The sequence below is a fragment of the Brevundimonas sp. SGAir0440 genome (assembly GCF_005484585.1).
Lineage (GTDB): Bacteria > Pseudomonadota > Alphaproteobacteria > Caulobacterales > Caulobacteraceae > Brevundimonas.
On record NZ_CP039435.1, the window covers coordinates 562,832 to 618,470 of the forward strand.

55 protein-coding genes and 1 tRNA gene (1 of these 56 only partly in view) are annotated in these 55,639 nt (G+C 67.2%); 34 read left to right on the forward strand and 22 right to left on the reverse strand.

Features of this window, described 5'->3' with window-relative positions; translation table 11 throughout:
* Positions 1–117 precede the first annotated feature (117 nt).
* Positions 118–954, reverse strand: a complete 837-nt coding sequence (locus E7T10_RS02660; protein ID WP_137720611.1) for an aldo/keto reductase — start codon at positions 952–954, stop codon at positions 118–120.
* Between the two features lie 47 nt (positions 955–1,001).
* On the opposite strand from E7T10_RS02660, the gene E7T10_RS02665 reads away from it, so the two are divergent.
* Positions 1,002–1,973, forward strand: coding sequence for an alpha/beta fold hydrolase (locus tag E7T10_RS02665; RefSeq protein WP_137720612.1), 972 nt, complete (start codon positions 1,002–1,004; stop codon positions 1,971–1,973).
* Here E7T10_RS02665 and E7T10_RS02670 read toward each other — a convergent pair.
* Entirely contained in the window at positions 1,970–2,974 is a 1,005-nt protein-coding gene (locus E7T10_RS02670) for an LLM class flavin-dependent oxidoreductase (protein ID WP_137720613.1), read from the reverse strand. The genes E7T10_RS02665 and E7T10_RS02670 overlap by 4 nt on opposite strands.
* A 103-nt stretch (positions 2,975–3,077) precedes the next feature.
* On the opposite strand from E7T10_RS02670, the gene E7T10_RS02675 reads away from it, so the two are divergent.
* From E7T10_RS02675 to E7T10_RS02710, 8 genes are all read left to right on the forward strand, one after another.
* A complete protein-coding gene (locus tag E7T10_RS02675) occupies positions 3,078–3,356 on the forward strand; it encodes a ribonuclease (RefSeq protein ID WP_137720614.1) in 279 nt (92 codons plus the stop codon).
* 77 nt (positions 3,357–3,433) lie between these two features.
* Entirely contained in the window at positions 3,434–3,931 is a 498-nt protein-coding gene (locus E7T10_RS02680) for a hypothetical protein (protein WP_137720615.1), read from the forward strand.
* Positions 3,928–4,725 (forward strand): PA-phosphatase, encoded by a 798-nt coding sequence (locus E7T10_RS02685; protein WP_137720616.1) that lies wholly within the window; start codon positions 3,928–3,930, stop codon positions 4,723–4,725. Before E7T10_RS02680 ends, E7T10_RS02685 begins: the two co-directional genes overlap by 4 nt.
* Positions 4,725–5,675, forward strand: coding sequence for a right-handed parallel beta-helix repeat-containing protein (locus E7T10_RS02690; protein ID WP_137720617.1), 951 nt, complete (start codon positions 4,725–4,727; stop codon positions 5,673–5,675). Before E7T10_RS02685 ends, E7T10_RS02690 begins: the two co-directional genes overlap by 1 nt.
* Before the next feature lie 65 nt (positions 5,676–5,740).
* Positions 5,741–7,591: a M20/M25/M40 family metallo-hydrolase gene (locus tag E7T10_RS02695; protein ID WP_137720618.1), complete on the forward strand. Its 1,851-nt coding sequence runs from the start codon at positions 5,741–5,743 to the stop codon at positions 7,589–7,591.
* 79 nt (positions 7,592–7,670) lie between these two features.
* Positions 7,671–9,311 carry an MHYT domain-containing protein gene (locus tag E7T10_RS02700; protein WP_137720619.1) on the forward strand — a complete coding sequence of 547 codons (1,641 nt, stop codon included), beginning with the start codon at positions 7,671–7,673 and terminating at the stop codon, positions 9,309–9,311.
* A gap of 169 nt (positions 9,312–9,480) precedes the next feature.
* On the forward strand, positions 9,481–10,563 hold the full coding sequence (recA, locus tag E7T10_RS02705) for a recombinase RecA (protein WP_045809962.1): 1,083 nt from the start codon (positions 9,481–9,483) through the stop codon (positions 10,561–10,563).
* Positions 10,564–10,763: 200 nt separating this feature from the next.
* The gene (locus tag E7T10_RS02710; RefSeq protein ID WP_168189872.1) at positions 10,764–11,336 is read left to right on the forward strand and encodes a hypothetical protein; all 573 of its coding nucleotides are present in this window, start codon (positions 10,764–10,766) and stop codon (positions 11,334–11,336) included.
* Between the two features lie 70 nt (positions 11,337–11,406).
* On the opposite strand, the gene E7T10_RS02715 is transcribed toward E7T10_RS02710, so the two are convergent.
* The 4 genes from E7T10_RS02715 to E7T10_RS02730 form a co-directional block, all read right to left on the reverse strand.
* Positions 11,407–13,599, reverse strand: a complete 2,193-nt coding sequence (locus tag E7T10_RS02715) for a 3-hydroxyacyl-CoA dehydrogenase NAD-binding domain-containing protein (protein WP_137722535.1) — start codon at positions 13,597–13,599, stop codon at positions 11,407–11,409.
* 17 nt (positions 13,600–13,616) lie between these two features.
* Positions 13,617–14,822 (reverse strand): acetyl-CoA C-acetyltransferase, encoded by a 1,206-nt coding sequence (locus tag E7T10_RS02720; protein WP_039243871.1) that lies wholly within the window; start codon positions 14,820–14,822, stop codon positions 13,617–13,619.
* 204 nt (positions 14,823–15,026) lie between these two features.
* Entirely contained in the window at positions 15,027–15,248 is a 222-nt protein-coding gene (locus tag E7T10_RS02725) for a hypothetical protein (RefSeq protein ID WP_137720621.1), read from the reverse strand.
* Positions 15,249–15,305: 57 nt separating this feature from the next.
* On the reverse strand, positions 15,306–16,541 hold the full coding sequence (locus tag E7T10_RS02730) for a PQQ-dependent sugar dehydrogenase (protein ID WP_137720622.1): 1,236 nt from the start codon (positions 16,539–16,541) through the stop codon (positions 15,306–15,308).
* Between the two features lie 188 nt (positions 16,542–16,729).
* On the opposite strand from E7T10_RS02730, the gene E7T10_RS02735 reads away from it, so the two are divergent.
* Both E7T10_RS02735 and E7T10_RS02740 read left to right on the forward strand, forming a co-directional pair.
* Positions 16,730–16,806 (forward strand) — tRNA-Met (locus E7T10_RS02735).
* A gap of 512 nt (positions 16,807–17,318) precedes the next feature.
* Positions 17,319–17,630, forward strand: coding sequence for a hypothetical protein (locus E7T10_RS02740; RefSeq protein WP_137720623.1), 312 nt, complete (start codon positions 17,319–17,321; stop codon positions 17,628–17,630).
* 6 nt (positions 17,631–17,636) lie between these two features.
* Here E7T10_RS02740 and E7T10_RS02745 read toward each other — a convergent pair whose 3' ends face one another.
* Positions 17,637–18,302, reverse strand: coding sequence for a TlpA disulfide reductase family protein (locus E7T10_RS02745; protein ID WP_137720624.1), 666 nt, complete (start codon positions 18,300–18,302; stop codon positions 17,637–17,639).
* Here E7T10_RS02745 and argH point away from each other — a divergent pair.
* The 5 genes from argH to E7T10_RS02770 all read left to right on the forward strand — a co-directional run bounded on the left by argH (position 18,301) and on the right by E7T10_RS02770 (position 23,017).
* Entirely contained in the window at positions 18,301–19,740 is a 1,440-nt protein-coding gene (gene argH / locus E7T10_RS02750; RefSeq protein ID WP_371275962.1) for an argininosuccinate lyase, read from the forward strand. The genes E7T10_RS02745 and argH overlap by 2 nt on opposite strands.
* Complete coding sequence (locus tag E7T10_RS02755; protein WP_137720625.1) at positions 19,737–19,967, forward strand: hypothetical protein; 231 nt, start codon at positions 19,737–19,739, stop codon at positions 19,965–19,967. The genes argH and E7T10_RS02755 overlap by 4 nt, the downstream gene beginning before the upstream one ends.
* Position 19,968: 1 nt before the next feature.
* Positions 19,969–21,243 carry a diaminopimelate decarboxylase gene (lysA, locus tag E7T10_RS02760; RefSeq protein ID WP_137720626.1) on the forward strand — a complete coding sequence of 425 codons (1,275 nt, stop codon included), beginning with the start codon at positions 19,969–19,971 and terminating at the stop codon, positions 21,241–21,243.
* A 49-nt stretch (positions 21,244–21,292) separates the two neighbouring features.
* A complete protein-coding gene (locus tag E7T10_RS02765; RefSeq protein WP_137720627.1) occupies positions 21,293–21,949 on the forward strand; it encodes a hypothetical protein in 657 nt (218 codons plus the stop codon).
* Positions 21,950–22,027: 78 nt separating this feature from the next.
* Positions 22,028–23,017, forward strand: a complete 990-nt coding sequence (locus E7T10_RS02770; RefSeq protein ID WP_137720628.1) for a cation diffusion facilitator family transporter — start codon at positions 22,028–22,030, stop codon at positions 23,015–23,017.
* A gap of 4 nt (positions 23,018–23,021) precedes the next feature.
* Here the strand turns inward: E7T10_RS02770 and E7T10_RS02775 are convergent, their stop codons facing one another.
* On the reverse strand, positions 23,022–23,879 hold the full coding sequence (locus E7T10_RS02775; protein WP_137720629.1) for a glutamate racemase: 858 nt from the start codon (positions 23,877–23,879) through the stop codon (positions 23,022–23,024).
* A 129-nt stretch (positions 23,880–24,008) separates the two neighbouring features.
* Here E7T10_RS02775 and E7T10_RS02780 point away from each other — a divergent pair, with 129 nt between their 5' ends.
* Complete coding sequence (locus tag E7T10_RS02780) at positions 24,009–26,207, forward strand: M3 family metallopeptidase (protein ID WP_137720630.1); 2,199 nt, start codon at positions 24,009–24,011, stop codon at positions 26,205–26,207.
* A gap of 138 nt (positions 26,208–26,345) precedes the next feature.
* Positions 26,346–27,311 carry a magnesium and cobalt transport protein CorA gene (locus E7T10_RS02785; RefSeq protein WP_137720631.1) on the forward strand — a complete coding sequence of 322 codons (966 nt, stop codon included), beginning with the start codon at positions 26,346–26,348 and terminating at the stop codon, positions 27,309–27,311.
* On the opposite strand, the gene ppc is transcribed toward E7T10_RS02785, so the two are convergent.
* Entirely contained in the window at positions 27,312–30,011 is a 2,700-nt protein-coding gene (gene ppc, locus E7T10_RS02790; RefSeq protein ID WP_137720632.1) for a phosphoenolpyruvate carboxylase, read from the reverse strand.
* A gap of 191 nt (positions 30,012–30,202) precedes the next feature.
* Here ppc and E7T10_RS02795 point away from each other — a divergent pair, with 191 nt between their 5' ends.
* Positions 30,203–31,393 (forward strand): divergent polysaccharide deacetylase family protein, encoded by a 1,191-nt coding sequence (locus E7T10_RS02795; protein WP_137720633.1) that lies wholly within the window; start codon positions 30,203–30,205, stop codon positions 31,391–31,393.
* Positions 31,393–31,869, forward strand: coding sequence for an RNA pyrophosphohydrolase (locus E7T10_RS02800; protein ID WP_091750899.1), 477 nt, complete (start codon positions 31,393–31,395; stop codon positions 31,867–31,869). The genes E7T10_RS02795 and E7T10_RS02800 overlap by 1 nt, the downstream gene beginning before the upstream one ends.
* Positions 31,870–31,918: 49 nt before the next feature.
* Here E7T10_RS02800 and E7T10_RS02805 read toward each other — a convergent pair whose 3' ends face one another.
* Complete coding sequence (locus tag E7T10_RS02805) at positions 31,919–32,398, reverse strand: Hsp20 family protein (RefSeq protein ID WP_026108379.1); 480 nt, start codon at positions 32,396–32,398, stop codon at positions 31,919–31,921.
* Between the two features lie 271 nt (positions 32,399–32,669).
* Between E7T10_RS02805 and E7T10_RS02810 the strand changes: the two genes are divergently transcribed.
* From E7T10_RS02810 to E7T10_RS02820, 3 genes are all read left to right on the forward strand, one after another.
* Positions 32,670–33,476, forward strand: coding sequence for a class I SAM-dependent methyltransferase (locus E7T10_RS02810; protein WP_210416140.1), 807 nt, complete (start codon positions 32,670–32,672; stop codon positions 33,474–33,476).
* 95 nt (positions 33,477–33,571) lie between these two features.
* A complete protein-coding gene (locus E7T10_RS02815; protein WP_137720635.1) occupies positions 33,572–34,492 on the forward strand; it encodes a class I SAM-dependent methyltransferase in 921 nt (306 codons plus the stop codon).
* Entirely contained in the window at positions 34,489–35,523 is a 1,035-nt protein-coding gene (locus E7T10_RS02820; protein WP_137720636.1) for an alpha/beta fold hydrolase, read from the forward strand. The genes E7T10_RS02815 and E7T10_RS02820 overlap by 4 nt, the downstream gene beginning before the upstream one ends.
* 4 nt (positions 35,524–35,527) lie before the next feature.
* Here E7T10_RS02820 and E7T10_RS02825 read toward each other — a convergent pair whose 3' ends face one another.
* The 3 genes from E7T10_RS02825 to E7T10_RS02835 form a co-directional block, all read right to left on the reverse strand.
* Positions 35,528–36,097: a hypothetical protein gene (locus tag E7T10_RS02825; protein ID WP_137720637.1), complete on the reverse strand. Its 570-nt coding sequence runs from the start codon at positions 36,095–36,097 to the stop codon at positions 35,528–35,530.
* Positions 36,098–36,172: 75 nt separating this feature from the next.
* A complete protein-coding gene (gene hisN / locus E7T10_RS02830; protein ID WP_137720638.1) occupies positions 36,173–36,958 on the reverse strand; it encodes a histidinol-phosphatase in 786 nt (261 codons plus the stop codon).
* Between the two features lie 70 nt (positions 36,959–37,028).
* Complete coding sequence (locus E7T10_RS02835; protein WP_371275969.1) at positions 37,029–37,409, reverse strand: helix-turn-helix domain-containing protein; 381 nt, start codon at positions 37,407–37,409, stop codon at positions 37,029–37,031.
* Between the two features lie 188 nt (positions 37,410–37,597).
* On the opposite strand from E7T10_RS02835, the gene E7T10_RS02840 reads away from it, so the two are divergent.
* Entirely contained in the window at positions 37,598–37,852 is a 255-nt protein-coding gene (locus E7T10_RS02840; protein ID WP_137720639.1) for a GlsB/YeaQ/YmgE family stress response membrane protein, read from the forward strand.
* 142 nt (positions 37,853–37,994) lie between these two features.
* On the opposite strand, the gene E7T10_RS02845 is transcribed toward E7T10_RS02840, so the two are convergent.
* Positions 37,995–38,483: a hypothetical protein gene (locus tag E7T10_RS02845; RefSeq protein ID WP_137720640.1), complete on the reverse strand. Its 489-nt coding sequence runs from the start codon at positions 38,481–38,483 to the stop codon at positions 37,995–37,997.
* Positions 38,484–38,636: 153 nt separating this feature from the next.
* Between E7T10_RS02845 and E7T10_RS02850 the strand changes: the two genes are divergently transcribed.
* A complete protein-coding gene (locus E7T10_RS02850) occupies positions 38,637–40,292 on the forward strand; it encodes a GNAT family N-acetyltransferase (RefSeq protein ID WP_137720641.1) in 1,656 nt (551 codons plus the stop codon).
* Here E7T10_RS02850 and hemW read toward each other — a convergent pair.
* Together hemW and rdgB are read right to left on the reverse strand one after the other, a co-directional pair.
* On the reverse strand, positions 40,289–41,449 hold the full coding sequence (hemW, locus tag E7T10_RS02855) for a radical SAM family heme chaperone HemW (RefSeq protein WP_137720642.1): 1,161 nt from the start codon (positions 41,447–41,449) through the stop codon (positions 40,289–40,291). The two genes, E7T10_RS02850 and hemW, sit on opposite strands and share 4 nt — an antisense overlap.
* Positions 41,442–42,044, reverse strand: a complete 603-nt coding sequence (gene rdgB / locus E7T10_RS02860; RefSeq protein ID WP_137720643.1) for an RdgB/HAM1 family non-canonical purine NTP pyrophosphatase — start codon at positions 42,042–42,044, stop codon at positions 41,442–41,444. The genes hemW and rdgB overlap by 8 nt, the downstream gene beginning before the upstream one ends.
* Before the next feature lie 454 nt (positions 42,045–42,498).
* Between rdgB and E7T10_RS02865 the strand changes: the two genes are divergently transcribed.
* From E7T10_RS02865 to E7T10_RS02875, 3 genes are read left to right on the forward strand one after another with little or no spacing between them, the layout of a single operon-like run.
* Entirely contained in the window at positions 42,499–43,104 is a 606-nt protein-coding gene (locus tag E7T10_RS02865) for a DUF2975 domain-containing protein (protein ID WP_137720644.1), read from the forward strand.
* Positions 43,105–43,128: 24 nt separating this feature from the next.
* A complete protein-coding gene (locus E7T10_RS02870; protein ID WP_017504942.1) occupies positions 43,129–43,368 on the forward strand; it encodes a helix-turn-helix transcriptional regulator in 240 nt (79 codons plus the stop codon).
* Positions 43,365–43,946 (forward strand): Smr/MutS family protein, encoded by a 582-nt coding sequence (locus E7T10_RS02875; protein WP_137720645.1) that lies wholly within the window; start codon positions 43,365–43,367, stop codon positions 43,944–43,946. Before E7T10_RS02870 ends, E7T10_RS02875 begins: the two co-directional genes overlap by 4 nt.
* Before the next feature lie 63 nt (positions 43,947–44,009).
* Here E7T10_RS02875 and E7T10_RS02880 read toward each other — a convergent pair whose 3' ends face one another.
* Together E7T10_RS02880 and E7T10_RS02885 are read right to left on the reverse strand one after the other, a co-directional pair.
* The gene (locus E7T10_RS02880; protein ID WP_137720646.1) at positions 44,010–44,651 is read right to left on the reverse strand and encodes a TetR/AcrR family transcriptional regulator; all 642 of its coding nucleotides are present in this window, start codon (positions 44,649–44,651) and stop codon (positions 44,010–44,012) included.
* Between the two features lie 191 nt (positions 44,652–44,842).
* Complete coding sequence (locus E7T10_RS02885) at positions 44,843–46,678, reverse strand: cation:proton antiporter (protein WP_137720647.1); 1,836 nt, start codon at positions 46,676–46,678, stop codon at positions 44,843–44,845.
* Between the two features lie 156 nt (positions 46,679–46,834).
* On the opposite strand from E7T10_RS02885, the gene E7T10_RS02890 reads away from it, so the two are divergent.
* A complete protein-coding gene (locus E7T10_RS02890; protein ID WP_137720648.1) occupies positions 46,835–48,958 on the forward strand; it encodes a M13 family metallopeptidase in 2,124 nt (707 codons plus the stop codon).
* A gap of 364 nt (positions 48,959–49,322) precedes the next feature.
* Here the strand turns inward: E7T10_RS02890 and hisS are convergent, their stop codons facing one another.
* Positions 49,323–50,813: a histidine--tRNA ligase gene (hisS, locus tag E7T10_RS02895; protein WP_137720649.1), complete on the reverse strand. Its 1,491-nt coding sequence runs from the start codon at positions 50,811–50,813 to the stop codon at positions 49,323–49,325.
* A gap of 152 nt (positions 50,814–50,965) precedes the next feature.
* Between hisS and E7T10_RS02900 the strand changes: the two genes are divergently transcribed.
* Entirely contained in the window at positions 50,966–51,172 is a 207-nt protein-coding gene (locus tag E7T10_RS02900; protein WP_039243902.1) for a hypothetical protein, read from the forward strand.
* Entirely contained in the window at positions 51,172–51,753 is a 582-nt protein-coding gene (locus E7T10_RS02905) for a ClpP family protease (protein WP_137720650.1), read from the forward strand. Before E7T10_RS02900 ends, E7T10_RS02905 begins: the two co-directional genes overlap by 1 nt.
* A gap of 13 nt (positions 51,754–51,766) precedes the next feature.
* Here E7T10_RS02905 and hslV read toward each other — a convergent pair whose 3' ends face one another.
* The gene (hslV, locus tag E7T10_RS02910; protein WP_137720651.1) at positions 51,767–52,327 is read right to left on the reverse strand and encodes an ATP-dependent protease subunit HslV; all 561 of its coding nucleotides are present in this window, start codon (positions 52,325–52,327) and stop codon (positions 51,767–51,769) included.
* Positions 52,328–52,491: 164 nt separating this feature from the next.
* Here hslV and E7T10_RS02915 point away from each other — a divergent pair, with 164 nt between their 5' ends.
* Both E7T10_RS02915 and E7T10_RS02920 read left to right on the forward strand, forming a co-directional pair.
* Entirely contained in the window at positions 52,492–52,863 is a 372-nt protein-coding gene (locus E7T10_RS02915) for a BLUF domain-containing protein (RefSeq protein WP_246846082.1), read from the forward strand.
* Positions 52,864–52,917: 54 nt separating this feature from the next.
* Positions 52,918–53,655 (forward strand): molybdopterin-synthase adenylyltransferase MoeB, encoded by a 738-nt coding sequence (locus tag E7T10_RS02920; protein ID WP_137720653.1) that lies wholly within the window; start codon positions 52,918–52,920, stop codon positions 53,653–53,655.
* Between the two features lie 3 nt (positions 53,656–53,658).
* Here the strand turns inward: E7T10_RS02920 and E7T10_RS02925 are convergent, their stop codons facing one another.
* Entirely contained in the window at positions 53,659–53,925 is a 267-nt protein-coding gene (locus E7T10_RS02925; protein ID WP_137720654.1) for a hypothetical protein, read from the reverse strand.
* 119 nt (positions 53,926–54,044) lie between these two features.
* Here E7T10_RS02925 and E7T10_RS02930 point away from each other — a divergent pair, with 119 nt between their 5' ends.
* Complete coding sequence (locus tag E7T10_RS02930) at positions 54,045–55,253, forward strand: DUF6880 family protein (protein ID WP_137720655.1); 1,209 nt, start codon at positions 54,045–54,047, stop codon at positions 55,251–55,253.
* Positions 55,254–55,265: 12 nt separating this feature from the next.
* Here E7T10_RS02930 and E7T10_RS02935 read toward each other — a convergent pair whose 3' ends face one another.
* A protein-coding gene (locus E7T10_RS02935) for a D-glycerate dehydrogenase (protein WP_137720656.1) crosses the window boundary here: on the reverse strand, positions 55,266–55,639 show its 3' end. It continues 613 nt past the right edge of the window; 374 of the gene's 987 nt are visible here — the last part of the coding sequence; the start codon falls outside the window, past its right edge — the gene reads right to left on this strand; the stop codon is at positions 55,266–55,268.

The window sequence follows — 55,639 nt, forward strand, 5'->3', positions numbered from 1 at the left end:
CCCGGTGTATCAAGCAGGGTGCACACTGCGGACGCACCGGGCGTATGGATCCTAGGGACAAGCCCTAGGATGACGAGCTAGAATATGGGTGCGCTTCGGGGCGACCGCATCCATCCGTCAGATAATATCCAGCGGCACGGCGTGTTTCGGGGGCGGGAAGGCCGCATCCAGCCGTTCCAGATCCTCCAGGTCGAACTGGATCTCCAGGGCGTCGGCGTTGGCCTCGACGTGTTCGATGGAACTGGCCTTGGGGATGGCGATGACGCCGTCGTGGCGCAGGACGGCGGCCAGCGCCACTTGGGCCGGGCTGGCCGAATGGCGATTGGCGATGTCGCGGATCAGGGGCTGTTCCAGCAGTTCGCCCCGCCCAAGCGGCGAATAGGCCATCATGGGCATGTCGCGCGCCTGCATCCATGGGAAGAGGTCGAACTCCACCCCGCGTGAGCCGAGATTATAGAGCAGCTGATTGGCGGCGCAGTCCGCGCCCCCCTCGATCTCCATCAACTGCTCCATGGCGCGCAGGTCCAGGTTGGACACGCCCCAGCGGGCGATCATCCCCTCGTCGACCAGATCTCGGAAGGCCTCGACGGTCTCTTCAAGCGGAACATGGCCTTCCCAGTGCAGCAGGTAGAGGTCCAGCCGCTCGACGCCGAGCCGTTCCAGCGACTTCTCGCAGGCCAGCATCATCTTCATCTCCGACGCATTCTCGGGCCGGACCTTGGAAACCACGAAGACCTCGTCGCGGCGTCCGGCGATGACCTCGCCCACCAGCCGCTCCGAGCGGCCGTCGCCATACAGTTCAGCCGTGTCGATCAGGGTCATGCCCAGGTCGATCCCGCGCGCCAGGGCCTGCTGCTCCTCATCGCGCCAGGCCGGGTCGTCGCCCAGCTCCCAGGTGCCTTGGCCGAGGGCGGGAACGGTCGTACCGTCCGCAAAGGTGACGAGGCGGGTCATGTCCGTCCTGACGATAATGAGCGGCGAAGACGCCGTCGGAGGAAGCGATGCGAACCCGGCATATCAAGACCGACGGTCTGGTCCAACAGGTTCTGGAGGCCGGGTTCGAGGATGATAACGCGCCTCTGGTCCTGCTGATCCACGGCTTTCCCGAAGTGGGGATCAGCTGGCGCGCTCAGGTCCAGGCGATCGCGCAGGCGGGCTATCATGTCGCCGCTCCCGATATGCGGGGCTATGGCGGGACGGACAAGCCGGCAGGGGTGGAGGCCTACTCGATCCTGCATCTGGTCGGCGACATGGTCGATCTGGTCCGCGCGCTGGGCAAGGCGTCGTGCATCGTCGTCGGGCATGACTGGGGCGCGCCGGTGGCCTGGCATTGCGCCCTGTTGCGGCCCGATCTCTTCACCGCAGTCGCGGGCCTGTCGGTGCCGTTCCAGCCGCGCCGACCCAAGGGACTGCCCACCGCCGCCATGGCCGCCATCTCGAAACGGGCCGGGCTGGGCGACCTCTACATCAGCCGATTCCAGGCGCCGGATGCGCACCGCGCGCTGGACGCCGATCCGACGATGGCGCTTAGGAAGCTGTTTTACGCCTACGACGGCGCGACCCCCGCCGATCGCAGATCGACCGGCTTCATGCCCGAAGGCGTGGACCTGCTGGACACTATCGCCGACGATGCGACCCTGCCGCCGTGGATGAGCGAAGCGCATTTCGACGAATATATGCGCGCCTTCTCAGCCGGCGGGTTCGAAGGACCCCTGAACTGGTACCGGGCGATGGACCTGAACTGGTCGCTGACGGCCTTTGTGCAGGACCAGAAGATCACCCCGCCCGCCCTGTTCATCGTCGGCGAGGACGATCCGGTGCGCCACTACGCCGGCGGGCACGAGGCGGGTCTGAAGGACTGGGCGCCGAACCTGATCCGCTCGATCGTCGTGCCGGGCGCGGGTCACTGGATCCAGCAGGAACGGGCGGACGAGATCAACCGCCTGCTGCTGGATTTCCTGAAGGGCCTCTAGGCCGCCTGCTTCGTCGTCATCTGACCACGCGCCTCGGCGACGATCTCCAGGCTGCGGATGCGGGCGGTATTGTCGAACATCATGCCGGTGACCATCAGTTCGTCCACGCCGGTCAGGGCGATGAAGTCGGTCAGTTGGCGCTTGACGGTTTCCGGACCGCCGATGGCGGAATAGAGCAGCCGGCCCTTGGCGCCGGCGATCTGCTGCGGCGTCAGGATGGTGGCGATGTCGTCGACGGGCGGGGGCAGCTTGCCCGGCTTGCCGGTCGAGAGGCGGGCGAAGCTCTGCTGCATCGAGGTGGACAGGCGCACGCCCTCGGCGTCCGTATCGGCGGCGAAGACGTTGATCGCGGCCATGGCGTGAGGCTTGGCCAAGCGGTCCGAGGGAACGAACTCACGGCGATACAGGGCCAGAGCCTCCAGCAGCAATTCGGGCGCGAAGTGGCTCGCGAAGGCGTAGGGCAGGCCCAGTTGCCCCGCCAGTTGCGCGCTGAACAGGCTGGAGCCCAGAAGCCAGATCGGCACGCGCAGGCCGGCGCCCGGGACGGCGCGGACGGGCTGGTTCTCAGACGCCGGCTCGAACCACTGGATCAGTTCGACGACGTCGCGCGGAAACTGATCGGCGCCCTCGAAATAGCGGCGCAGCGCACGGGCGGTGGCGCCGTCCGTGCCGGGCGCGCGGCCCAGGCCGAGGTCGATGCGGCCGGGGAACAGGGTCTCCAGCGTGCCGAACTGTTCGGCGACGACCAAAGGCGCGTGGTTGGGCAGCATGACGCCGCCGGAGCCGACGCGGATGCGCTCGGTCCCCGCCGCAACATGGCCGATGACGATGGCGGTGGCGGCGCTGGCGATGCCGGGCATATTGTGATGTTCGGCCAGCCAGAACCGCTCATAGCCCAGTCGATCGGCCGCCTGGGCCAGGGCCAGGGTTTCATCCAGACCGCGTCGGGCGTCGCCGCCTTCGACGATGGGGGAGAGGTCGAGAACTGAAAATGGGATCATGACGCCTAGATCGGGTCTGTGCCTTTGGGTTCAAGGGCGAGGGGCTGGAACCGCAACCGGATCAGGCGCTTTAAACTGATCTCGACAAGCGGAGCGATGCGCCATGACCGACACCGATTCCCCCAAGCCCGAAGCGGATTGTGACGACGCCCGCGAAGCCGCCGACATGGGTGAAAAGCCGGATCTGGGTCACAAGGCGGATACGCTGATCGACGCGCTGGACGGCAGCGATTCGGGATCGGACACGCGGGCAGGCTCGCTGCGTGGCGGTTCGGCTGCGGGTACGGATGACGATCCCGATTCCGCCGAGATCAACGACCGGCTGGCCCAAGAAGGTTCGGCCGATAAAGGCTCGAAGGACCAGGACGACGCCGCAGACTGAGCGGGCGCCTTGCCGCCGCCGCAACCATGCGCCACGGTGGCGCTCTGACCTTCCATCGGTCCAAGGACGACCTTTCGATGACGCTTCGCTTGGCGGCCTCTGCCGTTGTGGTTCTGTTTTGCCTCGCAGGATGTGATCGCCCGGCCCAACCGGTCGAGGCCAAGGCTGCGCCTGAAGCGTCGGCGCCGGCCGTCGCTGGTGCGACGCCTCCAGCAGCCGAAGTGCCCGCCGTCGTAGGGGGGACTGCACCCGCCGCCGCCGACGGGCCGCCGCCCTTCGCCGTCGTGTATCCCGGCGCACAGGTGGACGGACAGCCGCTGGCCGCCGGCGGCGAGGCCGGGCCGGGCGGCCTGGTGACCTTCACCACCACCGCCTCGCCGGACGATGTCGTCGCCTTCTATCGCGAGCGCGCCGAGAAGGCGGGCCTGCGCTCCGTCGCCGGAATGAACCAGGGCGACACGCGCGCCTATGGCGCGGCGGCGGACGCGGTGAACGGCGCCTCGCTACAGGTCGTCGCCACGCCGACCGAGACCGGCGTGACCTCGGTCCAGCTGGGCTGGAGCGCCGGTCAGTGAAGCGGGTCGCCGCCCTGGGCGCGGCGACGGCGATCCTTCTGGCCGGTGGGTGCGCAGGGGCGCCCAAGCCGGACGGCGCGATGCCGGCTGAAGGCTATTTGAGCGATGACGTTGTCGTCCAATTGACGAACGCAGTCCCGCCGGCCCCGGCTCCGGGGTCCGTCGCGGATATTGCGGACAAGGCGGCCTCGGCGCGTCTTGTGGCTCTGGAAGACGGCGACCGTTGGCTGCTCGCGACCGCCCATGCAGAGTTGCGTCCGCCGCTGGCCCTGCAACATTTCGATTGCGCCTTGGGTGTTCGTCTGGGGTCGGCCGAGATGCCGGCGCTGGACCGGGTGATGGCGCGGATCTTCCACGATGCGAACAGTGCGGCCGAACGCGTCAAGGCGCGCCAGGCGCGGCTGCGGCCGGTCGGCGACGACCCCGACCGGCGCGCTTGCCAGACCCTGACGCCGGCGGCGAGACGCAGCGCCTCCTATCCGTCCGGCAGCGCGGCGGTCGCGACGGCCTATGGCGAGGCCTTTGCGGCGCTGGAGCCGGACCGCGCGGAGGCCGTGCGCCGGATCGGCCATGAGATCGGGGTCAGCCGCTTGGTCTGCGCCATGCACTATCCGACCGATGTCGCGATCGGCGAACAGATCGGGCGGGATGTTGCGGCCAGGGCCGTCGCCACCCCGGCCTTCCAGGCGGACATGGCGGCGGCGAGGGGCGAACTGGCGGCTGCGCGCCGCAGCGGCCTGACCAATCCCGGCTGCGCGGCCGAGCGCGCGGCCCTGGCGATCCCTCTGCCCTGATGACGGCGGCGCTGGCCCTGGCCTTGCTGACCTTTCAGGCGCCAGCCGCCAGACCGTGCACGCCGCAAGAGGTGGCGGCGCTGACGGCGCCGTCGACGCAGCCCTATCGCCTGACGTGCCAAGCCGACCTGCCGGGCGTCGATATCCGCCGCCGCGTGCTGATCGAAGGCGGGGAGAGTTCAGGCGCGTCGCTGGATTGCGGGGGCGGGACGATCCGCGCGCCGGGCCCGGCGACGACCACAGCCCCGACCCTCGCCGTCTGGTCCCGCCGCGAGGGCGATCGGTGGTCGCGGCCGGTCGATGTAACGATCCGAAACTGCACCGTCGTCGGCAATGTGCGGATCTGGGGCATGGGGGCGGGCGGATCGATGCGCGACCTGCTGGCCTCGTCACGCACCGCCGGGCACACCCAAGCGGCCCAGTCCGCCGCGCCGCTCCGCGTCACCCTGGACCGGGTTCGGTTCGAGGGCGTGGGGACCATTCCCCTCTATATCGGGCCGGGGGTGACGCGCACCACGGTGACGCGATCCCGCTTTACGGGGCGCTCGACCTCGACCGCCGTCTATCTGGACGCCGAGAGCGCAGGCGCGCTGATCCAGGATAATGATTTCGATATTCGCACCGGGCGCGAGCAGATCGCGGTGGACGGGTCGGGCGCCAACCGCATCGTCGGCAACCGGCTGGCGCTGCACGGCAAGGGCGGGGTGTTCTTATACCGCAACTGCGGCGAGGACGGCGTGATCCGCCACCAGACGCCGTCCTATAATCAGATTACGGACAATCTGTTCACCGGCGCGGGCTGGTTGCGGCCGCGCGCGGTGGTGATCGGGTCGCGTGAGGGCGGGCGACGCTACTGCGGCGACGACCGGGGCTGGCCGTTCGGCTCCAGCGCGGACGACGGCGACGGGGCCACGGGGAATCTGGCGGCGCGCAACGTCGTGCGACGCTGATAGAGGCCTTGCACGCACCGGCGGTTCGGGGCTGATTGCGGAACAGAGCGATCAGGGGATTGGATATGCGTTGGGTGTTGTTTCTGGCCTCCCTTGCGGCGGCCGTGGGCTTGGCGGTGCTGACCGCGCAGACGCCCAAACCCCTGCCCGCCTCGGCGCCTGCGGTTCAGTTCTCGGCCGCGCGCGCCATGATCGACGTGAACCGGATCGCGAGAGCGCCGCATCCGGTCGGCTCGGCCGAGCATCGGCAGGTTCAGACCTATCTTGCCCAGAGGCTGACGGCGCTGGGGCTTCAGCCCAGCCTGCAGACCGGCGCCCTGTCGCCCGCCGCCGTCGCGCGGCTCGAGCGGGAGGGTGGAAATGCGGACGGCGTCCAGGCCGTCAATATCATCGGCGTCCTGCCGGGACGAAATCCGGCCCTGCCGGCCGTCGCCCTGATGGCGCATTACGACACCTCGCCGACTTCGCCGGGCGCCGCCGACGATGCGACCGGCGTGGCCGCCATTCTGGAAGCCGTGCGCGCGATCAAGGCACGGGGCGGGGCCGAGCGGACGCTGGTGGTCTTGTTCACCGACGCCGAGGAGCTGAATCTGGACGGGGCGCGGGCCTTCTTCAGCGAACATCCGCTGCGTGACGACATCGGCGCGGTGATCAATCTGGAGGCGCGGGGCGGCGGCGGGCGCGCGATGATGTTCGAGACCGGGCCCGGCAACGCCCAGACCATCGCCCGCTATGCCCAGGCGACGCAGCGGGCGACGGGCGGGCCGTCCAGCAACGCCCTGGCCATCTTCGTCTATCGGCTGATGCCCAATGGCACGGACTTCACCGTGGCGGCGGATCGGAGGCTGGCGGGGATCAATCTGGCCTTCATCGGCCGCCCGGCGCAGTATCATTCACCGTCCTCGACGCCGCAGGCGCTGGATCAGGGCAGCGTGCAGCATATCGGCTCCCAGGCGTTGGAAATGGCCGATGACCTTTTGCGGGCGCCGACCCTGCCGCAGGCGACGCAGAACACCGTCTATGCCGACGTCTTCGGCCTGTTCGTCGTGCAGCATTCGCCGGCGATCGGCTGGCTGCTGTTGATCGTGGGAGTCCTGGCGACGGCCTTCGCCGCCTGGGGCGCGCGGCATGCCACGGCCTTGAGAGCCATGTCGGTCGTGCGGGGCGCGGCGGATGGCCTGTGGCTGTTGGCCAGCGCGGTGGTGGTGGGACAGGCGGTGCGCGTCCTGGCCGGACCGATCGGCCGTCGCGTGGATTCGGCCGACCTCTATTACACCTTGCTGCGTCGCCTGCCGGTTCTGGAAATCGCCGTGGCCCTGGCCATGCTCGGCCTGGTTCTGATGCTGACCGCAGGGCGACGCCTGCTGGGCCGATGGGGCGCAGCCGGAGTTGTCCTGGCGGCCTTCGCGATTGCAGCGGCGCTGGGCGGTTTCAGCCTGCCGGTCCTGGGCGCGACGGTGATCGCCCTGGCGCTCAGCCTGGCGCGGCCGAAACCGCAGGACGCAGACGCCGTCTGGGGCGGCTGGCTGGGGTTGATCGTCCTGGTTCTGATCCTGGGCGGCGGGGTGCAGGCGGCGGCGCCGGAAGCCGCCTTCCTGCTGGTGTGGCCCGGTCTGATCGCCGCCCTGGCCGCCGCGTCGACGGCGGTGATCGGCGCCCGTTTCGGTTCATGGGCGTCCTTGGCGCCCGCCGTCGTCGCCACAGCACTCGTCGGCGGGTGGTTGCTGGTTCAGGGGCACGGGGTCTTCCTGGGGGTCGGCATGGACTTGCCTGGCGCAGTGGGGCCGATCGCCCTGATGATCGCGATGCTGATCCGCCCGCTGGCGCCGCGCTCGGGCCGCGCCTTGCCGATCTTCGCCGCCGCCGGTCTGTTGCTCGCCTGCGGGATCGCCGTGGCGGCGAGACTCATCGCGTGAGGCGACTGCGTTTCGCAGTCGTCGGCGCCGTGAAACCCGGCTAAGGCTACCGCTGCTGCTTCTGGGAGCCTCGGCGCGCTTGCACCATCTTCACGTCAATCCGTTCACCGTCCTGTCGTTGGCGATAGCGATCCTGGGCGCGTGGACGGCTCTGGATCTGTTCAATCGAACCCGCGACCAGATCGGCGCGACGCGGCTGCGCTGGTTGGGAGTCGCGGCCCTGGCGCTGGGCGTCAGCATCTGGTCGATGCATTTCATCGCCATGCTGGGGTTCGAGTTGAACGGTCCGGTCTTCTATGACCCCGGCCTGACGCTGGTGTCGTTCCTGCTGGCGACGGCCGGTACGGCGGCGGCCTTCCTGACGGCGGGGACAGCGCAGGCCAGCCCCCTGCGACTCGCGCCGGCGGCCTTGCTGATGGGCGGGTCCATCGTCGCCATGCACTATGTCGGGATGGCGGCGATGCGGATGAACGCCGTCCTGAGCTATCAGCCCGTGCTGGTCGCCCTGTCGGTGCTGGTTGCGGTCGCCGCCGCCTATGCCGCCCTGATTGCGGCCCGCCAGGAGCGGAGCCTGGCCTGGCGCGCGGTCGCCGCCGTGATCCTGGGTCTGGCCATCGTCTCCATGCACCATGTCGGCATGGCGGCCCTGATCCTGACCCCGATCGCCGATGCCGGGCCGGTGGAGGGCGGGGCGTCGCCGGTGGTCCTGGCGGTCGCGGTGACGACCGGGGCGGTGACACTGCTGTTTCTCGCGCTGGGCGCCTCGATCGTGGATCAGCGCGCCAATGTCCTGGCGGCCGTGGACGCCGGCGGCGTCGGCTTCTGGGAAGCGACCCTGCCGATGAAGACGACGATGATGTCGCATCGCGCGCGCGAAATCCTGTCCATCGACGCGGACAGCCGTCTGGGAGCCACCGAGATCGGCGACCGTCTGTCGCCCGAGGATCTGCCGCTGCATCGTCAGGCGCTGGAGCGCGCCTTGGCGGGCGAGGGCGAATATGATCAGGAATGGCGTCTGCCGGCCTCTGGCCGCTGGATCCATCTGCGGGGGCGCCTGATCCGCAGTCGTTCGGGCCGGCCGATCAAGATGTCGGGGGTCATCACCGACATCACCGATCGCCGCGAAGCCTTCGCCGCCCTGGCCGACAGCGAACGCTTGCAGCGACTGCTGATCAACGAACTGAATCACCGGGTGAAGAACACGCTGGCCACGGTGCAGTCCATCGCACACCAGACGGCGCGGCGCACGCCGGATGTCGCCACCTTCACCGCCCTGTTCGAGGCGCGGCTGGTGGCCCTGTCCAACACGCAGAATCTGCTGACGGCCGCGAATTGGGAGCGTGTCGATCTGCGCGCCATGCTGGCTCAGGAACTGGCCCCCTATGCCGAGGAACAGGTTCGCCTGACCGGACCGGCCGTCGATCTGAACGCGCAGCAGACCCTGGGCATGGGCATGGTCTTTCACGAACTGGCGGTGAACGCCGCCAAATACGGCGCCCTGTCGAACGCCTCGGGCTGCGTGCGGGTCGACTGGTCCGTGGCGGAAGGCCATCTGCTGCTGGATTGGGTCGAAAGCGGCGGTCCGGCGGTGTCGCCGCCTCAACGCAAGGGCTTTGGTTCGGTGCTGATCGATTCGACCATCAACCGCTCGCTGCACGGCTCGGCGGTCATGACCTACGACCCCGAAGGCGCCAGTTTCAGCCTGCGTCTTCCGCTGTAGCCTACGTCAAAAACGGTCGTAGGTTTTGAATGTTCTCGTTTTGATCGATGAGAACATCTTGTGAACCGGAACAAACCATGCACATAGTCGGCCTCACGAAACGGGGGCGGGTCCAGGCGGGTCTCTCCCAAGCTTAATGACAGGAATCATGGCAAGGGAGACGAAGGCAATGGCTTCACAGGCGGCACTCAAGTTGGTGGGCAAGGACGACGGCGACAAGCAACGCGCCCTGGAGGCGGCGATCGCACAGATCGATCGCGCCTTCGGCAAGGGCTCGGTGATGAAGCTCGGCAAGGCCGGGCAGGTGAACGAGATCGAGAGCGTCTCGACCGGTTCGCTGGGCCTGGACATGGCGCTTGGCATCGGCGGTCTGCCGGTCGGGCGGGTGATCGAGGTGTTCGGCCCGGAATCCTCGGGCAAGACGACTTTGGCCCTGCACACCGTCGCCGAAGTGCAGAAGAAGGGCGGGGTCGCCGCTTTCGTCGACGCCGAACATGCGTTGGACCCGGTTTACGCCCAGAAGCTGGGCGTCAATCTGGACGACCTGCTGGTGTCGCAGCCCGATACCGGCGAGCAGGCGCTGGAAATCGTGGATACGCTGGTCCGATCGGGCGCCGTGGACATCGTGGTCGTCGACTCGGTCGCGGCCCTGACGCCGCGCGCCGAGATCGAGGGCGAGATGGGCGACAGCCTGCCGGGCCTTCAGGCGCGCTTGATGAGCCAGGCGCTGCGCAAGCTGACCGCCTCGATCTCCAAGTCGAAATGCATCGTCCTGTTCATCAACCAGATCCGTCACAAGATCGGCGTCATGTACGGCTCGCCTGAGACGACGACGGGCGGCAATGCGCTGAAGTTCTACGCCTCGGTGCGTCTGGACATCCGCCGCACTGGCGCGATCAAGAACCGCGACGAGGTGGTCGGCAACACCACCCGGGTCAAGGTGGTCAAGAACAAGGTCGCCCCGCCGTTTCGCGAGGTCATCTTCGACATCATGTACGGCGAGGGCATCTCCAAGCTGGGCGAGGTCATCGACCTGGGCGTCAAGGCCGGCATCATCGAGAAGTCGGGCAGCTGGTTCAGCTATGACTCCACCCGGATCGGTCAGGGCCGCGAGAATGTGCGCGAGTTCCTGAAACAGAACCCCGACATCGCCGCCTCGATCGAAAAGAACGTGCGCGCCTCGACCAACAAGATCGCCGACGAACTGCTGGGCACGCCCGAGCCGGACGAAGGCCAGGACCTGGAAGGCTGACGCCGGCCTCCGAGGCTGGGCGGACTGTCAGAGTTCATCCCGGTCTCGGTCTGGTCTTTTTCACCGCTACTCCGTCGCCCCTAGCGACCCGCCACCGACCCCGCGAAGGGCGGCGGAGCGACCCGCTCGACCTCGTGTCGGGCGGGTCTTTTTCTTGTCCGGGCCTGCGATTGCGATTGGCCCAGGGCCGCGCGATAACGATGGCCATGCGAAACCGCTTTGGGTGTCTGGCTTTGCTCGCCCTCTTGGTCTGCGCGCCTCTCGCGGGTTGGCAGACCTACCAATACGTTTGGTATCAAAGCCTCTTGCCTCATGGCGTCGAGGCAAGGTGGATCGAATATCGTAAGCAAGCGGCTTGGGGCTTCGGACCCGGCGCCGACGAGGTCGGACTGATCATATATCGGCTGGAGAAGGCTTCGCTTTCAAAGATCGAAGAAGGAGGATTGGCTTATCTGTCTGACGCTTCTGAAAGCCCGGTGCTGGTGAATGCATCTCAGCGGAAGGCGAATGAGCGTCGAACCTACTGGGACTGGAAGCGCACTCCGATCGTTCCATTGTGGTCTGGACATGGGGAGCATAACTGCGGCCGAGAGCCCGGCATCGGGGCCTTCCTGGATCGCAATTATTTCCGCTGCAAACTCGATCCGAAAACCGTGTCGCGGGTCAATGCCATCATAAGCTCTGACAATGCGTTTTACGCCCGTGGGCGAGGTGGGAGCGTCGTCATCGTGGCTCCGGTTGAGAAACGCGTGATCCTAGCGTACAGCGGCTAGCAACCCTTCTAAACGAAAACGGGCGACCCGAAGGCCGCCCGTTCTGTCGTCTGTCGATGTCCGCAGCCGATCAGGCGGCGGCCTTCTCCGGGGCGAACTTACCGTAGAAGGTTTCGTTCTTCGCGGCCATGTCTCGCAGCAACTGCGGGACCTTGAAGCGGTCGCCATAGGTCGCGGCTAGACGGTCGGCGGTCTCGACGAACTTGGCCAGACCGATGCCGTCGATCATGCTGATCGGACCGCCGGTCCAGGGCGCGAAGCCCCAGCCCAGGATGGCGCCCAGATCGGCTTCGCGCGGATCGTCGATGACGCCCTCTTCCCAGCAGCGGGCCACTTCGACGGCCTGACGATACAGCAGGCGCGTCTTCAGCTCGTCGATCTGGGCGAAGGCGGTCGGCTCTTCCGGCTGGTCGATGCCTTTGGTTGTCGGGGCCAGTTCGCCCAGACCCTTCCAGATCGTCTTGGGCTTCTGATCGTAGTCGTAGAAGCCCTTGCCGTTCTTGCGACCGAAGCGACCGCCCTCGACCATCTTGGCGACGATGTCGGCGCCTTCCGATGGGACGTATTTGTCGCCCAGATCCAGCGCCGTCTGTTTGGCGATCTTGTAGGACAGGTCCAGGGCGACGTCGTCGTGCATCTCCAGCGGGCCGCGCGGCATGCCGGTCATGCGACCGACATTGTCGATCAAGGCGGGGCCATAGCCCTCTTCCAGCATCGCCATGCCCTCCATCAGGAAGGTGGAGAAGCAGCGCGAGGTGTAGAAGCCGCGGCTGTCGTTGACGACGATCGGCGTCTTCTTGATCTTCAGCACATAGTCCAGCGCCTTGGCGATGGCGGCCTGACCCGTCTTTTCGCCCAGGATGATCTCGACCAGCATCATCTTGTCGACGGGCGAGAAGAAGTGGATGCCGATGAAGTCCTCGGGCCGCACAGAGGCCTCGGCCAGGCCGGTGATCGGCAGGGTCGAGGTGTTGGAGCCGAAGACGGCGCCCTCGGCCAGTTGCGCCTCGGCGCGCTTGGTCACGTCGGCCTTGATCTCGCGGTTCTCGAACACGGCCTCGACGACCAGATCGGAACCTTTGATCAGCTCATAATCCGTCGTCGCCGTGACTGAACCCAGCAGGGCGTCATACTTCTCCTGCGTCAGCTGACCGCGCGACAGGCGCTTCTTCAGCAGTTCCTCGACGTGGGCCTTGCCCTTGTCGGCGGCTTCCTGGGTCTGGTCGATCAGGATGGTCTCGATGCCGGCCAGCGCCTGCACATAGGCGATGCCCGCGCCCATCATGCCGGCGCCGATGACCGTGACCTTCTTCGGATCGGACTTCGGCACGCCGGCCGGGCGAACGGCGCCCTTGTCCAGTTCCTGTTTGGACAGGAACAGCGAATGGATCATGGCCTGGGCCTGCGGCGTCATCAGGGTCTTGATGAAGTAGCGGGTCTCGATGCGCAGGGCCGCGTCCATCGGCACCTGGGCGCCCTCGTAAACGGCCTTCATCAGGTTCACCACGGCCGGATAGTTGCCGTAGGACTGCTTGCGCAGCATGGCGTTGCCGACCATGAAGTTCTGAATGCCGGCCGGGTGATAGGGGCCGCCGCCGGGTAGTTTGAACGCCTTCTCGTCCCAGGGCTGGACGGCTTTGCCGCCATTCTTGATCCAGGCCTTGGCGGCCTCGACCGACTGGCCCTTTTCGACCACCTCGTGGACGATGCCGGCGCCCTTGGCGTCGTTCGGGCGGAAGGACTTGCCCTCGCTCATCGCCATCATGGCGTTCTGGACGCCGACCAGACGGGTCAGGCGCTGGGTGCCGCCGCCCCCGGGGAACAGACCGACCTTGATCTCGGGCAGGCCCAGCTGGATCTTGTTGTCGTTCTCGACCACGCGGTAGTGGGCCGCCAGGGTGAACTCCAGTCCGCCGCCCAAGGCCAGGCCGTTGATCGCGGCCGCGATCGGCTTGCCCGAGGTTTCCAGCGCACGGAAGGCGCCGTTCAGCTTCCAGCCGGCGTCAAACGCCTTTTGCAGGTCGCCGCCGCCCGACAGCACGCCGCCGGCCATGTCGCCCAGATCCGCCCCGGCGCAGAAGCCCGAGGCCTTGCCCGAGGTGATGACGGCGCCCTTGATGGCGTCGTCGGTCTTGATGCGTTCGACCAGCTCGGGGATTTCCTTCATCACCGAGGAGGTCAGGGTGTTCATCGAACGGCCCGGAACGTCAAAGGTGATCAGGGCGATGCCGTCGGCGTCGACGTCGATCTTGAAGTTTTCCATATCCATTTGCTCCTGGATCAGACGCGTTCGATGACGGTGGCGGTGCCCATGCCGCCGCCGATGCACAGGGTGACTAGGGCGGTCGACTTGTTCGAGCGCTCCAGCTCGTCCAGCGCGATGCCGGTGATCATGGCGCCGGTGGCGCCGAGCGGGTGGCCCATCGAGATGCCGCCGCCGTTCACATTCATCTTGGCGTGGTCGATGTCGAGCGCCTGCATGTAGCGCAGGACGACGGCGGCGAAGGCCTCGTTCAGCTCCCACAGGTCGATGTCGTCGGGCGTCATGCCCAGCTTGTTCAGCAGTTTGCGGGTCACATATTCCGGGCCGGTCAGCATGATCGACGGCTCCGAGCCGATCGAGGCGCCGCCCAGGATCTTGGCGCGCGGCTTCAGGCCCAGGGCCTGGCCGGCTTCCAGCGAACCGATCAGCACGCCGGCCGAACCGTCGACGATGCCGGACGAGTTGCCTGGCGTGTGGACGTGATTGACGCGCTCGACTTCGGGGTAGCGCTGGTTGATCACGCCGTCGAAGGCCATTTCGCCCATCATGGCGAAGGAGGGGTTCAGGCCGCCGAGCGCCTGCATGTCCGTGTTCGGACGGATCGTCTCGTCATGATCCAGAATGGTCAGGCCCAACTGGTCCTTGACGCCGATCACCGAGTTCTTGAACCGGCCCTCGGCCCAGGCCTTGGCTGCGCGCTTGTGGCTCTCGACCGAATAGGCGTCCACGTCGTCGCGGCTGAAGCCGTATTTGGTGGCGATCATGTCCGCCGAGACGCCCTGCGGCACGAAATAGGTCGGGAAGGCCGACGAAGGATCGGTCGGCCAGGCGCCCATGTCCGAACCCATCGGCACGCGGCTCATGACCTCGACGCCGCCGCCGACGGCGAAGTCGGCCTCGCCGGACTTCACCTTGGCCGTCGCCATGTTCACGGCTTCCAGGCCCGAGGCGCAGAAGCGGTTGATCTGGACGCCCGCCGTATATTGCGACCAGCCGGCCGAAAGCACGGCCGTGCGCGCGATGTCGGCGCCGAGTTCGCCCACGGGCGTGACGCAGCCCAGGATGACGTCGTCGACCTTGGAGGTGTCCAGGTCGTTGCGGTCGCGCAGGGCTTCCAGCACCTGGGTCGCCAGGCTGAGGCCGGTGATCTCGTGCAGCGAGCCGTCCTTCTTGCCCTTGCCGCGCGGCGTGCGGACGGCGTCGTAGATATAGGCGTCAGCCATGGAAGTGCGTCTCCATCTTTGGGCCCATCCTCAACGTGCGGCAGGTCGCGGCACGACGGACAGGGCGGTTCCAAGCGTGGACGCCAAGAACCCTACGTTTACGTCAACGTCAAGTAATAAGCCGCGTGATCGCGACCGCTTGAGGCGGATGCTTCGCCGGATTGACGGTATGACGGCGTGGGAACGCCGGCCGAGCGCCGGCTATCAGCGGGGCGGAATACGGGTGGCGCCGCCGGTGATCTTGCAGGCGTATTCGGTCTGCGGGCGCCCGGTCTGAACGCCCGTGGGCGTCAGAATGCCTTGGTCCCGCGTGCAAGCCGCTTCCAGGGCGTTCAGCTCCTGCTGATAGCTATTGGTCGCCCCCATCGTGCCGCAGCCTGAAAGCAGCGGCAGGACAACGGCGGCGGAAAGGATGAGGATACGCATGGTTCGCTGCTCCCTTTGGAGCGTCAACCGCTCCGCATAGCCCCCGGCCCTCAAAGACTACTGCGTCGCCGACAGCCTGACCAGCTTACCGTTCTGCTCGTCGGTGATGGCCCAGACCGATCCGTCGGCGCCGACCGCCACATCGCGTATGCGTTCGCCCAGGTCCGTCAGCAGGCGCTCTTCGCCCACTACCCGGTCGTTCTGGATGACCAGACGCGCGATATGTTTTTCCTTCAGGCCCGCGACCAGCAGGTTGCCGTCCCAGCCGGGGAACATGGCGCCTTGATAGAAGGTCGCGCCGCCGGGCGCGATCACCGGATCCCAGTAATAGACGGGCTGTTCGGTGCCGTCCTTTTGCGTCGCGCCGCTGTTGATCGCCCCGCCCGCATATTCGACGCCGTAGGCCGCATCCGGCCAGCCGTAGTTGGCGCCGGGCTTGTCCAGATTGACCTCGTCGCCGCCGCGCGTGCCATGTTCGATGGTCCAGATGGCGCCTGTTCCCGGCTGAACGGCGACGCCCTGAACGTTGCGGTGCCCCAGGCTCCAGATTTCCGGCAGGGCTCCGGCGCGGCCGACGAAGGGATTGTCCTGCGGGACCGTGCCGTCGGCGTTGATGCGGATGGTCTTGCCCATGTGCGAGCCCAGATCCTGCGCCTGGGGCCGCATCGGCTTGTCGGAGCGTTCGCCCAGGGTGATGAACAGCTTGCCGTCCGGCGCGAAGGCCAGGGACGATCCGAAATGCTTATCGCCGTCATAGACGGGCAGGGCGCGGAAGATGACCTGGACGTTTTCGACACGCGAACCGTCGTCCGACAGACGCCCGCGCGCGACCGAGGTGGCGTTGCCGCCCTCGCGGGGTTCGGCGTAGCTCCAATAGATCATGTGATCCTGCGCAAAGCTCGGCCCGACGATGACGTCCAGCAGACCGCCCTGACCGCGCGCATCAACGGCAGGCAAGCCCGTGACCGGTTCGCCGACCTGGCCTTGGGCGGTGATGATGCGCAGACGACCCGGCTTTTCAGTCACCAGCCAGCGACCGTCGGGCAGGGCCGCCAAACCCCAGGGGTGGACAAGGCCCGAGGCCACCACCGTGTGGGTCATGGCCTGTTCGGTCTTGACGCCCGGCGCGCGGGTCTGGCCGGCGAAGGCTGGTTGTTGATCAGGATTGTTCGCCGGACGCGTTTCCAGCGGGGCCCCGGCCTGAGGTGCGGCAACGGCGCTCTCGCTATTTGCGCCACAGGCGGCGGCGAGAACGAGCAGGGATGTCGAGGCGGCGGCGACGATCAGGCGCATGAAGGGAGAGCTCCGGCTGGGCTGTAGGCAGTCGTTACGAAACGGCGAGGCCAGCGTTACCGTTCCTGGCTCAGACCGTCTTGCGCTCTATCGCCGCAGGTTCTGGTCCGAGACGACTTGAACCGCGCGCCCGACGGCGATATAGGCACGCCTCTTTCGCGCTGGCCCCGGCCGCGCGCAGGGCCCGGGACTGGGTAGCTCAGATGGTTAGAGCGGTGGATTCATAACCCACAGGTCGGCGGTTCGATCCCGCCTCCAGTCACCATTTCCACTATGCTGAGCAAAGTCGTCAGTTCAAAGCGGTCCAGGCGGAATGCCGACGATCGAGCGGTCGTATTGCACGGCGTCTCGGCTCTGAATTTCGCGAAGTTCCTTGCGCTTGGCCTCGACCAGAGCAGCATATTGCTCAGGCGTATAGCAGATGGTCTGCTCAAGCCTACGACCTGTCAGGGCTCGCCGCTCGCAGACGCGGCGCGCCCGGGGAGGGGGCGCTGCTTGGTCCTCAGCGGCAACCTGAGGTGACGGCGCCGTCGTCGCTGGAGGGGTTTGAGCTAATGCTTGCAATGCTAGCGTGGATGCAAAGGCCAATGATGTTGCGAACATGCGTGTCTCCTTGATGATCTACGGTCTCATGTCTCGTCCCAACTAGCAAATACAACGCGCGCAGCGATCGATCGTGAGTTGCGCGTAACGACTGCCGTTGCTTTGGCTGGCTGCAACCTGCGCCGTTGTGCTGCGTTTTTCGGTCGAGCTTTCAACCTTGACCGGAGTTTCGTCGTGACGATCCCAACCAAAGCCCTGATGGCGGCCGTCGCCGCAATGACGCTGGGCGCAGCCGCCTGCACCCAGGCCGAGCAAGAAAAGACCGAGGCGCATGCGGAAGCTGCCGCCGACAAGACGGCCGATGTCGCGTCTCAGGCCGGGGAAGTGATCGAGGGCGGCGCGATGAAGGCGGCGCAAGCGGTCGAGAGCGGCGCCGGTAAGGTCGCCGACAAGCTGGAAAACGAACAGGCGGAAGCGGCGGCCGAGGGCAAGCCCGGCGCAATCGATCCTGCGACCGATCAGCGCGTGCCGGCCAATAACAACTAAGGTCGATCAGGCGGGGGGCGGCGCTGCGCCCTCCGCCAGGATCGCATCGATCAGGGCCCGGGCTTCCGGGCTGGACCAGTCCGCCTCACCTTTCATCACGGCGCGGATGCGGCCCTGACGATCCAGGACGATGGTCTGCGGCATGGCCCCCTTGCCGGGAAACTCGAACGGCAGCTGGAACTTGGCGTCGCTGTAGAAGGGCAGGGGCGCGTGGTCGGCCAAGAAGCGTTTCGCCTCGGCTGCGGCTTCGGGCGTGGCGTCGACGTTGATCGGCAGGACAACCAGATCCTCCTTCGTCTCATAGGCCTTCGCCAGCGCCTGGAGCGTGGGCATCTCCGCCTTGCACGGCGCGCACCACATCGCCCACAGATTTACGATCACGACCTTGCCCTGGAAGGCCGAGAAGCGAACGGCCGTGCCGGTGCGGTCGCGAAACGCGTATTCGGGCGCCGACTTCGCCTCAGCCGGGGTTGATAGCGCGGCCAGGGATCCGATCGCGAAGCGCGCCAGGTTGCTTTTTGGCGCCGCAGCGGCGGTTGTCGTCTGTTCGACTTGCGCCTTCTGGCGATGATTGGCGTATAGCGACATCGCCATGCCGCCGGCGCCGGCGATGGTGCTGACGACCACGACCGCGCCGACGACCGCCCAGATCGCCTTTCTTGAGCCGCTCATGACCGAAACACCTTCTTCCGACGCCAATCCATCCGGCGGTTCGACTGCGCCGGTGAAGCCCGCGGGTCAAGACATGTGGGGCGGACGCTTTTCGTCGCGCCCCGCCGAGATCATGCAGGCGATCAACGTCTCCATCGGCGTTGACCAGCGCCTGTGGCGTCAGGATCTGGCCGGATCGCGGGCGCACTGCCGCATGCTGGCCAAGCAAGGCATTATCCAGCAGGCCGATGCGGACGCGATCCTGGGCGGGCTGGACGCCATCCAGTCCGAGATCGAGGCCGGGACCTTCCCCTTCCGGGATCAGTTTGAGGACATCCACATGAATGTGGAGGCGCGTCTCAATGAACTGATCGGCGAGCCGTCCGGCCGGCTGCACACGGCGCGCAGCCGCAACGATCAGGTCGCGGTCGATTTCCGCCTGTGGGTCCGCGACGCCTGCGATCGCTCGGTGGCGCAGTTGAAGGCGCTGCAGGGCACCCTGTTGACGCGCGCCGAACAGCATGCCGGCGACCTGATGCCCGGCTTCACCCATTTGCAGACCGCCCAGCCCGTGACCCTGGGTCACCATCTGATGGCCTATGTCGAGATGTTCGGCCGTGATGCCGGACGTTTCGCCGACGCCCGCGCTCGGATGAACGAAAGCCCGCTGGGGGCGGCGGCCCTGGCCGGTTCGCCCTTCCCCATCGATCGTCAGGCGACGGCGGCGGATCTGGGTTTCGACAGGCCGATGGCCAACAGCCTGGACGCCGTGTCGGACCGCGACTTCGCGCTGGAAAGCCTGGCGGCCGCCTCGATCACCGCGGGGCATCTGTCGCGCTTGGCCGAGGAGATCGTGGTGTGGATGACGCCGATGTTCGGTTTCGCCAGCCTGCCCGACGACCTGACCACCGGCTCGTCGATCATGCCGCAGAAGCGCAATCCCGACGCCGCCGAACTGGTGCGGGCCAAGACCGGACGGATCATGGGTTCTCTGGTCGCCCTGTCCACGGTGATGAAGGGCCTGCCGCTGGCCTATTCCAAGGATATGCAGGAGGACAAGCCGCCGGTGTTCGAGGCGTTCGACGCCCTGGACTTGGCCCTGGTCGCGATGACGGCGATGGTGTCGGCGCTGCAACCCAACACGGAACGGATGGCCCAGGCGGCGGGCGCGGGCTTTTCGACCGCGACGGACCTGGCCGACTGGCTGGTGCGCGAACTCAACCTGCCGTTCCGAAAGGCGCACCACGTGACCGGCGCGGCGGTCAAGCGAGCCGAGGAGTTGGGCGTGGATCTGTCGCAACTGCCGCTGGAAGAAATGCAGAAACTGGAGCCGGGGATCACCGAAGCGGTTTACAAGGTGCTGACCGCCGAGGCTTCGTGCCAAAGCCGCCAAAGCTATGGGGGAACCGCGCCGGAACAGGTCCGTGCGCGCATCGCCGACTGGAGAGACCGCCTGTGAAGAAGACCCTCATCGTCGCGGGCGCGCTTGCCCTTCTGACCTCCGCCTGCGGCCGGATGGCCGATCTGGAATCGCCGGTGCGCGAGACCGAGCGTGCGCCGCGCAGCAGCCGCGCGCCGGGTCTGCCCGAGCCGGCGACCCTGAACCGTCCGTCCAGCAGCGTGCCGATCGACGGCGGTCCGTCCAACCCGATCGGCGCCGGCGCCGCCCAGAACGACCCGCGGTAAGTTGCACCATTTCGACCTGAAGGACGGCGCCCTCCATGCCGAGGGCGTGCCGCTGGAGCTGATCGCGGACGAGGTCGGCACGCCGGCCTATGTCTATTCCACCGCGACGCTGAAGCGGCATTACGGCCTGCTGCGCGCCGCCGCAGATGCGCATCGGGACGCTCTGGGCGAGGCCCTGATCGCCTTTGCGGTCAAGGCCAACTCCAACCTGTCGGTGTTGGCGACCCTGGCGAAACTGGGGTCCGGCGCGGACACGGTGTCGGAGGGTGAAATCCGCCGGGCTCTTGCTGCCGGCGTACCGTCCGATCGGATCATCTTCTCCGGCGTGGGCAAGACCGATGCGGAAATGGCCTTCGCCATCAGCGTCGGCGTGCGTCAGATCAACGTCGAATCCGGCGCCGAGCTGGATCGGCTGATCACCGTCGCGGCCATGATGGACGCGTCGCCCGCCATCGCCATCCGGGTCAATCCGAACGTGGGCGCCGGCGGTCACGCCAAGATCACCACGGGCGGCAAGGGCGACAAGTTCGGCGTGCCGGTCGAGGAGGCGATGGATCTCTATGCCCGCGCCTCGGCCTCGCCCCATGTCACGCCCGTCGGACTGGCCTGCCACATCGGCAGCCAGATCACCGACCTTGAGCCGCTGAAGGCCGCCTTCGAGGTCTTGGCGGATATGACACGCAAACTGCGGGTTCAGGGTCACGCCGTGACCCGGCTGGATCTGGGCGGCGGGCTGGGCGTGCCCTACTCCGGCGGGACCGAGCCGCCGTCGCCGGCCGAATATGTCGCCATGGCCGCGCGGGTTCTGAACGGGCTGGACGTTGAGGCGGCGTTCGAGCCGGGCCGGCTGCTGGCCGCCAACGCCGGCGTGCTGCTCAGCCAGGTGATCCAGGTCAACGCACGCTCGGACGGACGGCGCTTTCTGGTGCTGGACGCGGCGATGAACGACCTGATGCGGCCGGCCCTGTACGACGCCTTCCACGATATCCAGCCGGTCAATCCGCGCAGGGGCGCGGCGACGGCCTATGACGTGGTCGGCCCGGTGTGCGAGACGGGCGACACCTTCGCACGGGACCGCGCGCTGCCGCCGCTGGAGGCCGAGGACCTGATCGTCTTCACCGGCGCCGGGGCTTACGGTGCGGTGATGTCCAGCGAGTACAACAGCCGGCCCCTGATCCCCGAGGTTTTGGTGGATGGCGATCAGTGGGCCGTGATCCGGCCACGCCCGACCTATGAAGAGATGTTGGATCGCGAGCCGTTCGCCGATTGGCTTTGATCGCCGATTCTTCTCGACCGTTATAAAGTAACACGCTATAGGGCCGATCATGTCTCCCGGTCCCGAACAGTCCGTCATGCTTTCCCTGCTGGGCGGCGGCTTCGTTGCGGCCTTTCTGCATGCGGCCCTGCCGACGCATTGGCTGCCCTTCACCCTGGTGGGACGGGCGCAGGGCTGGCGAGCGTCGCGGATCCTGATGGCGGTGACGGCGGCGGGTCTGGCCCATATCGCCACGACGGCGGTGGTCGGCGCTCTGATCGTGGCGGCGGGCCTGGCGCTGGATCAGTGGATCGAGGGGTTGCTGCCGCATCTGGCGGCGGTGCTGCTGTTCCTGTTCGGCGCCTTCTATCTGGCGCGCGCGACCCTGAAACGCCCGGCCATGGCCGGCGGGCCTGCGGTCGAGACGCCAGAGCCCGCCGTGTCCGACAAGGCCGCCTTCCTGGGCCTGGTCGCCATGATGGCGGTCTCGCCGGGCGAAGTGCTGCTGCCCATCTATCTGTCTTCGGCCTCGGCGGGTCTTGGCGCCCTGGCGCTGCTGACGGTGGTGTTCGCGGCGGGGACCATCGCGGGCATGGCGGTCTTTACGGCCCTGGCCAGCGCCGGCGCCTCGATCCTGCGGCTGGAGCGATGGGCGCGATATGAGGGGGCGGTGCTGGGCGTGGCCCTGATCGCTCTCGGCCTCATTGTCGCCATGCACCAACACTGACGCGATATTACATGATAACATTCAATGCGTTATCATGTATCGGCTTGGCTGTTTCGCCAGAGGGCGTATAGGCGAGCCATGAACGCCCCGCACGACCACAGCCCCAGCCACCGGCATGACCACGATCATGCGGATCACGGCCATGGGCATTCTCACAGTCACCACGGACACAGCCACGGCCACGGCGGTCATAGCCACGGTCCGGTGGACACCGGCGACTGGCGCTATGCCGTCGGCCTGGTGGTCAATCTGCTGTTCGTGGCGTGCGAGTTCGGCGCGGGCCTGATCGCGGATTCGACCGCCCTGCTGGCCGACGCTGGGCATAATCTGTCGGACGTGCTGGGTCTGGCCATGGCGGGCGGCGCGGCCTGGCTGGCGCGACGCGGCGCACATGGGGCGGCGGGCGGTCGGCGCACCTATGGTTTCGGCAAGGCGACGGTGCTGGCGGCGCTCGGCAATGCGTTGCTGCTGATCTTCGCCTGCGGGGCCATCGCGTTCGAGGCCGTGCGGCGGTTCAACGAGCCCGCCCCGGTCGGATCGGGCGTCATCATGGCGGTGGCGGGCATCGGCTTCGTCATCAACCTGGGCACCGCGCTGCTGTTCATGAAGTCGCAGCACGACCTGAATGCGCGCGGCGCCTATCTGCACATGATGGCTGACGCGGGCGTGTCGCTGGGCGTGGTTCTGGCGGGCGGGCTGATCATGATAACCGGCTGGTCGGTGGTCGATCCGATAGTCAGCCTGGCGATCGTGGTCGTGATCCTGTGGTCGACATGGGGCCTGCTGAAGGACTCGGTCAATCTGGCCATGGACGGCGCCCCGACGGGCGTGGACGTGCCGGCTCTGGAACAGGCGCTGGTCGGCCTGCCGGGCGTGCGAGCCGTGCATGATCTGCACGTCTGGGGACTGTCGACGACCGAGACGGCCCTGACCGCCCACCTAGTCCACGACCGCGCCGACACGGCGGCCCTGATCTGCGAGGCCCAGGCCGTGGCGAAGCGCTACGCCATCGGCCATACGACCTTGCAGCTGGAGACCGAGCCGCTGCCGGATTGTCCGGGCTGCTGAGCCCTCAGGCCTGTTCGAACGTCACCGGCGCGCCCCAGAACTGAGACACCAGTTCCGACTGCGGCCCGGCCTGGCCGGTGGTCAGGAAGTCGCGACGCCCGTTGTCGCCCAGATCGTATTCGGGGTGCGCCTTGAAATAGCGCTCCAGCGCATCCGCCACCGCCGTCGGCTGTTCGATCAGAACGGTGCCGGCCGGCAGAGCCTGGGCGAACAGTTCAGCGACGATCTCATAGTGGGTGCAGCCCAGGATGGCCTTGTCCGGATGGCGGCCGATGCGGCGACGCAGCGCATCGACGTGGTCATCGATCACCACCTTCAGCTCCTCAGGCGGCGCGCCCAGTTCGATCAGACCCGCCAGGCCGGGGCAGGGCTCGGAGAAGACGGCGATGTCCTCCCGCCGCTTGTCGATCTCGATCTCATAGACGCGGCTGATGGCGGTGGCGGCGGTGCAGAAGACGCCGGTGATGTCGATGGAGGCGACCTTTTCGCCTTCTAGCGGGCGCTCGGCCTCGAAGCTCCAAGGCTTGCCGGTCGCCGCCTCGATGGTCGGGACGATGATGCCCAGGATGTTGACCGGGCGGCCCAGACGCTCGCGCAGACCCGGCAGCCAGGTCTGTTGCAGACGGCGAAGCGCAATGGCGCTGGCGGTGTTGCAGGCCAGGACGACGACGGAGGCGCCGGCGTCGAACAGACGCTCGCAGCCGGTTTTCGTCAGTTCGACGATGTCTTCGCCGCCGCGCCCGCCATAGGGGGCGTGGGCCTGATCGGCCAGATAGACGAAGTCCCGCTGGGGGAAGCGTCGGGTCAGTTCGCGGTGGACGGTCAGGCCGCCCACGCCGGAGTCGAAAACGCCAATAGCCATGGCCCGGCTTTAGAACAGTGCGACGACGTATCCAACCGGATTGGCGACAAGTTTATCCCCGCGTCAGGTGACGGGGGCGATCCGTGCGCCTAAGTGTATCGCAACCATGATCTTGTTTCGGAGCATTCCATGCATAGACGCCAGCTTCTCATTGCGGGCGGCAGCCTGATGGCCCTGTCGGCCTGTGCCTCAACGGGGGCTTCCACGGGCGCGACCTCGGGCGGGTCCGCTGCGGCGCCGTCCGCCGCCAGCGTCGCCGAGGAAGCGCGCATCGCCCGCGCCGTCCTGCCCCGCCAGACGCCGCGCGCCGAGCTGCTGCAGGCCTGGACCGGGAAGTATGATGGCGTTCCGCCCTTCGACAAGGTAACGCCGGCCAAGCTGCGCGAAGCCATGCTGGAAGGCATCGAACTGCAACGCGCCGATATCGCCGCCATCGCCAACAACCCCGAGGCCCCGACCTTCGCCAACACCATGGCGGCGCTGGAGCTGGCCGGCGAGCCGCTGGACCGGGCGTCCAACGTCTATGGCGTCATGACCTCCAACATCGGCGGCGAAGCTTATGACGCGGTCGACACCGAGCTGTCGCCGCTGCTGTCCGCGGCTTCCGACGAGATCACCTTCAACGAGAAGCTGTTCCAGCGGGTCAAGGCCGTCGCCGACACCGCGGACGCGGCGGGCCTCAGCGCCCAGCAGAAGCGTCTGGCCGAGCGTCGCCGCGACGCCTTCATCCGTTCGGGCGCCAATCTGGACGCGGCCGGCAAGGCCGAACTTGGCCGGATCAACACCGCTCTGTCCAACGCCTTCACCCGCTTCGGCCAGAAGGTCGTCGCCGATGAGAATTCCTGGACGCTGATCCCCAACGAGGCCGGCGTGCGGGGCCTGCCCGACTCCAACAAGGCGGCCGCCGCCAGCGCGGCGCGCAGCCGCAACCTGCAAGGCTGGGCGATCCTGAACACGCGTTCGGCGGTCGATCCCTTCCTGACCTTCGCCGACGATCGGGCCCTGCGCGAGCAGGTCTGGAAGAAGTTCGTCAATCGCGGCGACAACGGCGACGCCAACGACACCAACTCGACCATCGCCGAGATCGTGAAGCTGCGCGACCAACGCGCCAAGCTGCTGGGCTATCGCAACCACGCCGAACTGCGCATGCAGGACACGATGGCCAAGACCCCGGCCAATGCTCAGGCCCTGATGGACCGCGTCTGGGCGCCGGCCAAGGCCCGCGTCGCCGAGGAAGTCGCCGACATGAAGGCGATCGCCGGTTTCGACATCGAGCCATGGGACTACCTCTACTTCGCCGAGAAGGTGCGCAAGGCCAAGTACGACCTGGATCAGAACCAGCTGAAACCCTACTTCGAGCTGAACGCGGTCCGCGCCGGCTCCTTCGCCATGGCCGAGCGCCTGTACGGCTTCCAGTTCAAGAAGCTGCCCAAGGGTTCGGTGCCGACCTTCGAGCCGGACGTCGAGGCCTATGAGGTCTATGACAAGAGCCGCGACGGCCGCCTGATCGGTCTCTACTACACCGACGACTACGCCCGTCCGGGCAAGCGTTCGGGCGCCTGGATGACCACCTATCGGTCGTTCTCGCAGCTGGACGGCTCCAAGGTCATACTGGCGTCGAACAACAACAACTTCACCAAGCCGGAGCCGGGCGAGCCCGTGCTGATCTCGCTGGACGACGCCGAGACCCTGTTCCACGAATTCGGCCACGCCCTGCACTATCTGTCGTCGGTGGTGACCTATCCGTCGTACGGCAATACGCCGCGCGACTTCGTGGAATATCCGTCGCAGGTGCACGAGCACTGGGTGCTGAGCCGCCCGATCCTGGACGGCTATCTGAAGCACTATCAGACGGGCGCGGCCATGCCGGCCGAACTGGTCAACAAGATCGAGGCCGCCGCCACCTTTAACCAGGGCTATGCGACGGTCAGCTATCTGTCCTCGGCCATCGTGGACATGGACCTGCACACCCAGGCCGTGCCGCCGACGGATATCGACGCGTTCGAAAAGGCCAGCCTGGCGCGGATCGGCATGCCCAAGGAGATCGTGATGCGGCACCGCCTGCCGCAGTTCAATCACCTGTTCACGTCGGACGCCTATTCGGCGGGCTACTACAGCTATCTGTGGTCAGAGACGATGGACGCCGACACCTGGGCCTATTTCGAAGAGTCGGGCGACGTATTCAATCCGGACATCGCCGGCCGCTTCAAGTCGATCATGCTGGCGCCCGGCAACACCACGGACCGCGCCGAAGCCTATCGCGCCTTCCGCGGCCGCGACCCGGACGTGGCGGCCCTGCTGAAGGTCCGGGGCTTCCCGGTCTCTTGATCAAGGGCGCTAGCGCGCTTCGCGCGACTTGAGCGCATTCGTGAACCTGACGGCCGGCGGAGCGATCCGCCGGCCGTTTCGTTTGGCTGAAACCTGGCCTAGAGCAGGTCGAGACCCGCGCAGATCCCGGAACCCCGCATGACCGTCGTCGCCTCCTACGTCTATCGCGACGGTCAGCGCGTGCGAGAGGCGCCGTTGACGCCCGAGGGGCTGGCGCTGGAGCCGGGTGAGTTCGTCTGGATCGGCCTTTACGATCCGACGGACGCCGAGATCGACGTCCTGGTGGAACGGTTTAAGCTGCACCCGCTGGCGGTAGAGGACGCCTTGGCGGCGCACCAGATGCCCAAGGTCGAGGTCTATGGCCGCGAACTGTTCGTCGTGGCGCGCACGGCGATGAAGATCGACGACCGGCTGGCCTATGGCGAGACGCACGTCTTCGTCGGCGACGACCATGTGGTCAGCATCCGCCACGGCTCGGCTCGCGCCCACAACCATCTGCGCACACAGCTGGAAGCCTCGCCCCTGCAGCTGAAAAAGGGTCCCGATTTCGTCCTGCACGGCATTCTGGACTTCATCGTCGACGCCTATGCCCCCATCGTCGATGATGTCGAGGACAGCGTTCTGGAGATGGAGCAGCGGACGCTGGACGCCTTCCTGTCGCGCCTGGAAATCCGCCGGCTCTTCACCCTGCGGCGCGAGCTGCTGAAATTCCGGCGCATCCTGGGGCCGATGGAGGAGGTTCTGGGGCGTCTCCAATCGCTGGACCTGCCCTGCATCGATCCGGACGTGCGGCCCTATTTCCGCGACGTGGGCGACCACGTGCGGCGGGTGAACAGCCGGCTGGGGGGATTGAACGACATCCTGTCGTCGGTGTTCGAAGTGGCTAACCTGCTGGAGCAGCAGCGTCAGGGGCTGATCACGCGCAAGCTGGCCGCCTGGGCCGCCATCCTGGCGGTGCCGACGGCCATCGCCGGCATCTACGGCATGAACTTCGAACACATGCCCGAGCTGCGCTGGGAATACGGATACTATGCGGTCCTGGTCGTGATCGCGGCCATCTGCGCGGCGCTGTATGTGACGTTCAAACGGACGAAGTGGTTGTAGTCAGCCGCTGTTCCTCAGCCCTGCCGCCACGCCGTTGATGGCCAGAAGGATGCCCTCGCGGACGCGGGGGTCGTCATCGCCTGTGCGGCGGCGGCGGATCAGTTCGATCTGGACGTGGTTCAGCGGCTCGACATAGGGCATGCGCAGCCGGATCAGCCGGTCCAGCTCGGGCTGGCCGCCCAGCAGGGCGTCATGGCCGGTGATGGCCAGGATGGCGTCATGGGTGCGCTGCCACTCCTCGCGGATTTCGCCATAGATGCGCGACGCCAGAGACGCATCGGGCACCAGGGTCGCATAGCGACGGGCGATGGTCATGTCGGACTTGGCCATGACCATCTCCATATTCTGGACCAGGGTCTTGAAGAAGGGCCAGGCCTCGGCCATCGCTTTCAGCTCGCCCATGTCCTTGCCCTGCACGGCCGAGCCGAAGCCGAACCAGCCGGGCAGCATGACTCGGCTTTGCGACCAGCTGAACACCCAGGGAATGGCCCGTAGATCCTCGATCCGCGTCGAGGCGGTGCGCGATGATGGGCGCGAGCCGATCTTCAGATCGGCGATCTCGGCGATGGGAGTGGCGGCGCGGTAGTAGTCGACGAAGCCGTCGGTCTCATAGACCAGCCTGCGATAGGCGGCCATCGAACGCGCCGACAGGTCCGACAAGGTCGCGCCGTGTTCTGCGGTGAAGGCGTGATCCGTTCCCTTGCCCAGCGAGGCCAGCATGGCGCCGCAGGTCAGGGCGTCCAGATTGCGAAGCGCGATCTCCGGCTCACCATATTTGTTGGCGATCACCTCGCCCTGTTCGGTGGTGCGGATGCGGCCCTGGACCGTGCCTTCCGGCTGGGCCAGGACGCCGGCGAAGGACGAACCGCCGCCGCGCCCGACCGTGCCGCCGCGCCCATGGAACAGCTGCAGCTTCAGCCCGTGCGCTTGCGTCACCTCGACCAGAGCGCGCGAGGCCTCGTGCAGCTCCCAGCCCGAGGTCAGGTAGGAGCCGTCCTTGTTGGAGTCCGAATAGCCGATCATCACCTCCTGGACCCCGCGCGCGTGGGCGACGGCGAGGGCCGACGGCTCCTGCAGCAGCCGCTCCAGCGTAGGGCGCGCGGCGCGCAAGTCCTCGATGGTCTCGAACAGGGGGGCGGCCTGGATGGGGCAGGCGGCCGGGTCTTCGGGGCGGTAGAGACCGACTTCCTTGAGCAGCAGATAGACTTCCAGCAGGTCGGATGCCGCGTCCGTCTTGGACACGATATGGGTGCGGATGGCCTGGGGGCCGAAGGCGGCGAGTGCGGTCGCGGCCGCCTGAAGGATGGCGCGCTCCTTCAGCGTTTCCGGCTCATAGTCGGCATAGGGGCTGAACAGCAGGCGCGACGAGGCCAGTTCGGCGGCCAGCACCTTCAGGCGGCTTTCTTCGTCCAGCGCCAGATAGTCGGACTGGACGCCCGCGACCTTCAGCAAGTCGGCGACGACGCGCTCATGGACGTCGGCGTTCTGGCGCATGTCCAGGGTCGCCATATGGAAGCCGAACACCTCGACCGCCGTGATCAGGTCGCTGAGCCGGTCGTCGGCGAAGACGCCGCCGTGGTGCGAGACCAGGCTGTCGTGAAGCGTCTTCAGATCGGCCTCGAAGGCGTCAGGGCCGGGATAGGGTTCGGCCTGGACCGCGGGACGACGAGGCGGCGGGGCGTCGCCCAGCTTCTCGTGCGTGGCGGCCAGGCGGGCATAGACACCGGTCAGGGCGCGGCGATAGGGCTCGTCCGCGCGATGGGGCGAGGGGTCATGGGCGGCGTCGGCCAGGGCCTGAAGCTCGGGCGACACTTGCGCCAGTTCGGCCGCGAGGCTGAGCTCGGCGCCCAGGGCGTGGACCTCGTCCAGATAGAAGGTCAGCACGGCCCGCGCCTGGGTGCGGAAGGCGGCGGCCATGACCGTGGCGTCCACGTTCGGATTGCCGTCGCGGTCGCCGCCGACCCAGGTGCCGACGCGCATGAAGGGCTTCAGCTCGGGCGCCTCCAGCAACCGCCGCCAGGCCGATAACTGCTTGGGCGCGACGTGCAGGAAGATGCGGTCCAGGAAGGAGACGACCGTGTCGATCTCGTCCTGCACCACCAGGCCCTGGGTGCGGACCAGACGCGTGGCCCACAGGATGACGATCTGGCGGCGCAGCGGTTCGGCGATGGCCTCCAGGGTGCAGGCGTCGCCGGCCTTGTCGCAGGCGTCCAGCAGGTCGGTGATGGCGGCGATGCGGTCGATGACGCTCTTGCGCCGGACCTCGGACGGGTGGGCGGTCAGGACGGGGGAGACCAGTGACTGATCCAGCAGGGCGCGCACGGCCTCGCGATCCACCCCCTGATCGGCCAGCCGCTTCAGCGCGCCTTCCGGCGTGTCGGGCCGGGCGCCGGCCACGGCCTGGCTCTGGGCGCGACGGCGGGTGGAGCGATCCTCGGCGATATTGGCCAGCAGCGAGAACAAGGCGAAGCCGTGCGCCAGACCGGCCGCCTGATCCACCGACATAGCGGTCAGCAGCTTCTCAAGACGCTTGGCGGGGTGCGAGGCCGGGTCGCGGTGATAGGCGATTGACGCCTGGCGCACCGCCTCGACATGGTCGAACAGGGCCTGGCCGCCCTCGTCGCGGATGATGTCGCCCAGAATGCCGCCCAGCAGTCGAACTTCGTCACGCAGGGCGTCGTCGGCGGCGGGGCTCATCATCTGAAATATCCTGGGTCGGCACGGGGAGATGGGCATCTGGAAGGTCGAAGTCGCCCGCGTCAACGCACGATCCGTGACAGCCGCCCCCAGAAATCACCGCGTCGATCATGGTGAACCGCCCGTTAGGGTTTCTTAACCGACGGCGCGCGATGATGCGAGCGTAGGATTCCAGATCGGTTCCACTCTTGCCCATGTTCGCCAAACGCCAATCCGCACTCGCCGCAACCGCCGGGACCGCCCCGCGCGCCAAGGACGGCCCGAGCCTGAAACCTGTCGTCGACGCCCTGAAGAAGCCGCCGGTCGCGGCGGGTCTGGCGGGCTTGCTGCTGCTCAGCACCAGCGCCCTATTCCTGACGGTTCTGGGCGATCCCAAGGCGGGAACACCCTCGGCCCACGTCGCGCTGGAACGCGACGCGCCCGCACCGCAAGCGCCGGCCCCGACGGGTTTCGAAGCCTTCTCCATGGGCGCGATGGGGCTGTATCAGAATCTGGCTGGCGGCGCCGATCCGACCGCGGGCGGCGACGCCGTCATCACCCTGCCGGACGGCGGCAGCGTCTCGGGCCAGGGCGCGCCGATCACGGCGCCGGTCCATGCGGCTTCGCCCCTGGCCAAGGCCCCCATCGCCGGCCTGTCGCAGCCCGGATCGAACGGTCCCCTGCCGATGATCGCGCCCGACGGCCGCGTGCCGGCCCAGGCTTACGCTCGCCCGTTCCGACCGAACGGCAAGCCGCGCGTGTCGCTGATCGTCGGTGGGCTGGGACTGAACGCCGTTACGACGAGGGCGGCCATCGAACGCTTGCCGCCGGAGGTCACGCTCAGCTTCGTGCCCTATGCCGACAATCTGCAGGGCTGGATCGACCAGGCGCGCGCCCAGGGCCATGAGGTCATGCTGGAAATGCCGATGGAGCCGACCGGCTATCCCGACAACGACCCCGGCCCCTATACGCTGCTGGCCGACGGCGGCGCCGACGACGTGACCGCCAAGATGGACTGGCTGCTGAGCCGCGCCACCGGCTATTTCGGCGTGACCAACTATCTGGGCGACCGGTTCGCCGGGTCGGACACCGGCATGAACGCCTTTTTGAGCGTCCTGCGCCAGCGCGGCGTCGCCTTCCTGGACGACGGCTCGTTCCAGCGTCGGCCGGGCGCCTGGGCGCGGGCCAGCGCTGACCGCGTCATCGACCGGACGCAGTCGCCCGCCGCCATCGTCGCCGCCCTGAACGGTCTGGAAGCCCAGGCCAAGCTGCGCGGCTCGGCCCTGGGGGCCGGCTTCAGCTATCCGGTGACGGTCGAAGCCGTCGCCCGCTGGACCGCCGGTCTGGAACAGCGCGGCCTGCAACTGGCGCCGGCCTCTTCTATGTCGATGCGGCCGGGGCGCTAGTGTCCGATCTCGACGCCTATCGGCCCAATGTCGGGGTCGTGCTGTTCAACCGCGACGGCCTGGTCTGGTACGGCCAGCGGCACGCTACGCCCGGCCCGCATAACTGGCAGTTCCCGCAAGGCGGCGTCGATGCGGGCGAGGACCTGGAAGCGGCCGCCCGCCGCGAACTGCATGAGGAGACCGGCGTCACCTCGATCGAACTGCTGGCGCGGACCGACGACTGGATCCTGTACGACTTCCCGCCCGAAGCCATGAATAACGCCAAGGCTTGGCGCGGTTTCAAAGGGCAGAAGCAGCAGTGGTTCGCCTTCCGCTTCACCGGCGACGAAGCCGAGATCGATCTGGCGGCCGACGACGAGGTCGAGTTCGACGCCTGGCGCTGGGGGCCGCTGTCGGACGCCTGCGACCTGATCGTGCCGTTCAAACGGCCGGCCTATGAACAGGTCGTCGCCGCGTTCTCGCACCTGGCGGCATAGAAAAAGGGCGGCGCGAACGCCGCCCTTCCATAGTTCGCCTTGAAAAGGCTTAGGCTGCTTCAGCCTTTTTCTCGGCCTGGCCTTCGATCAGCGGCTGGCCGGCGCCGATTTCGATACGGCGGGGCTTCAGCGCCTCGGGCAGCTCGCGCTTCAGCGAGATCGAGAGCAGACCGTTGACCAGATTGGCGTCGTTGACGACGACATAGTCGGCCAGCTGGAAGCGGCGCTCGAAATCGCGCTCGGCCAGACCGCGATGCAGGTAGGTCTTCTGCGTCGCCGTATCGTCGTTTGCGGTCTTGCGACCGGTCACGGTGAGCAGGTTTTCCTTCACCTCGATATTCAGCTCGTCGGGGCTGAAGCCGGCGACGGCGATCTCGATGCGATAGGCGTTCTCGCCCGTGGTCTCGATGTTGTAGGGGGGATAACCCGTGTCCTGGCTGGTCGCGCGCGAGGCGTTTTCCAGCAGATTGGCCAGACGGTCGAAGCCGACGGCCGAACGGTACAGCGGGGTGAAATCATAGGTACGCATCAGCATCCTCCTGAGGATCAGCAAGGTTGAGCCGCCCGGCGTTTTGGCCCGGACGGTGGGAGATCAGATCGACGACCCGAAACCGGCGCCGTCAGTCTGGAGAACCCGAAATCGGCGTCCTCGAGAGCAAAGATGGGAACCGACGAAACGGCGTCAAGGGCGCCGCCGCGACGATTTTGCTTGCGTCAAATCCGCCTGTGTCTCGCGAAGTTCATTTGCGCGGGCGGCCCGCCTGCCTATGGAGAACGACCTGAACCTGGAGCCCTCGATCATGCGCCTTGCCGTCTACGGCCTCGCCGCCGTCCTGCTGTCCGCCGCCCCCGCCCTGGCCCAACAGTCGCCCCAGACCCAAGGCGCGTGGACGCCGCCGCGTTCGGCCCTGTCCAGCGCCATGCCGACCTTCTCCGACGACACGGCCTTGCAGACCGCCATCGCGGCCGAGACCCGGCCCGCCGCCGACCGGGCGCGCGACGTCTATCGTCATCCGTATGAATCCCTGACCTTCTGGGGCCTGACGCCGGGCATGACGGTGGTGGAGATCGAGCCGGGCGGCGCCAGCTGGTGGCGGCACATCCTGGAACCCTATGCGGCGGCAACCGGCGGGCGTTATGTGCCGGTCAATCGCCCGCTCGAAAGCATGGGCGTGTCGGACGAAACCGCCGACTTCATCCTGGTGGCCCGCGCCTTCCACAATTGGTCGCGCGACGGCCGGACCCAGCCGTATCTGCAGGCCTTCTTCAAGGCCTTGAAGCCCGGCGGCGTGCTGGCCGTCGAACAGCACCGCAGCGCCGAGGGTCTGAATGTCGCTGACGTCGCCTCCACCGGCTATGTGCCTGAAAGCTACGTGATCCATGAGGCGCGCAACGCCGGCTTCGTGCTGGAGGCGCGCAGCGAGCTGAACGCCAATCCTAAGGACGACCACGATCACCCGTTCGGGGTCTGGACCCTGCCGCCGATCCGTCAGTCGGCTGCGCGCAACGACCCATCCGGCCGCACCCTGACGCCCGAGGAACGCGCCGCCTTCGACGCCATCGGCGAGAGCGACCGGATGACCCTGCGTTTCCGCAAGCCCGAATAGGCTGTCTTGCGTTTTGACCGGACCTGCGAACCCGATTAAGCCCAAGGCGTCAGGGTGCGTCGGACGCGGGTCCCGGCGTCCTGCGGAGGTTTTGAATGGCTGATCGTCTGACGAACGCGAGCGGATTGTCGCGTCGGTTTCTGCTGAGCGGCGCTGCGGCGCTGGGGCTGACCGGCGTGGCGGCTTGCGGGCGCAAGGACGAGGCCGCAAAGGCGCCCGCCGCGCCGCCCACGCCGGCCGGGCCGCCGGAAGGCTCGCTGGAATGGGCGGTCGAGGGATCGTGGCGCTCGGCCCAGGACAAGGCGCGCGACGCCTTCCGTCACCCGATGGAGACGCTGCGGTTCTTCGGACTTCAACCCAAGATGACGGTGGTGGAGTTCTGGCCCGGCAGCGGCTGGTACACCGAAATCCTGGCCCCCTATCTGGCCAAGGGGGCGGGGACTTATGTCGCCGCCCTGTTCCCCGAGGGACCGACCGCCGATCCGGCGCAGGCCGTGCTGAACACCGCCTTCCGCACGCGCTTCTCCAGCGACAAGAAGCTTTATGGCGAGCCGCAGTTTTCGGTCTTCGGCGCGGGGTCCGGTCCGGTGATCGCGGCGGGTACGGCCGAGATGTGCCTGTTCATGCGGACCCTGCATGGCTGGATGGCGGCTGGCATTGCGGAAAAGGCCTTCGCCGACGCCTTCGCCGCCCTTCGCCCCGGCGGCATCCTGGGCGTCGAGCAACATCGACTTTCCCCGGCGGAGGATCAGGATCCGGTCGCGGCCAACGGCTATGTGCAGGAAGCCTTCGTGCGCCAGTTGGCGGCCGAGGCGGGCTTCGTCTTCGTCGAGGCGTCCGAGATCAACGCCAATCCGGAAGACACCAAGGACCACCCGTTCGGCGTCGACACCCTGGCGCCCACGCGCCTGACGGCGCCGCGCGGCGAACCGGCGGACCCCGCCTTCGACCGCTCCAAATATGACGCGATCGGCGAGAGCGATCGCATGACCTTGAAGTTCAGGAAGCCCGAGTGAACCGCGCCCAAGCCTTCGCCGCCAACGCCCCGCTGATGGGGGTTCCCGGCGCCTATCCGCCGCCCGGCGGAAAGGGCGACTGGTTTCGCGGCGCGGGCGGAATGCGCCTGCGCGCCGGGCTGTGGAAGCCGTCTCATCTCTCTGCGGACAAGGTGCGCGGCACCGTCGTGCTCAGCCCCGGCCGCACCGAGCCGATCGAGAAATACTATGAGGTGATCGGCAATTTCCTGGCGCGCGGCTGGTGCGTGCTGACCCACGACTGGCGCGGCCAGGGGCTGTCGGCGCGGCTCTTGCCGGATCGGCTGAAGGGGCACGCCCGTGCGGTCGAGGAGTTTCTGGACGACTACAACCGCCTGCTGAACGCCTATGAGGACCAGTGCCCCAAGCCCTGGATCATGGTCGGGCACTCGATGGGCGCGTGCCTGAATCTGCTGTCGCTGGAAAGCGGCGAGGACCGGTTCGCCGGCGCGGTGCTGTCCAGCCCCATGCTGCGCATCAAGACCGGCAAACGGTCGATGTGGTCGGTCAAGCTGGTGGTGCGCTGGAACATCCGGCACGGCCAGGCGGGCGACTATATCTTGGGCGACCCCGACGATCCGTTCGACCACAACTTCGCCGAGGATGCTCTGACCTCGGACGAGACCCGCTACGAGATGTGGCGTCAGCAGCTCTATGCCTGTCCGCACCTGGCCATCGGCGGTCCCACCTACGGCTGGCTGGCCTTCGCGCTGGACGCCGGCGAGCGCGCGCTCAAGCCCAAGGCCCTGAAGGCGGTCAAGGCACCGGTCGTGATCGTCCAGGCCAGCGCCGACGACGTGGTGTGGAAACAGACCAACCAATGGGCCGCCAAACGCATCCCGCGCGGCCGCTACGTCGAGGTCGCCGGCGCCAAGCACGAGGTCATCATGGAGGCCGACGACCTGCGCGCGGTCTTCCTGAACGAATTCGACGCCATGGCCGATCTGGTCGCCCCTGCGGCCGACGCGGTCACCGATCCGTCGGCGAGGACGACTGACGTGACGGCGGGCTGATCGTTCAGGTGGCGGTTTCGGCGCGCCAGCGTCGGTCGATCGTCTGGGTGACGCCGCAGAGCTGTAGGAAGGCGACGGCGACGCCGGGGCCGGTCTCGGCCTTGATCAGCAGGGGCAGAACGATCCACTCGCGCGGGAAGCGCATGACCATCACGTCGTCGCTGGCGCGCAGGTGCGGGCAATATTTCATCGAGCGGTCGACGCAGCGACGGTGCAGGGGCGCGATCGAGCCGGCGTCGATCATGACCCGGTCGTCGGCGATGTCGGCGCGAACCTGACCGCCGCGCGCCCTGAGCTGTCCGGCGCATCGTCGTGCGGCGATCTGGGTCCAGCGATCGCCCTCCTCAGTCGGCTCGCCGCACATCGGGCACAGCATGCGCGCGACGGTCAGGCGCTGTCGGGCCAGATGGTTCTTCGAATATTGCGGCTTGCCACTGCCGGGTGCGCTGGCCTGCATCAGGGCGAGACGCCCGCCGACGGTTCGGCACGGCGCGGCGCCCGTAATCTCCTCGCCGCTCCAGCTCGTGACCCAGGGCACGTCGACGCCGACAACCAGTTTGGACAGCCCAGCCATCGAAATCCGTCCCCTCAACCGTCCGCACCCTGACGCCGTCTCGCGACCTGCGTCAATATGCGCCAGGTGAGAGCGTCAGGCGGCCGCGCGTTTCAGCGTCACCAGCGCCTGGTCGATCAGGCGCGCGTCGCCGACGGCCAGGACCTGGCCCTTGTCGTCCGGCGCTGCGCCGCTCCAGTTCACGACCTTGCCGCCAGCCGCCTCGATGACGGGCACAAGGGCGGACCAGTCCCAGGGCTTCAGGCTGGTCTCGGCGACCAGATCCATCTTGCCCGCCGCCACCATGGCGTAGGCGTAGGCGTCGCAGCCCAGGCGCGCCAGGCGGGCGGTCGCACGCACCTGGGTCCACGCGCCCAGTTCCGCGCCGTTGAAGATGTCCGGGTCCGTGGTCGAGATGACGGCGTCGGTCAACTTCTCGCACGCCCGCACGGCCAACGGCGTCTCGCCATCGCCGCGCAACAGGCGCGCGCCGGACGGACCCCCGATGAAGATTTCGTCCAGATAAGGCTGGGCGATCACGCCAACGGTCGGCTTTCCGTCCGTGCGCAAGGCGATCAGCGTGGTCCACAGCGGAAGGCCCGAGATGAAGGCGCGGGTGCCGTCGATGGGATCCAGCACCCAAACGTGCTCGGCGTCCGGCCGATCCTCGCCATACTCCTCGCCGATGACGCCGTGGTCGGGATAGCGGGCGGCGATCAGGCGGCGGATGGCGGCCTCGGCCTGTTTGTCGGCTTCTGTGACGGGATCGAAGCCGGCCGCGCCGCCCTTGTCCTCATGCCCGATATCCGAGCGGAAGAAGGGCAGGGTCACACGCGCGGCTTCACGCGCCAGTTCGATGGCGAAGGCTTCGTAGTCGGTCATGGGGCTCCCTTACCGCGCTTTCGCCGGCATGGGCGCCCCTTGAGACGTGTAGATCAGGTAGACGTGCAGATCAGGCGGCGGCCGCGTCGCCCGCATGCAGGGACTTGGCCAGGTCCAGCAAACGCCGGCGGGGCCGTTCGTCCAGCTGGTAATAGGCCTGGATCAGATCTAGCGTTTCCTTGCGCGAAAAGACTTCGCCGCCCTTGGGCGTCGGCGCGTCGGTGTCCATCGCCTCGGCCAAGCCATCGTAGAAATAGGCGACGGGGGTTTCCAGCGCCTCGGCCAACTGCCACAGGCGCGCGGCGGAGATGCGGTTGGCGCCGCATTCGTACTTCTGGATCTGCTGAAAGCGGATGCCGACCTGAACGGCCAGCTGCTGCTGGGTCAGGCCCAGCAGGCGGCGACGGCGGCGCAGGCGGCGGCCCAGATGAAGGTCGATGTCGTCGGCCATGACGGTGATCCTCGTCTCAACGTCTGTCCCGATGCGGGACGACACACGTCGATCACGGCAATCGCCGTGCCGGATCGCGTCTCGGGCGAATTCGGCCTTATTGCGGCGAGGTTTGAACGAGGACGCAACCGTATGGCCCGAGCCGCATTTACTGCAACAGCTTGGCTTTTAAAGGAAGGAACCACAGCATGGGTCTTGGAATCATTGGTTGGCTCGTCATCGGCATCATCGCCGGCTGGCTGGCTGAAAAGGTCATGGGTCGCAATCACGGCCTGCTGACGAACCTGATCGTCGGCGTCATCGGCGCTCTGCTCGGCGGCTTCATCTCGAACAACGTCTTCGGCACGCCGGTCGGCGGCTTCAACTTCGTCACCCTGATCGTGGCGTTCCTGGGCGCCTGCCTGCTGCTGTTCCTTCTGGGACTGGTCAAGCGTCGCGCTTGATCCGACAGTCGGTCGATAAGGAAAGGGCGGCTCTCACGAGCCGCCCTTTTTGCTGCGCCATTGTCGGCGCCGGGTTGCAGACAGACGAAAGGGCGGCCGGGAAATCCGACCGCCCTTGGTCATTCAGCCTTGGAAGACAGTCTTATTGCGGCTCGGTCGGAGCCGGCGTGGCGCTGTCCGGAGCCGGGGTCGCCGGCTCGGTGGTCGCCGGACCAGTCGGTTCAGCAGCAGGTTCCGAGGTCGAAGCGGGCGCGGCGGCCGGATCAGCGGCGGGGGCCGCCGGAGCGCCGGCGATCGGAGCGGCGGCGTCGAACTCGGCCTTGGTGTAGGCCACCACGACGCCGGTTCCTTCCTGACGGATGCCGCTCAACGGCACGGCGCGAAGTTGCCCGTCTGCGCCGCGGACGGTAAGCTCCTGCTTGCCTTCGGCGTTGTTCTGAACGCCTTCCAGCTTGCCCAGCTCGCCGTCAGGACCGGAAACGCTCGATCCGGGGTTCAGCGACAGCGATTGCTGCGAGGACGCAGCGGCGGCAGGCGCGGCGGCGGGAGCGGGCGTGGTTTCTTGCGCCAGAGCCGGCGCGGCGGTCATGAAGGCGGCGGCGCCAGCCAGAAGAGCGGTCTTGATATTCATGGGTCATCCCCAGTTGCACGGGCCCGACGCCCGCACCCCTATATACTCGCTCTGTTACGGATTGTTTCGTGTGCCCTGAAATGACCTTGGCAGCGCCCCGGATGGACGATTCTTGGTCTATGTTCGGGCGATCCGCGATTCGAGAGGCCACGTTTGTCCAGCCGCCCCCGGCACACATCCGGTCTGATCCGCCGACTGGCGGGTCTGGCCTTCGAGCTGACACCCCAGATCTTTGCGGTGCTGGCCTTTGGCGCGGGCGCACTGATGCTGGCCTCTGCAGTGACGCCAGAGTTCGACAGTCGGCTGCGTCAGCTGACGGGCGTCGTGTCTCCCATCCTGATCGACCTGTCGCACTTTGTCGGCAGCATCGCCGGTTTCCTTCTTCTGCTCTTGTCGGCGGGTCTATGGCGGCGTCGACGCGGCGCCTATTGGGCCGCCCTGCTCGTCCTGGCGGCCGGGGCGGTGTTCTCGGTGCTGAAGGGTCTGGACTGGCAGCAGGCGACGGATCTGCTGGTCGTCGCCGCGCTGCTGGCGCCGTGCCGTACGGCCTTCAACCGGCGCTCGCGGCTCAGCGAACCGCTGCGGCCCAGCTGGCTGTTGCTGCTGACGGCGGTGGTGGCGGCCATGCTGTGGCTGGGCTTCTTCGCCTATCGCGACGTAGCCTATAATGACGAGCTTTGGTGGCGCTTCCTGAGTGATCGCCAGGCGTCCGGCTTCCTGCGGGCCGGGCTGGTTCTGGCGATCCTGACGCTGGTCGTGGCCGGCCGCTCGCTGCTGAGCTCGCCGGGCGCCCACAGTCACGGACCGGCCAGCAAGGCCGACATCGATCGCGCGCTCCAGGCGCTGCAGACGGCCGATACGGCCACGCCCGAGGCGTGGCTGGCCATGCTGGGCGACAAGGCGCTGATGTTCAGCCCGTCGGGTTCCAGCTTCCTGGCCTATCGCGTGCGGGGACGGCGCTGGATCGCCATGGGCGAACCGGCCGGGCTCAAGAGCGAACGGCTGGAGTTGCTGTGGTCCTTTGCCGAGATGGCCGACAGTTATGGTGGGGCGGCGGTCTTCTATTCGGTCAGCGAAGAGGTGCTGGGCGATCTTGCGACCATGGGGCTGGCGGTGCGCAAGGTCGGCGAGACGGCCGTGATCGACGCCCACCGCTTCTCCATCGAGGGCAAGGGCAAGCAGAACCTTCGCACAGCCATCAATCGCGCCGAGCGAGAGGGCTCCTCGTTCGAGGTTCTGCCGCCTGGTTCGGCCGCAGCGATCGCGGACGAGCTGCGCGAGATTTCGGATGCCTGGCTGGCCATGCACGAGGGCTCGGAGAAATCCTTCTCCTTGGGGCGCTTCGACGTCGACTATCTGGACCTGACGCCGCTGGCGGTGGTCAAGGAGGGCGGCCGCATCGTCGCCTTCGCCAATCTGCTGACCTCGCCCGACGAAGCGGCGGTGGATTTGATGCGCCATCGGCCGGACGCGCCGCATGGGGTGATGGACTATCTGTTCATCCGCTGCGCCCAATGGGCCAAGGCGGAAGGCTTGGCCAGCTTCGACCTGGGCATGGCGCCGCTTGCCGGGCTGGAGGATCGTCGCATCGCGCCGGTCTTCGCCCGCGTCGGCGCCCTGGTGTTCGAAGAGGGCGGGGCGCTCTACGGCTTCCAGGGTCTGCGCAGCTACAAGGCCAAGTTCGGCCCGGACTGGCGTTCGCGTTTCATCGCCGCACCGGTTTCGACGCCCTTGCCGCTGGCCCTGCTGGATGTCGCTTTGCTGACCAGCGGCGGCTGGTTGGGGATGCTGGGGCTGAAGAAGGCCTAGGTCAGCAGCGCCTTCAGCACACCGTCCAGCACCGGAAGGCCGCGCTCGGTGGTGATCAGTCGCTCGGCCTTCAGCGTCAGGAATCCGTCGGCGATCAGGTCCGCGACCGGCGCGTCTTCAGGCGACAGGCCGAGCGTTGACAGCAGGGTTGCAGGCGCGCCTTCGGTAGTGCGCAGGGCCAGCAGCAGCCGTTCCTCGGCGGCGTCGGCCGCAGTCTGGGCGTCGCGCTCGGACCAGGGCGTGAGGCTTGAGACGCCCGCCACATAGTCGGCGATGCGGCGGTGGGCGACGGTCGCGGTCCTGACGCCGTCCAGCGTCAGCCGGCCATGGGCGCCGGGGCCGACCCCCAGATAATCGCCGCCGCGCCAGACATGCAGATTGTGCGACGACCGGGCGGCGGGACCGCGCGCATGGTTGGACACCTCATAGGCTTCGAAGCCGGCGGCGGAGAGGACGTCCTGGGTGGTTTCGTAGAGGGAGGCGGCCCGGTCCTCGTCCGGCGGGGTCAAGGTTCCGCGTGCGAAGGCCCGACCAAAGGCGGTCGTCGGCTCTATGGTCAGCTGATAGGGCGAGACGTGTTCGAACCCGAGCGCCAGCGCCGCCGTCAGTTCGGCCGCCCAGGCCTGCGGCGTCTGGTCCGGGCGGGCGTAGATCAGGTCGATGGACAGACGGTCGAAGGCGCGGCGGGCCAGATCGACCGCGCGCAGGGCCTCGGCCGCCGAATGGTCGCGACCCAGAAAACGCAGGGCGGCGTCGTCCAGCGCCTGGACGCCCATCGACAGGCGGTTGATCCCGGCGTCGGCCAGGGCGGCGAAACGGCCGGCCTCGGCGTCCGTGGGATTGGCCTCCAGCGTGATCTCGATGTCGCCGGCGGGCGGGAACAGGTCGCGGGCCGCCGCCACGATGCGCGCGATGGCGTCGGGCTCCATCAGCGACGGCGTGCCGCCGCCGAAGAAGATCGAGGCCAGCCGGCGCGGGCCTGTCAGATCTCTCTGGGCGCGCAGATCGGCCAGGATCGCCTCGACCAGCGCGGCCTGTTCCTCGATGCGCCCGCGATCGCGCACGACGTTGAAGTCGCAGTAGGGGCAGATGCGCGCGCAATAGGGCCAGTGGACGTAGAGGCCGACGTCCGATCCCGGATCAAGCGGATCAGTCAATCAGGGCGGCTCTCAGCTTGGCGAAGGCGACGGTGCGGTGGCTGATGGCGTCCTTGGCCGCCGGCTCCATCTCCCCGAAGGTCTGATCGCCGCCATTCGGAATGAACAGCGGGTCGTAGCCGAACCCGCGATCGCCGCGTGGCGGGAAGGTCAGCTGGCCGTGAACCTCGCCCTGCACCACCACACAGGGGCCGTCCGGCCACGCGACCGCCAGGGCCGAGGTGAACCAGGCGGTGCGGTCCGTCGCGCCGATCTCTTCCAGCCGTTCCTCGACCTTCTTCATGGCGACGGCGAAATCCTTGCCCGGTCCGGCCCAGCGCGCGGAGAAGATGCCCGGCGCGCCATCCAGCGCGGCGACCGACAGGCCGGAATCATCGGCCAGAGAAACCTCGCCCGACAGTTCGGCCGCGTGACGCGCCTTCAGCATGGCGTTGCCGGTGAAGGTGCTCTCCGTTTCGTCGGGTTCAGGCAGGTTCAGCTGGCCGGCGGTGACGAGTTGGTAATTTCCGCCCAGCAACCCCGAGATTTCGGGAACCTTGCCGGCGTTATGCGTCGCCACGACGATCCGCATCCCTTTGATAAGCTTGAGATTCATCGTCGATCACGCTCCTGAAACAGTCTATTGCCAAAGTTTAATATCGTTAAACGATATGTAACGTGCCTTTGTCGCCTGCACGGCCTATCTATTGATCGTCAGGAACGAGGTCGCAGCGTTCAGGACTTCCGGAAAACCGGGAACGATCATGCGGCTAACAAATCCAAACGGCGATAATCGCCCAAACAAGAAAGACGGAGAACCACAATGCATACGATGAACACCTCGATGTGGCTCGACAAGGTCGGCGCTGCTTTTGTCAGCACCGTTCTGATCGCCGCCCTGCCCACCGCCCTGGTCGTCACCCTGTTCCAAGCCCTTTGATCCCCTCTCTTTTCGATCACTGGAGCTTTGACGACCTGCATGAAGACCGCGATGTATAGAGCCGCGCGCGGGTTCGCCGGACCCCGCGTGGCCATCGCCCCGCCTTCCCCGGCTTGAGATCAAAAAGACCATGCGCCTGCCCCTGCCGCCAAATCCGCTGAAGCGAGGCGAGGCAAGCGTTCCGAACTGGCTGGGCGCGCCGATCAAAGCGCTCGGCCCGGGTTCGGTGTCCAGCGTGCTGAAGGTGGTGCTGGACGTCGCCTATATCCTTCTCTGGCTGATCACCGGCGTGCTGCTGCTGCTGGTCATCGCCGCGATCTTCATTCCATTGGACAATGTGAACGTCACCGTCAGCGGGGATTCCGGCGGCAAGCAACTGCCGCTGACGCGCACCCTGCTGCTGTTCGGCCTGGGCGCCGCGACCGCCTACTTCGGCGGGTTCATGCTGATCCTGCGCAGCCTGCGCCGCATCATCCGCACCCTGACCATGGGCGACCCGTTCCAGCCCGATAATGTGCGCCGTCTGCGCCAGATCGGCCTGACCCTGGCGGTCGTGACCGGCGGCGTCTGGGTGGCCCAGGGCTTTGTCGCCAAGCGGCTGGCGCCCGGCGTCATGGATCCGCAGGGCTTCGGCGAACTGCTGACTCCCATCTTTTCCGTGCTCATCGTCTTCGTGCTGGCGGAGGTGTTCCGCGAGGGTGCGCGCCTGCGCCGCGAATCCGAACTGACGATCTGAGCCGTTTCGAAGTAGGATTTCCGCATGGCCATCCGCGTCCAGCTCGACCGCGTCCTCGTGGAACGCCGCATGTCGTTGACCGAACTCGCCGACCGGGTCGGGGTGACGGTAGCGAATCTGTCGATCCTGAAGACCGGCAAGGCGCGCGCGGTGCGGTTCTCGACCCTGGACGCCCTGTGCCGCGAGCTGGACTGCCAGCCCGGCGATCTGCTGGCGCACGAGCCCGGCCCCGGCGACACCATCGAGGATGACGGCGAGGCATGAGGCGAAAGGGCCCGAGCCGTGACGAAAACGGACTGACGCCCGAAGACCGTCGCATCTGGACCCGCGTGGCCGGATCGGTCGTGACGCCGAGGACGCGCAAGGCCGCCCGCGTCACGCCCGGCGCCGAAACGCCGCCCGAGATCGTGGTGACGCCGATCGAGCGTCCGCGCCCCCTGGTCAAGACGTCTCCCAAACGCACCGCTGTCGCGCCGCCGCCGGAAAAGCGACCTTCGCCGAACAAGCCCAAGCCCGCGCCTGAGGATCTGGAGCCGCGCCGCAAGCAGCGGCTGTCGCGCGAACGCGACCCCATCGAGGCGCGCATCGACCTGCATGGCTTTGGCCGGTTCGAGGCAGAGGATCAGCTGCGAGGCTTCTTGATATCCTGCCAGGCGCGCGGAATGCGGGCGGTGCTGGTCATCACCGGCCAGGGTCGGATGGGCGGCGGGGTGATCCGTTCGGCCTTTGCGGAATGGATGCATTCGCCCGTACTGCGCGGCGTGGTGTCGGGCTTCACCATCGCCCACCAGAAGCACGGCGGAAACGGCGCCTTCTACGTCACCCTGAAACGCCGGACCTGACGCTCACGAAAAAGCCGGGCCCGCGCTGGCGGACCCGGCCTTTCGAAAGCGGCTTGCTCAGGCTTATTTGCCGGCGATGGCGCCGGCCAGGATCACGTCGATCTGCTTGCCCATATGGTCCGACAGGGCCTGCGCGTCCCATTCGTCATAGGCGGCGCGGCGGTAGTTCGACAGATAGGCGTCCCAGATCAGCTCGACCAGCAGGCGGCTGTCGGCGTCCTTGGACAGTTCGCCCTTGGCCACCGCATCCTGAAGGATGTTGCTGATGGCGAGCAGCAGGTTCTTGGTCGCGGCGCGGGCGCGCATTTCGGCGGCCAGGGGCTGGAACCACGAGCGGGCGACGATGGCCTGGAACAGCGGTAGTTGGTCCAGCGACGAGTGGTAGCCGGCGCTCAGCGCGCTGACCAGGCGCTGGCGGACCGGCTCGCCTTCGGGCGCTGCGGCCTCGACCACCTCGGCCAGACGCGTCATGTCTTCGGTCAGGACGGCTTCGAACAGTTCGGCCTTGTCCTGGAAGTTGGCGAAGACGGCGCCGGTGGACATGCCCGCGCCCTTGGCGATGTCGCGGATCGTGGCGGGCTCATAGCCACGCTCGGCGAAGAGCGAGCGGGCGGCGTCCAAAACCTTTTGTCGCGTGCGGATTTTGGCGGCCTGGCGGCGGTTCAAGCGGGGCTCGACAGCGAGGGAGGCGACGGTATCTGTCATATAATCAGGCTTTTACTCTACTTTCGGTCTCTGATTGGGGCGGGCCCGGCAGCGACCTCGAATGAATATCTGAGCCCCTGGATCGAACCGAAAGGGCGCTTCTGCTCCGCAGATGCAGTCATGGAGAGGCGCGCTTGCATCACGGAACCATGACGAAAATGGGTCCGGCGACGGTCTGTAAGGGGCTTCCCTTACTCCGGCGCGGGGTCGATCCGCGCCGGGCGCAGCGTGCGGCGCAGCGCGCGGCTGGGCCGATTGCGACGCTCGATCGGGATGGCCGACTGGAAGGCCTTGCGAAACTGATCGCGACGTTCGTGGACCGAGGCGAGCACCAGGCCCATGGGCACGCCCAGATCGACCAGGGTGTTTTCGGCCAGCTGCAGACTGGCCTCGGTCGTCTCCGGCACGGCGTCGGTGACGCCCAGTCCATACAGCCGAATGGCGTGCTGATCGTCGCGAGCGCGGGCGATCAAAATCAGGTCGTCGCGCATCGACCGCGCCGTGGTGACGACTTCGTCCACCTTGGTCGGCGCATCCATGGTGACGATCAGGGCGCGGGTGGATTGAACGCCGCAGTGCTGGAGCATCTCGCGCCGCCCCGCATCGCCATAGAAGACATCGAATCCGTCACGACGGCCCGCAGCGACGGCGCCCGCATCGGTGTCCAGGGCGATGAAGGGCTGATCGTGCGCCTTCAGCATTTCCCCAATCAGCCGGCCGACGCGCCCGAAGCCGACGATGATGACCGCGCCGTCGGCCGGCTCCAGCTTTGGAAGCGCGACGGGATGGCCTGCGGCTGCCGACTTGCGCGCCAACCTCTGGCCCAGCAGAGCGAGCAGGGGGATCGAAAAGATGCTGACGGTCGCCGACAGGGCCACGGTGTTGGTCAGTTGCGGCGGCGCGAGGCCTTCGACCAGGCCGGTGGCGAAGACCACGAAGGCGAACTCGCCCGCCGGCGCCAGAACGAGCGCCGTCTCCAGCGCCGGGCGGGCGCCCAGGCCCCAGAAACGGGCGAGGCTGAAGATCACGCCGGTCTTCACGACCGTCAGAGCCAGGGCCAGGCCGAAGACGCCGACCGGATCGGCGGCGATGGCGTCCAGGTCCAGACCCAGGCCGACGCCGACGAAGAAGACGCCCAGCAGAAGCCCCTTGAACGGTTCGATGGAAACCTCGACCTCGCGCCGGAACTCGGTCTCGGCCAGCAGCACGCCGGCGACAAGCGCGCCGATACTCATCGACAGGCCGCTGGCCTGGGCGGCGAGACCGGCCCCGACCACCACCAGCAGGGAGGCGGCGACGAACAGTTCGCCGCCCTGGTCGGCCTTGCGCGCCTTCGCCACCGACCGGAACATCGGCCGCAGAACCACGCGCCCCAGCAGCACCATCAGACCCAGACCGATGGCGGCCGGAACCAGGGTGAACAGGGCGCGCCCCAGAACGGCGGGATCCAGCGCGCCGCCCTGCTGGGCCAGCGCCGCCAGGACGGTGACGGTGATCAGGATCGGCGCGACCGCCAGATCCTGGGCCAGCAGGATGGCGAAGGTGGAACGGCCGACCGTTCCCTTCAGCCGCCCGCGCTCGGCCAGCACGGGCATTACCACGGCCGTCGAGGACAGGGCGAGGCCCATGCCCAGCACCACGGCGCTGGCCAGGGTCTGGCCCATCAGCATGAAGCCGCCTGCGAGCACGGCGGTGCAGACGACGACCTGCATCAGTCCCAGGCCGAACACGAGCCGACGCATGGCGCGCAGCCGCTCCCATGACAGCTCCAGACCGATCATGAACAACAGGAAGGCGACGCCCAGTTCCGACAGCTGCGCCAGTTGGCCCGGATCGCCGATGGTCAGCCATGACAGCCAGGGCAGGCTTTGCGCGAACCGGCCGAGGCCGTCCGGCCCCAGCAAAACGCCCGCAGCGAGGAAGCCCAGAACGGGGCTGACCTTCAGCCGATTGACCAGGGGCACGATGACGCCGGCGGCCGCCAGAAACACCACCAGATCCTTATAGTCGCCGCCCTGACCGTGCATCCGCCCTCCTTGCGTCGGCGTATCTGACCCTGATCCCCGCGCCGTGGCGAGAGGTCGCATCGGAATCATGAACTTTTTTTAAGGCGACACCCCCCCTCGCCGGACTAGGGTCTGCGCCGAACCATCCAGATGCCGGGTGGGAACAGGGACATAGTGATGAAACGTCTGCTTATCGGGGCCGCCGTCGGCGCCCTTCTTCTGCCCGCCAGCTCGGTCCTGGCTCAGGATATCGGTCACGACCACGCCTGCATCGACGACGCCTGCACCCTCGTTTCGCTGTTCTCGGGCGAAGAGACGGCGGCCGGTTGGCAGGGCACAGAGGCGCCCCGCTACGGAACCTGGGGCTTCGACCTGGCCGGCCGCGACACCTCGGTGAAGCCGGGCGACGACTTCTTCCAGTACGCCAACGGCAAGGCCCTGGAAAAGCTGGTCATTCCGTCGGATCGCACCAGCTACGGCTCGTTCGCCCTGCTGCGCGAACTGTCGGACAACCGCATGAAGGAACTGGTTCTGGGCCTGGCCAACCGCACCGACCTGACGCCCGGATCGGACGAGGCCAAGGTCGCCGACGCCTATCGCTCCTACATCGACGAGGCGCGCATCGAGCAGTTGGACGCCCAGCCGCTGCAACCCTATCTGGCCGCGATCCGCGCCGCCGACAGCCATGACAAGATGGCCGTCTATATGGGCCAGACGGCCGGCCGCTTCGGCTCGTCCTTCTTCGGCACCGGCATCACGATCGATTCCAAGCAACCGACCCGCTACGTCGTCTCGACGGGCCAGTCGGGCATCGGCCTGCCGAACCGTGACTATTATCTGGACGCCCGTTTCGCCGACAAGAAAGAGAAGTATCAGGCCTATGTCGGCCGGATGCTGGAGATGATCGGCTGGACCAACCCGACCGAGACCGCCGCCCAGATCGTCGCGCTGGAAACCAAGATCGCCGAGGCGCACTGGACCCCGGTCGAGAACCGCAACCGCGACCGGACCTATAACGAGTTCACCATCGCCAAACTGGCCGAAGATGCGCCGGGCTTCGCCTGGCAGGCCTACTACGATGCGGCCAAGCTGGGCGACGTGCCGCGCCTGATCGTGCGTCAGGATACGGCCATGCCCAAGATCGCGGCCATCTACGCCGAGACGCCGGTCGAACTGCTGCAGGCCTGGCAGGCCTTCCACACCGCCGACGACATGGCGCCGCTGATGTCCAAACGCTTCGCCGACGCCCAATGGGAGTTCCGTTCGCGCGATCTGTCGGGTCAGCCTGAGCAGCGCACCCGCGAAAAGCGCGCCATCTCCTTCGCTGAAGGATCGCTGGGCGAGGCCACGGGCCGTCTCTACGTCGCCCAGTACTTCCCGGCCGAATCCAAGGCCAAGATGGAAGAGCTGGTCGCCAATCTGCGCACCGCCCTGTCGCACCGGATCGACAACCTGACCTGGATGGGGACCGAGACCAAGGCGGCGGCGCAGGAGAAGCTGCGCAAGTTCACCGTCAAGATCGGCTATCCCGACAAGTGGCGCGACTACTCCGGTCTCGACATCCGCGCGAGCGACTTGGTCGGTAACGCCGAGCGCCGCGGCCTGTTCGAGTGGAACTATGATCTGGCCCGTCTGAACGAGCCGGTCGACAAGTCGGAGTGGGGCATGACCCCGCAGACCGTCAACGCCTACTACAACTCGGCCAACAACGAGATCGTCTTCCCGGCCGCGATCCTGCAGCCGCCCTTCTTCGATCCGAATGGCGATGCGGCGGTCAACTATGGCGGCATCGGCGGCGTGATCGGTCACGAGATCGGCCACGGCTTCGACGACCAGGGCTCCAAGTCGGACGGCGACGGCGTGCTGCGCAACTGGTGGACGCCGGAAGACAAGGCCAACTTCGAGGCCCTGACCGCGCGTCTGGGCGCGCAATATGCGACCTACGAGCCGATCGCCGGCTATCACATCAACCCTGGCCTGACGATGGGCGAGAACATCGGTGACGCGTCTGGCGTGGCCGTCGGTCTCGAGGCCTATCACCTGTCGCTCAACGGTCAGCCGGCGCCCGTGATCGACGGCACGACCGGCGACCAGCGCTTCTTCTATGGCTGGGCCCAGGTCTGGCAGTCGAAGTACCGCGACGAGGCGCTGAAGCAGCAGGTCGCCACCGACCCGCACTCGGCCGCCCAGTTCCGCGTCATCGGCCCGCTGCGCAACGTCGATGCCTGGTACGACGCCTTCGACGTTCAGCCGGGCACGAAATACTATCTGACGCCCGAGGAACGCGTCCGCCTCTGGTAGGGCGACGCTTGTTCGAGAATGGAAAGGCCGGGGTTCGCCCCGGCCTTTTTCATACCGAGACCGGGCTGCTCGATTTCGACGCCGTATCGAGAATTTGTCGAGCTTTCATAGGCGTTTGTCTGGGCGCCAGACGCGAAAAAGCCCGCTGCGGGGGATACATCGCAGCGGGCTTTCGCGCTCTTTAAAGAGCGGACGTTTCCTCCCCGAAACGCCTTCGAGTGCTGCGCGCTTGAGCAACGCTTGCCCTCGAGTGAGGTCATTTGACGCAAGGGCCGGTCGGTCGTCAACGGCCGCTTTGGCAAGAGTCGAACTTTCTTCGACTTATCACTGATAACCCATTTCAGGGGCGGGTTATTATCGAAGCTTATTCGATAATGGACTTGATGGCGGCGACCAGGCTGTCGCGGGGGACTTTCATCTGGCCGGGGCGTTCGGCCTTCCAGGCGTCGTTGTCCGTGATGCCGGCGGCGGCGGCGCGGCCGGCGTCCAGATCCTTGATCGTGACCTCGCCGGCGGCGATCTCATCGCCGCCCAGGATGACGACGGCCGGGGCGCCGCGCCGGTCTGCGTATTTCATCTGCGCCTTCATGCCGGCGCGACCCAGATAAAGCTCGGCGGCGATTCCGGCGGCGCGCAGTTCGGCGACGGCGGTCAGATAATGGGCCATGTCGTCTTCCGAGAAGACGATGACGACCACGGGGCCGCGCACGGCGTCCTCGGCGCTCCGTCCCGCCGCGCGCAGGGCCGAGGCCAGACGCGAGACGCCGAAGGAGAAGCCGGTCGCCGGCGTGCTCTGGCCGGTGAAGCGGGCGACCAGATCGTCGTAGCGACCGCCGCCGCCGATGGAGCCGAAGCGGACCGGGCGACCCTTATCGTCGACCGTTTCGAGCAGCAGTTCGGCTTCGAACACGGCGCCGGTGTAATACTCCAGGCCGCGCACGATGGTCGGATCGAACTTCACAGCGTCCTGGCCGACCGACATGGCGGCCAGCGCGCGGTCGATGGCGGCCAACTCGTTCAGCGCCGCCTCGCCCCCCGCGCCGAGGTCGCCGGAGCGCGCGACGGCGTCCAACGTCTCGGCCCGCGACAGGCCGGGGGTATTGGCCGAGGCCAGGAAGGCCTCGATGGCGGCCGTGAGCTTGGCGGGCAGCTGGGCGCCCTTGGTGTAGTCGCCCGAGTCGTCCAGACGCCCTTCGCCCAGCAGTTGGACCACGCCCTCCCAGCCCAGGCGATCGAACTTGTCGATGGCGCGAAGCGCCGTCAGCCGCTGACCGGCCTCGGTCACGCCGCCGGCGTCGAACAGGCCGTCGAACAGCTTGCGGTTCGAAACGCGGATCTGGGCCTGGCCGGCGTCCAGACCGGCGGCGCGCAGGCCTTCGCAACCCATGGCGATGATCTCGGCGTCGGCCTCGGGCCGGTCGGAGCCGACGGTGTCGGCGTCGCATTGCCAGAACTCACGGAAGCGACCAGGGCCGGGCTTCTCGTTGCGCCAGACGGGACCGTAGGCATAGCGCCGAAAAGGCTTGGGCAGGGTCTCCCAGGTCTGGGCGGCGAAACGGGCCAGGGGCGCAGTGTGGTCGTAGCGCAGAGCCATCCAGTCGCCCGGCTCGTCCGATCCAGCGTCGTCCTGCAGTGCGAAGACGCCCTCGTTCGGGCGGTCGGCGTCGGGCAGGAACTTGCCCAGCGCATCGGCATATTCGAAGGCCGGCGTCTCCAGCGGTTCGAAGCCCCAACGCTCATAAACCTCGGACACGCGCGCGACGATGCGCCGCTCGGCGGTCAGGTCGCGGCCGCGCTTGTCGGCGAAGCCGCGTGGATTGCGGGCGAGGGGGCGGGGAGGCGCGGCGTCGGTCATGGCGCGCGCTTAAGCCAAGGGGCGTTTGATCGCAAATTATCCCATCGACCCGGCGCCGGCGTCGTGTCCTCTGGCGTCGCACAATGATTTGTTCCTAAAGGCGAAATCTCGGCGTCGAAGGAACCGCCGGGACAATGTTTCGTTAGTGGCGCATGACGCCCCACGCCCTTCTCGTTCCGCGCACCTGCAACACCTCCGATCGCCGCACGATCCGGTGGTGGGAGTGCGAGCTGATCGACGACGCGGGGTCGCGGCGTATGCAGAACCAGGCCTTCTTCTCGATCCGCGAAGCCCGGTCCTGGGCGTCGGCCCAGGGCTATCCCGTCAGCGACGACGCCGCCGCCGCGGCCGAGCTGTGATGTCCGAGGCGGCCCCGAGCGGCGTTCTGACGGCCGAAGCATTCGATACGCCGCGCATCCTGCTCGCCGGCGCGGTCGACTACGCCATGTACGACCGCTTCCGCCAGCAGATGGCGGAGGCACCCGACACAGGGCTGACCGTCATCGAACTGTCGACCCTGGGCGGTGATCCGGAGGTGGCGCGCATGATGGGCGAGGACGTGCGCTTTCAAAGCGACATCAATCCGTCGCGCCGGCTGGTCTTTCTGGGCAAGGCGGCGATCTATTCCGCCGGCGCTACCTTCATGAGCTTCTTTGCGGTGGAGAATCGCTATCTGACGCGGGGCGCGCGAGTGATGATCCATGAGCGCAAGATGGATAAGCAACTGCATGTCTCGGGGCCGCTGACGACCTGCATCGCCTCGGTTCGCGCTATGCTGAACGAGCTGGAACACTCCATCGTCATCCAGAACGAGGGTTTCGAGAATCTGGTGCGCGGATCGTCTGTCACGATGGAGGAGGTGCTGAAACGCGCCCCCGCCAACTGGTACATCGAGGCCCAGGAGGCGAAGGCGCTGGGCCTGATCGCCGAAGTGATCTGACCCGCCTGACGGGTCAGGCCTGAAGCGTTTCCAAGGTCAGATTGCCATTGGTGTAGACGCAGATTTCGGCGGCGATCTTCATGGCCTTGCGGGCGACCTGTTCGGCGTCCAGATCGGTTTCCTCGATCAGGGCGCGGGCGGCCGACAGGGCGTAGTTGCCGCCCGAACCCACGGCTGCGACGCCATACTCCGGCTCCAGCACATCGCCGACGCCCGTCACGGTGAAGATGGACGACTTGTCCGCCACCAGCAGCATCGCTTCCAGCCGGCGCAGATAGCGGTCGGTGCGCCAGTCCTTGGCGAGGTCGACGCAGGCGCGCGCCAGCTGATCAGGATACTGCTCCAGCTTGGCCTCAAGCCGTTCGATCAGGGTGAAGGCGTCGGCCGTGGCGCCGGCAAAGCCCGCCAGCACCTTGCCGCCGGCCAGGGTGCGCACCTTGCGGGCGGCGCCCTTGACGATGGTCGGGCCCATCGAAACCTGGCCGTCGCCGGCGATTACGGTGCGTCCGTTCTTGCGCACCGCCAGAATGGTAGTGCCGTGCCAGTCGGGGAAGTTGGATGCGGTCTGGGTCATGACGATCAGATGGCGCGGCTGGAGGCCGGCATCAAGTCTGTCGCGCCTTGGTGTAACGCTGTCTTATTTTGACCCCAATATTGGCTAGAAGGCGCAATCCGCTTTCGCGGTTCTTTGAAATCGAGGGGCAGGTTTTGCTTTATCGCGTCGTTTTCGTGAGTGAAATGATCGGTGGCGCGAACCACACGATCCAGTCGCTTGCCGAAATCCTCGGCGCGTCGGAGCGAAACAATCGCCGCGACGAGATCGGCAGCGCCATGCTGTTCCACGAGGGCGAGATGGCCCAGGTCATCGAGGGCGCCCGGGCGGACCTGGATCGGCTGATGTCGCGCCTCTGGAAAGACCCGCGTCATCACAACATCCGCGTCCTGGATGATCGGCCCGTCATGCAGCGGCGGATGCGCGAACCCGCGCGGCTGTGCGCCCTCAGCGACCGGCAGGCCGCCGACATTCTGCGCGGACGGCGCCTGAGCGATCTGTCCAGCGCGGGTCTGGAAAAGCTGCTGTCGTGCGAACACGTCCGGATGGCCGCTTAAGGCGCCAGGCGACAGCCCCCTCGCGCCGGAACCTGTGCGGCGCTAGATAGGGCGGTGATCTTTTCTGAAGACGAAGTCGAACGCTATGCGCGGCATCTGGTCCTGTCCGAAGTGGGCGGGCCGGGGCAGCAGGCGCTGAAGCGCGCGCGGGTGCTGATCGTCGGCGCGGGCGGCGTGGGATCGCCAGCGGCGCTCTATCTGGCGGCGGCGGGCGTCGGAACCCTGGGCCTGATCGACGACGATGTGGTCGGCCTGTCCAACCTGCAACGGCAGATCGCCTTTTCGACGGCGCAGGTCGGCCGGTCGAAGGTCGAGGCGGCGGCGGAACGGCTGGTCGGCCTCAATCCGCATGTCGCGGTCAAAACCTTCGCCGAGCGGATCACCGCCGAGAATGCGGCGGCGCGGATTGCAGCCTTCGACATCGTGCTGGACGGGACCGACGATTTCCAGACCCGGCTGTTGGTCAACGCGGCCTGTGTTGCGGCGGGCAAGCCGCTGGTGTCGGGCGCGCTTGGCCGCTGGAACGGGCAGATCGGGGTGTTTGCAGGCCAGCCCTGCTATCAATGCCTGGTGCCCGAGATTCCGCCGGATGCGGAAACCTGTGCGCGCGTCGGCGTCGTCGGCGCCCTGACCGGCGTGATCGGGTCGATGGCGGCGCTTGAGGTCATCAAGCTGATCACCGGCGCGGGCGAGGCCCTGACGGGGCGGTTGATGCTGTATGACGGTCTGGCGGGCTCGGCGCGGACCGTGAGGGTCGCCGCCGATCCGGAGTGCCCCGTCTGCGGCGGCTGAAGATCAGGCGGCCGCCGCGAAACGGATGTCGGCCAGATCCAAGTCAGCCAAATCCAGATCGGGCAGGGGGGGGGCAAAGCCCAGCGCGGGGTTGCTGAGCACCGTCACCAGACGTTCGCCGCAATAAAGATAGAGGGTCTCGAACCCGACCCACTTGCGGGCGATCGCTTCCAGCGCCTGATTGGCCGCCGTGTCGTTCGTCGCGTCGAGGACGCAGATGTCCCGCACCGGAACGCCGGGCAGGTTGACGATGCAGTAGTAGGAGTCCAACGCACACTTCCTCGATCAGGACGCCGGAAACGAAGCGCGTTTACGACGGTTCCTCCCCTGCCAGCGGTTTTCGACAGCCGTGTGAGTTCGGTCCGACAGACTTGTGAAAAGGAGGCCTGATGGCCCGACGTCCCGCCTCGCCCAAACGCCTGAACGCCGTAAATCTCAGCGGCTTAGGCGCTGAGCGTCTGGGCGAACTGCTGATGCAGGCGGCGGATGCGGATGCGATCCTGAAGCGGCGGCTCAGGCTGGTGATGGCGGCCGAGGCGGGGCCGGATCTGCTGGCCCTGGAAATCGACAAGCGATTGACGACAATCGCCGCCAGCCGCGCGCGCGTGTCATGGCGAAAGCGGCCGGACCTGTTGCGCGATCTGGAGATTCTGCGGGCTGCAATCGTCGAGGATCTGGCCGAGGCCGCTCCGGCGATGGGGTTGGAGCGATTGATCGGCTGGTTCGATCTGTTTCGCGGCCTGGCCTCGCGGGTCAAGGATCAGAAGGGCGAACTGGCCGACGCGTTCGAAACGGCGGCTGCGGATTTGTGGCGGATCGCCGAGGCTGCGGTGCGGACGGACGACAGCACAGTGGGTCTGCTGGCGGAGGCGGTGGCGCGGCAACCGCTCGAATACGCCCGCTGGATAGGGGCCGGCGGCGACAATCTGACGGCGGACATGGCCAAGAGACTGCTGGATCGTCTCGAAACCGCATCCACCGCACGCGGGATGCGGACGGTCGTGCGACGGCTGGCGGACCGGGCGGGCGATCTGGACCTGTGGCTGTCGATGACGACGCCGGAGGAACGGGGCTCGCCGGATTTCGCGGCGGTGATGGCCAAGCGGCTGCTGGTGGCCGATCGCATTCCAGAAGCGCGTCAGGCGCTGGAGGCGGCGCTGAAACCGTCGGTGGGCAACCGGCGCTGGACCTTCGGGCGATCGCCGCAGGCCGGACCGCCGGTCCTGACCCCGGCGTGGGAGGCGACCTCGATCGCTCTTTTGGAAGCCGAGGGCCGCAAGGACGAGGCGCAGGACCTGCGCTGGGCGATGTTCGAGCGCGACCTGTCCGCGCCGGTGCTGCGGGCCTATCTGGCGCGTCTGCCGGACTTCGACGATGTGGAGGCGCTGGACCGCGCCTTGGCCCACGCCGCCACCCATGCGGACTTCGAAACGGCGCTGGGGTTTCTGATGGACTGGCCCGCGCACCGCGAGGCGGCCGCCCTGGTCGAGCGCCGCATTCGCGAAGTGCGCACGCCGCTGCCGCTCAAGGCCGACTGGGCCGCGCGGCTGGCGCAGAAATATCCCGATGCGGCCGAGCGGTTGCTGGCTGCGCCCTAAAGCATTGCGGGCCTAGAGCATCGCCGGGATGACCCGATCCGGCGGGCGGTGGCCGTTCTGATAGGTCATGACGTTGGCGATGACGCGGTCACCCATGTCCTGGCGCGCTTCCAACGTGGCGGAACCCAGGTGGGGCAGCAGCACGACATTGGACTGGCCCAACAGGCCATGATGGATGGCGGGCTCGTTCTCGAACACGTCAAGGCCGACGCCGGACAGGGCGCGCATGGCCACCGCCTGAGCCAGGGCCGCCTCGTCGATCAGTTCTCCGCGCGCGGTGTTGATCAGGATGGCGTGGGGCTGAAGCCGGGCCAGCCGCTCAGCCGACAGCAGATGGTAAGTGTCCTTCGTCGCCGGACAGTTCAGCGAGACGATGTCCATCCGCG

Bases quoted from the DNA above. Each gene is read 5' to 3' on its own strand.
- E7T10_RS02660 (WP_137720611.1), bottom strand. From the start codon at position 954: ATGACCCGCCTCGTCACCTTTGCGGACGGTACGACCGTTCCCGCCCTC.
- E7T10_RS02665 (WP_137720612.1), top strand. From the start codon at position 1,002: ATGCGAACCCGGCATATCAAGACCGACGGTCTGGTCCAACAGGTTCTG.
- E7T10_RS02670 (WP_137720613.1), bottom strand. From the start codon at position 2,974: ATGATCCCATTTTCAGTTCTCGACCTCTCCCCCATCGTCGAAGGCGGC.
- E7T10_RS02675 (WP_137720614.1), top strand. From the start codon at position 3,078: ATGACCGACACCGATTCCCCCAAGCCCGAAGCGGATTGTGACGACGCC.
- E7T10_RS02680 (WP_137720615.1), top strand. From the start codon at position 3,434: ATGACGCTTCGCTTGGCGGCCTCTGCCGTTGTGGTTCTGTTTTGCCTC.
- E7T10_RS02690 (WP_137720617.1), top strand. From the start codon at position 4,725: ATGACGGCGGCGCTGGCCCTGGCCTTGCTGACCTTTCAGGCGCCAGCC.
- E7T10_RS02695 (WP_137720618.1), top strand. From the start codon at position 5,741: ATGCGTTGGGTGTTGTTTCTGGCCTCCCTTGCGGCGGCCGTGGGCTTG.
- recA (WP_045809962.1), top strand. From the start codon at position 9,481: ATGGCTTCACAGGCGGCACTCAAGTTGGTGGGCAAGGACGACGGCGAC.
- E7T10_RS02710 (WP_168189872.1), top strand. From the start codon at position 10,764: ATGGCCATGCGAAACCGCTTTGGGTGTCTGGCTTTGCTCGCCCTCTTG.
- E7T10_RS02715 (WP_137722535.1), bottom strand. From the start codon at position 13,599: ATGGAAAACTTCAAGATCGACGTCGACGCCGACGGCATCGCCCTGATC.
- E7T10_RS02720 (WP_039243871.1), bottom strand. From the start codon at position 14,822: ATGGCTGACGCCTATATCTACGACGCCGTCCGCACGCCGCGCGGCAAG.
- E7T10_RS02725 (WP_137720621.1), bottom strand. From the start codon at position 15,248: ATGCGTATCCTCATCCTTTCCGCCGCCGTTGTCCTGCCGCTGCTTTCA.
- E7T10_RS02730 (WP_137720622.1), bottom strand. From the start codon at position 16,541: ATGCGCCTGATCGTCGCCGCCGCCTCGACATCCCTGCTCGTTCTCGCC.
- argH (WP_371275962.1), top strand. From the start codon at position 18,301: ATGACCGAAACACCTTCTTCCGACGCCAATCCATCCGGCGGTTCGACT.
- E7T10_RS02745 (WP_137720624.1), bottom strand. From the start codon at position 18,302: ATGAGCGGCTCAAGAAAGGCGATCTGGGCGGTCGTCGGCGCGGTCGTG.
- E7T10_RS02765 (WP_137720627.1), top strand. From the start codon at position 21,293: ATGTCTCCCGGTCCCGAACAGTCCGTCATGCTTTCCCTGCTGGGCGGC.
- E7T10_RS02770 (WP_137720628.1), top strand. From the start codon at position 22,028: ATGAACGCCCCGCACGACCACAGCCCCAGCCACCGGCATGACCACGAT.
- E7T10_RS02775 (WP_137720629.1), bottom strand. From the start codon at position 23,879: ATGGCTATTGGCGTTTTCGACTCCGGCGTGGGCGGCCTGACCGTCCAC.
- E7T10_RS02780 (WP_137720630.1), top strand. From the start codon at position 24,009: ATGCATAGACGCCAGCTTCTCATTGCGGGCGGCAGCCTGATGGCCCTG.
- E7T10_RS02785 (WP_137720631.1), top strand. From the start codon at position 26,346: ATGACCGTCGTCGCCTCCTACGTCTATCGCGACGGTCAGCGCGTGCGA.
- ppc (WP_137720632.1), bottom strand. From the start codon at position 30,011: ATGATGAGCCCCGCCGCCGACGACGCCCTGCGTGACGAAGTTCGACTG.
- E7T10_RS02795 (WP_137720633.1), top strand. From the start codon at position 30,203: ATGTTCGCCAAACGCCAATCCGCACTCGCCGCAACCGCCGGGACCGCC.
- E7T10_RS02805 (WP_026108379.1), bottom strand. From the start codon at position 32,398: ATGCGTACCTATGATTTCACCCCGCTGTACCGTTCGGCCGTCGGCTTC.
- E7T10_RS02810 (WP_210416140.1), top strand. From the start codon at position 32,670: ATGCGCCTTGCCGTCTACGGCCTCGCCGCCGTCCTGCTGTCCGCCGCC.
- E7T10_RS02815 (WP_137720635.1), top strand. From the start codon at position 33,572: ATGGCTGATCGTCTGACGAACGCGAGCGGATTGTCGCGTCGGTTTCTG.
- E7T10_RS02825 (WP_137720637.1), bottom strand. From the start codon at position 36,097: ATGGCTGGGCTGTCCAAACTGGTTGTCGGCGTCGACGTGCCCTGGGTC.
- hisN (WP_137720638.1), bottom strand. From the start codon at position 36,958: ATGACCGACTACGAAGCCTTCGCCATCGAACTGGCGCGTGAAGCCGCG.
- E7T10_RS02835 (WP_371275969.1), bottom strand. From the start codon at position 37,409: ATGGCCGACGACATCGACCTTCATCTGGGCCGCCGCCTGCGCCGCCGT.
- E7T10_RS02840 (WP_137720639.1), top strand. From the start codon at position 37,598: ATGGGTCTTGGAATCATTGGTTGGCTCGTCATCGGCATCATCGCCGGC.
- E7T10_RS02845 (WP_137720640.1), bottom strand. From the start codon at position 38,483: ATGAATATCAAGACCGCTCTTCTGGCTGGCGCCGCCGCCTTCATGACC.
- rdgB (WP_137720643.1), bottom strand. From the start codon at position 42,044: ATGAATCTCAAGCTTATCAAAGGGATGCGGATCGTCGTGGCGACGCAT.
- E7T10_RS02865 (WP_137720644.1), top strand. From the start codon at position 42,499: ATGCGCCTGCCCCTGCCGCCAAATCCGCTGAAGCGAGGCGAGGCAAGC.
- E7T10_RS02870 (WP_017504942.1), top strand. From the start codon at position 43,129: ATGGCCATCCGCGTCCAGCTCGACCGCGTCCTCGTGGAACGCCGCATG.
- E7T10_RS02875 (WP_137720645.1), top strand. From the start codon at position 43,365: ATGAGGCGAAAGGGCCCGAGCCGTGACGAAAACGGACTGACGCCCGAA.
- E7T10_RS02880 (WP_137720646.1), bottom strand. From the start codon at position 44,651: ATGACAGATACCGTCGCCTCCCTCGCTGTCGAGCCCCGCTTGAACCGC.
- E7T10_RS02885 (WP_137720647.1), bottom strand. From the start codon at position 46,678: ATGCACGGTCAGGGCGGCGACTATAAGGATCTGGTGGTGTTTCTGGCG.
- E7T10_RS02890 (WP_137720648.1), top strand. From the start codon at position 46,835: ATGAAACGTCTGCTTATCGGGGCCGCCGTCGGCGCCCTTCTTCTGCCC.
- hisS (WP_137720649.1), bottom strand. From the start codon at position 50,813: ATGACCGACGCCGCGCCTCCCCGCCCCCTCGCCCGCAATCCACGCGGC.
- E7T10_RS02900 (WP_039243902.1), top strand. From the start codon at position 50,966: ATGACGCCCCACGCCCTTCTCGTTCCGCGCACCTGCAACACCTCCGAT.
- E7T10_RS02905 (WP_137720650.1), top strand. From the start codon at position 51,172: ATGTCCGAGGCGGCCCCGAGCGGCGTTCTGACGGCCGAAGCATTCGAT.
- hslV (WP_137720651.1), bottom strand. From the start codon at position 52,327: ATGACCCAGACCGCATCCAACTTCCCCGACTGGCACGGCACTACCATT.
- E7T10_RS02915 (WP_246846082.1), top strand. From the start codon at position 52,492: ATGATCGGTGGCGCGAACCACACGATCCAGTCGCTTGCCGAAATCCTC.
- E7T10_RS02930 (WP_137720655.1), top strand. From the start codon at position 54,045: ATGGCCCGACGTCCCGCCTCGCCCAAACGCCTGAACGCCGTAAATCTC.